At 73.1% G+C, this 56,589-nt stretch carries 50 protein-coding genes, 1 tRNA gene and 1 pseudogene (1 of these 52 cut by a window edge); 26 read left to right on the plus strand and 26 right to left on the minus strand.

Annotation, left to right across the window (positions count from 1 at the left end; all coding sequences use genetic code 11):
* Positions 1-135 precede the first annotated feature (135 nt).
* The 4 genes from ACIBBF_RS11270 to ACIBBF_RS11285 all read right to left on the minus strand — a co-directional run bounded on the left by ACIBBF_RS11270 (position 136) and on the right by ACIBBF_RS11285 (position 2,364).
* On the minus strand, positions 136-1,371 hold the full coding sequence (locus tag ACIBBF_RS11270; protein WP_397413262.1) for an NAD(P)/FAD-dependent oxidoreductase: 1,236 nt from the start codon (positions 1,369-1,371) through the stop codon (positions 136-138).
* 151 nt (positions 1,372-1,522) lie between these two features.
* Positions 1,523-1,599 (minus strand) — tRNA-Pro (locus tag ACIBBF_RS11275).
* A gap of 133 nt (positions 1,600-1,732) precedes the next feature.
* Complete coding sequence (locus ACIBBF_RS11280; RefSeq protein WP_397413264.1) at positions 1,733-2,200, minus strand: RidA family protein; 468 nt, start codon at positions 2,198-2,200, stop codon at positions 1,733-1,735.
* Positions 2,197-2,364: a DUF4177 domain-containing protein gene (locus ACIBBF_RS11285; protein ID WP_020017885.1), complete on the minus strand. Its 168-nt coding sequence runs from the start codon at positions 2,362-2,364 to the stop codon at positions 2,197-2,199. The genes ACIBBF_RS11280 and ACIBBF_RS11285 overlap by 4 nt, the downstream gene beginning before the upstream one ends.
* Before the next feature lie 108 nt (positions 2,365-2,472).
* On the opposite strand from ACIBBF_RS11285, the gene ACIBBF_RS11290 reads away from it, so the two are divergent.
* A complete protein-coding gene (locus ACIBBF_RS11290; protein ID WP_397413266.1) occupies positions 2,473-4,854 on the plus strand; it encodes a transglycosylase domain-containing protein in 2,382 nt (793 codons plus the stop codon).
* 5 nt (positions 4,855-4,859) lie between these two features.
* Positions 4,860-5,798, plus strand: coding sequence for a metallophosphoesterase (locus ACIBBF_RS11295; protein WP_397413268.1), 939 nt, complete (start codon positions 4,860-4,862; stop codon positions 5,796-5,798).
* 69 nt (positions 5,799-5,867) lie between these two features.
* On the opposite strand, the gene ACIBBF_RS11300 is transcribed toward ACIBBF_RS11295, so the two are convergent.
* Complete coding sequence (locus ACIBBF_RS11300) at positions 5,868-6,608, minus strand: DUF2690 domain-containing protein (protein ID WP_397413270.1); 741 nt, start codon at positions 6,606-6,608, stop codon at positions 5,868-5,870.
* Between ACIBBF_RS11300 and ACIBBF_RS11305 the strand changes: the two genes are divergently transcribed.
* The 3 genes from ACIBBF_RS11305 to ACIBBF_RS11315 all read left to right on the plus strand — a co-directional run bounded on the left by ACIBBF_RS11305 (position 6,526) and on the right by ACIBBF_RS11315 (position 11,517).
* The gene (locus tag ACIBBF_RS11305; RefSeq protein ID WP_397413493.1) at positions 6,526-10,701 is read left to right on the plus strand and encodes a hypothetical protein; all 4,176 of its coding nucleotides are present in this window, start codon (positions 6,526-6,528) and stop codon (positions 10,699-10,701) included. The genes ACIBBF_RS11300 and ACIBBF_RS11305 overlap by 83 nt on opposite strands.
* A gap of 55 nt (positions 10,702-10,756) precedes the next feature.
* A complete protein-coding gene (locus ACIBBF_RS11310) occupies positions 10,757-11,044 on the plus strand; it encodes a hypothetical protein (RefSeq protein ID WP_397413272.1) in 288 nt (95 codons plus the stop codon).
* A 143-nt stretch (positions 11,045-11,187) separates the two neighbouring features.
* The gene (locus tag ACIBBF_RS11315; protein ID WP_397413273.1) at positions 11,188-11,517 is read left to right on the plus strand and encodes a hypothetical protein; all 330 of its coding nucleotides are present in this window, start codon (positions 11,188-11,190) and stop codon (positions 11,515-11,517) included.
* A 90-nt stretch (positions 11,518-11,607) separates the two neighbouring features.
* Here ACIBBF_RS11315 and ACIBBF_RS11320 read toward each other — a convergent pair whose 3' ends face one another.
* The 4 genes from ACIBBF_RS11320 to ACIBBF_RS11335 all read right to left on the minus strand — a co-directional run bounded on the left by ACIBBF_RS11320 (position 11,608) and on the right by ACIBBF_RS11335 (position 16,113).
* On the minus strand, positions 11,608-12,285 hold the full coding sequence (locus ACIBBF_RS11320; RefSeq protein WP_397413274.1) for a Crp/Fnr family transcriptional regulator: 678 nt from the start codon (positions 12,283-12,285) through the stop codon (positions 11,608-11,610).
* Positions 12,286-12,528: 243 nt separating this feature from the next.
* The gene (locus ACIBBF_RS11325; RefSeq protein ID WP_397413275.1) at positions 12,529-13,644 is read right to left on the minus strand and encodes a bifunctional 2-methylcitrate synthase/citrate synthase; all 1,116 of its coding nucleotides are present in this window, start codon (positions 13,642-13,644) and stop codon (positions 12,529-12,531) included.
* A 31-nt stretch (positions 13,645-13,675) separates the two neighbouring features.
* Positions 13,676-14,581, minus strand: coding sequence for a methylisocitrate lyase (prpB, locus tag ACIBBF_RS11330; protein ID WP_397413276.1), 906 nt, complete (start codon positions 14,579-14,581; stop codon positions 13,676-13,678).
* Positions 14,581-16,113, minus strand: coding sequence for an MmgE/PrpD family protein (locus tag ACIBBF_RS11335; RefSeq protein ID WP_397413277.1), 1,533 nt, complete (start codon positions 16,111-16,113; stop codon positions 14,581-14,583). Before ACIBBF_RS11335 ends, prpB begins: the two co-directional genes overlap by 1 nt.
* 158 nt (positions 16,114-16,271) lie before the next feature.
* Here ACIBBF_RS11335 and nth point away from each other — a divergent pair, with 158 nt between their 5' ends.
* Positions 16,272-17,051 (plus strand): endonuclease III, encoded by a 780-nt coding sequence (nth, locus tag ACIBBF_RS11340; protein ID WP_397413278.1) that lies wholly within the window; start codon positions 16,272-16,274, stop codon positions 17,049-17,051.
* Here the strand turns inward: nth and ACIBBF_RS11345 are convergent.
* Together ACIBBF_RS11345 and ACIBBF_RS11350 are read right to left on the minus strand one after the other, a co-directional pair.
* Complete coding sequence (locus tag ACIBBF_RS11345; protein WP_397413279.1) at positions 17,032-17,991, minus strand: alpha/beta fold hydrolase; 960 nt, start codon at positions 17,989-17,991, stop codon at positions 17,032-17,034. The genes nth and ACIBBF_RS11345 overlap by 20 nt on opposite strands.
* A 235-nt stretch (positions 17,992-18,226) precedes the next feature.
* Positions 18,227-18,934, minus strand: a pseudogene (locus ACIBBF_RS11350) (winged-helix domain-containing protein); the annotation flags it as partial.
* A gap of 281 nt (positions 18,935-19,215) precedes the next feature.
* Between ACIBBF_RS11350 and ACIBBF_RS11355 the strand changes: the two are divergent.
* Entirely contained in the window at positions 19,216-19,962 is a 747-nt protein-coding gene (locus ACIBBF_RS11355) for a hypothetical protein (protein WP_397413280.1), read from the plus strand.
* A 51-nt stretch (positions 19,963-20,013) separates the two neighbouring features.
* Here the strand turns inward: ACIBBF_RS11355 and ACIBBF_RS11360 are convergent, their stop codons facing one another.
* Positions 20,014-20,619 (minus strand): YceI family protein, encoded by a 606-nt coding sequence (locus tag ACIBBF_RS11360; protein WP_397413281.1) that lies wholly within the window; start codon positions 20,617-20,619, stop codon positions 20,014-20,016.
* A gap of 273 nt (positions 20,620-20,892) precedes the next feature.
* Between ACIBBF_RS11360 and ACIBBF_RS11365 the strand changes: the two genes are divergently transcribed.
* The gene (locus ACIBBF_RS11365) at positions 20,893-21,342 is read left to right on the plus strand and encodes a thioredoxin family protein (protein WP_397413282.1); all 450 of its coding nucleotides are present in this window, start codon (positions 20,893-20,895) and stop codon (positions 21,340-21,342) included.
* On the plus strand, positions 21,339-21,782 hold the full coding sequence (locus tag ACIBBF_RS11370) for a DUF4395 domain-containing protein (protein ID WP_397413283.1): 444 nt from the start codon (positions 21,339-21,341) through the stop codon (positions 21,780-21,782). Before ACIBBF_RS11365 ends, ACIBBF_RS11370 begins: the two co-directional genes overlap by 4 nt.
* Before the next feature lie 25 nt (positions 21,783-21,807).
* Here the strand turns inward: ACIBBF_RS11370 and ACIBBF_RS11375 are convergent, their stop codons facing one another.
* Entirely contained in the window at positions 21,808-22,167 is a 360-nt protein-coding gene (locus ACIBBF_RS11375; protein WP_397413284.1) for a DsrE family protein, read from the minus strand.
* Positions 22,168-22,319: 152 nt separating this feature from the next.
* Here ACIBBF_RS11375 and ACIBBF_RS11380 point away from each other — a divergent pair, with 152 nt between their 5' ends.
* From ACIBBF_RS11380 to dtd, 7 genes are all read left to right on the plus strand, one after another.
* Entirely contained in the window at positions 22,320-22,940 is a 621-nt protein-coding gene (locus ACIBBF_RS11380; protein ID WP_397413285.1) for an FABP family protein, read from the plus strand.
* A gap of 54 nt (positions 22,941-22,994) precedes the next feature.
* Positions 22,995-24,155 carry a YgfZ/GcvT domain-containing protein gene (locus ACIBBF_RS11385; protein ID WP_397413286.1) on the plus strand — a complete coding sequence of 387 codons (1,161 nt, stop codon included), beginning with the start codon at positions 22,995-22,997 and terminating at the stop codon, positions 24,153-24,155.
* A 104-nt stretch (positions 24,156-24,259) separates the two neighbouring features.
* A complete protein-coding gene (locus ACIBBF_RS11390; protein ID WP_397413287.1) occupies positions 24,260-25,375 on the plus strand; it encodes an aromatic acid exporter family protein in 1,116 nt (371 codons plus the stop codon).
* Positions 25,376-25,427: 52 nt separating this feature from the next.
* A complete protein-coding gene (locus tag ACIBBF_RS11395; protein ID WP_397413288.1) occupies positions 25,428-25,568 on the plus strand; it encodes a hypothetical protein in 141 nt (46 codons plus the stop codon).
* Between the two features lie 9 nt (positions 25,569-25,577).
* Positions 25,578-25,904 (plus strand): DUF2516 family protein, encoded by a 327-nt coding sequence (locus ACIBBF_RS11400; protein WP_397413289.1) that lies wholly within the window; start codon positions 25,578-25,580, stop codon positions 25,902-25,904.
* Between the two features lie 23 nt (positions 25,905-25,927).
* The gene (locus tag ACIBBF_RS11405) at positions 25,928-26,989 is read left to right on the plus strand and encodes an asparaginase (protein ID WP_397413479.1); all 1,062 of its coding nucleotides are present in this window, start codon (positions 25,928-25,930) and stop codon (positions 26,987-26,989) included.
* Positions 26,986-27,411 carry a D-aminoacyl-tRNA deacylase gene (gene dtd / locus ACIBBF_RS11410; RefSeq protein WP_182619549.1) on the plus strand — a complete coding sequence of 142 codons (426 nt, stop codon included), beginning with the start codon at positions 26,986-26,988 and terminating at the stop codon, positions 27,409-27,411. The genes ACIBBF_RS11405 and dtd overlap by 4 nt, the downstream gene beginning before the upstream one ends.
* Positions 27,412-27,421: 10 nt before the next feature.
* Here dtd and ACIBBF_RS11415 read toward each other — a convergent pair whose 3' ends face one another.
* Positions 27,422-29,524 carry a LuxR C-terminal-related transcriptional regulator gene (locus ACIBBF_RS11415; RefSeq protein ID WP_397413290.1) on the minus strand — a complete coding sequence of 701 codons (2,103 nt, stop codon included), beginning with the start codon at positions 29,522-29,524 and terminating at the stop codon, positions 27,422-27,424.
* Positions 29,525-29,966: 442 nt separating this feature from the next.
* Between ACIBBF_RS11415 and ACIBBF_RS11420 the strand changes: the two genes are divergently transcribed.
* From ACIBBF_RS11420 to ACIBBF_RS11450, 7 genes are all read left to right on the plus strand, one after another.
* A complete protein-coding gene (locus tag ACIBBF_RS11420; protein ID WP_397413291.1) occupies positions 29,967-31,658 on the plus strand; it encodes a glycosyl hydrolase family 18 protein in 1,692 nt (563 codons plus the stop codon).
* A gap of 97 nt (positions 31,659-31,755) precedes the next feature.
* Positions 31,756-32,295, plus strand: coding sequence for an RNA polymerase sigma factor (locus ACIBBF_RS11425; RefSeq protein WP_397413292.1), 540 nt, complete (start codon positions 31,756-31,758; stop codon positions 32,293-32,295).
* A gap of 67 nt (positions 32,296-32,362) precedes the next feature.
* A complete protein-coding gene (locus ACIBBF_RS11430; RefSeq protein ID WP_397413294.1) occupies positions 32,363-33,346 on the plus strand; it encodes a hypothetical protein in 984 nt (327 codons plus the stop codon).
* A 78-nt stretch (positions 33,347-33,424) separates the two neighbouring features.
* On the plus strand, positions 33,425-33,868 hold the full coding sequence (locus ACIBBF_RS11435; protein ID WP_397413295.1) for an OsmC family peroxiredoxin: 444 nt from the start codon (positions 33,425-33,427) through the stop codon (positions 33,866-33,868).
* Between the two features lie 184 nt (positions 33,869-34,052).
* A complete protein-coding gene (locus tag ACIBBF_RS11440; RefSeq protein ID WP_397413480.1) occupies positions 34,053-37,223 on the plus strand; it encodes an FAD-binding and (Fe-S)-binding domain-containing protein in 3,171 nt (1,056 codons plus the stop codon).
* A gap of 108 nt (positions 37,224-37,331) precedes the next feature.
* Positions 37,332-38,639, plus strand: coding sequence for a serine hydrolase domain-containing protein (locus ACIBBF_RS11445; RefSeq protein WP_397413297.1), 1,308 nt, complete (start codon positions 37,332-37,334; stop codon positions 38,637-38,639).
* A 58-nt stretch (positions 38,640-38,697) separates the two neighbouring features.
* A complete protein-coding gene (locus ACIBBF_RS11450) occupies positions 38,698-39,303 on the plus strand; it encodes a nitroreductase family protein (protein WP_397413298.1) in 606 nt (201 codons plus the stop codon).
* A gap of 180 nt (positions 39,304-39,483) precedes the next feature.
* Here ACIBBF_RS11450 and ACIBBF_RS11455 read toward each other — a convergent pair whose 3' ends face one another.
* On the minus strand, positions 39,484-40,467 hold the full coding sequence (locus ACIBBF_RS11455; protein ID WP_397413299.1) for an aldo/keto reductase: 984 nt from the start codon (positions 40,465-40,467) through the stop codon (positions 39,484-39,486).
* A 90-nt stretch (positions 40,468-40,557) separates the two neighbouring features.
* Between ACIBBF_RS11455 and ACIBBF_RS11460 the strand changes: the two genes are divergently transcribed.
* Positions 40,558-42,096 carry a PLP-dependent aminotransferase family protein gene (locus ACIBBF_RS11460; protein ID WP_397413300.1) on the plus strand — a complete coding sequence of 513 codons (1,539 nt, stop codon included), beginning with the start codon at positions 40,558-40,560 and terminating at the stop codon, positions 42,094-42,096.
* Between the two features lie 4 nt (positions 42,097-42,100).
* Here the strand turns inward: ACIBBF_RS11460 and ACIBBF_RS11465 are convergent, their stop codons facing one another.
* The 3 genes from ACIBBF_RS11465 to cofD all read right to left on the minus strand — a co-directional run bounded on the left by ACIBBF_RS11465 (position 42,101) and on the right by cofD (position 44,921).
* Positions 42,101-43,243, minus strand: coding sequence for an FAD-dependent monooxygenase (locus ACIBBF_RS11465; RefSeq protein WP_397413302.1), 1,143 nt, complete (start codon positions 43,241-43,243; stop codon positions 42,101-42,103).
* Between the two features lie 68 nt (positions 43,244-43,311).
* Positions 43,312-43,971, minus strand: a complete 660-nt coding sequence (gene cofC, locus ACIBBF_RS11470; protein WP_397413303.1) for a 2-phospho-L-lactate guanylyltransferase — start codon at positions 43,969-43,971, stop codon at positions 43,312-43,314.
* The gene (gene cofD, locus ACIBBF_RS11475; RefSeq protein ID WP_397413304.1) at positions 43,968-44,921 is read right to left on the minus strand and encodes a 2-phospho-L-lactate transferase; all 954 of its coding nucleotides are present in this window, start codon (positions 44,919-44,921) and stop codon (positions 43,968-43,970) included. Before cofD ends, cofC begins: the two co-directional genes overlap by 4 nt.
* Before the next feature lie 49 nt (positions 44,922-44,970).
* Here cofD and ACIBBF_RS11480 point away from each other — a divergent pair, with 49 nt between their 5' ends.
* Entirely contained in the window at positions 44,971-45,294 is a 324-nt protein-coding gene (locus ACIBBF_RS11480) for an MTH1187 family thiamine-binding protein (RefSeq protein ID WP_397413305.1), read from the plus strand.
* A gap of 4 nt (positions 45,295-45,298) precedes the next feature.
* Here the strand turns inward: ACIBBF_RS11480 and ACIBBF_RS11485 are convergent, their stop codons facing one another.
* The gene (locus ACIBBF_RS11485) at positions 45,299-45,964 is read right to left on the minus strand and encodes a LysE family transporter (protein WP_397413306.1); all 666 of its coding nucleotides are present in this window, start codon (positions 45,962-45,964) and stop codon (positions 45,299-45,301) included.
* Positions 45,965-46,191: 227 nt separating this feature from the next.
* On the opposite strand from ACIBBF_RS11485, the gene ACIBBF_RS11490 reads away from it, so the two are divergent.
* Positions 46,192-48,267, plus strand: coding sequence for a hypothetical protein (locus ACIBBF_RS11490; RefSeq protein ID WP_397413307.1), 2,076 nt, complete (start codon positions 46,192-46,194; stop codon positions 48,265-48,267).
* A gap of 21 nt (positions 48,268-48,288) precedes the next feature.
* Here ACIBBF_RS11490 and ACIBBF_RS11495 read toward each other — a convergent pair whose 3' ends face one another.
* The 7 genes from ACIBBF_RS11495 to ACIBBF_RS11525 form a co-directional block, all read right to left on the minus strand.
* On the minus strand, positions 48,289-49,308 hold the full coding sequence (locus tag ACIBBF_RS11495) for a LacI family DNA-binding transcriptional regulator (protein WP_397413308.1): 1,020 nt from the start codon (positions 49,306-49,308) through the stop codon (positions 48,289-48,291).
* A 99-nt stretch (positions 49,309-49,407) separates the two neighbouring features.
* The gene (locus tag ACIBBF_RS11500) at positions 49,408-51,090 is read right to left on the minus strand and encodes a discoidin domain-containing protein (RefSeq protein WP_397413309.1); all 1,683 of its coding nucleotides are present in this window, start codon (positions 51,088-51,090) and stop codon (positions 49,408-49,410) included.
* A gap of 135 nt (positions 51,091-51,225) precedes the next feature.
* Positions 51,226-52,185 carry a zinc-binding dehydrogenase gene (locus tag ACIBBF_RS11505; protein ID WP_397413310.1) on the minus strand — a complete coding sequence of 320 codons (960 nt, stop codon included), beginning with the start codon at positions 52,183-52,185 and terminating at the stop codon, positions 51,226-51,228.
* A 9-nt stretch (positions 52,186-52,194) separates the two neighbouring features.
* Positions 52,195-53,427 (minus strand): YncE family protein, encoded by a 1,233-nt coding sequence (locus tag ACIBBF_RS11510; RefSeq protein WP_397413311.1) that lies wholly within the window; start codon positions 53,425-53,427, stop codon positions 52,195-52,197.
* Positions 53,428-53,506: 79 nt separating this feature from the next.
* Positions 53,507-53,944, minus strand: a complete 438-nt coding sequence (locus ACIBBF_RS11515; protein WP_397413312.1) for a VOC family protein — start codon at positions 53,942-53,944, stop codon at positions 53,507-53,509.
* 40 nt (positions 53,945-53,984) lie between these two features.
* Positions 53,985-55,283 (minus strand): homoserine O-acetyltransferase, encoded by a 1,299-nt coding sequence (locus ACIBBF_RS11520; protein WP_397413314.1) that lies wholly within the window; start codon positions 55,281-55,283, stop codon positions 53,985-53,987.
* 137 nt (positions 55,284-55,420) lie between these two features.
* A protein-coding gene (locus ACIBBF_RS11525; RefSeq protein ID WP_397413316.1) for a bifunctional o-acetylhomoserine/o-acetylserine sulfhydrylase crosses the window boundary here: on the minus strand, positions 55,421-56,589 show its 3' portion. Its footprint extends 166 nt past the window's final position; the window shows 1,169 of its 1,335 coding nt (coding positions 167-1,335); the start codon falls outside the window, past its right edge; it ends in the stop codon at positions 55,421-55,423.

Raw genomic sequence — 56,589 nt, forward strand, 5'->3', positions numbered from 1 at the left:
AGGGCCGGGCCGGGGCCCCCCCCCCCCCCCGGGGGGCGCGGCGGGGGGGGGGGGGGGGGGGCGGGGGGGGGCCGCCCCCGCGGGGGGGGGGGGCCGGGGCCCCCCGCCCGGGGCCCCGCCCCACGGCCGTGCTCGTCAGCCGACGAAGCCCTCCAGCTCCGTCGTCGGCACCTTGCGGCCGGACCGGATCAGCTCTTCCACTCGCTCCATCTGCTCCCAGACGTTCACGGCCATGCCCGCCACGACCTGGCCGTCGACGCGCCAGAACGCCACGAACTCGCGCTTGTCGGCGTCGCCGGAGACCACCACGTCGTCGTACCCGGCCTGGACGTCCACCCAGCCGGTGTACTCCATGCCCACGTCGTACTGGTCGCTGTAGAAGTACGGCAGCTTGTCGTACGGGTCGGTGGCACCGAGCATCGCCTTGCCGGCATGGGTGCCGGTCTCCTGGGCGATCGCCCAGTGCTCCACGCGCAGCGGGCGCCCGTAGTGCGGCGACGGGATGCTCGCGATGTCACCGCCGGCGAACACGTCCGGGTGGGAGGTGGCCAGCGTGCCGTCCACGGCGACCCCGCCGCCGAGCGCGGCGTCCCGCAGATCCAGGCCCGCAGCCTCGGCCAGGCCGATGTTCGGCGTGACGCCCGCACCGACCACGACGACGTCCGCGCCCAGGTGCGTGCCGTCGGACAGGTCGACGCCGGTCACGCGACCGTCGGCGCCCCGCAGGCCGGTGACGGACGCGCCGCGCTGCCACCGGACGCCGTGCTCGGTGTGGACGCCCGCGTAGAAGTCGCTCATCTCGGTGCCCAGCACCCGGCCGAGCGGGTGCGCGCCCCGGCCCACGACGGTGACGTCCAGGCCGAGGGTCCGCGCGGACGCCGCCACCTCCAGGCCGATCCATCCGTCGCCGACCACGACGAGCCGGCCCACGCCCTCCAGCGAGGCCTCCAGCAGCTGGGCGGAGATGCGGTCGGAGTCGTCGATCGTGCGCAGGTAGTGCACGCCGGCGAGATCGCTCCCCGGCACGCTCAGCGTGCGCGGCGTCGACCCCGGGGCGAGGAGGGCCTTCGCGAAGGTGAGGGTGGCGCCGTCGGACAGGGTGAGGGTGCGGCTCGCGGGGTCGAGGCCCACGACGGTCTCGCCCGTGCGGACCTCGACGCCGTGCTCGCCGTACCAGGCCTCCTCCAGCGGGAAGACGGCGTCGCGCTCCGCCTCGCCGCGCAGGTAGTCCTTGCTCAGCGGAGGGCGCTCGTAGGGATGGTGGGGTTCGGCGGTGACGACCACCAGGTCGCCGTCGTACCCCTCGGTGCGCAGTGCCTCGGCGGCACGGGCGGTGGTCAGGCCGCCACCGACCAGAACGAACGGATCCATCAGTGCCTCCCGGAACAGGGTGTGGGCTCCAGTCTTGCACCGGGGGCCGGGAGATGCGGGTGGGTCCCCCGGGTGGTCCGCGGCACCGTTCCCGGGAGACGGCAAAAGGCCCTCCGACTCAGCATTTCTGCTGGTCAGAGGGCCTTTCACATGGTCGGGGTGACAGGATTTGAACCTGCGACCTCTTCGTCCCGAACGAAGCGCGCTACCAAGCTGCGCCACACCCCGATGGAGCCCACCGCACGTCAGGCACGAAGCCCGTCCGCGGAAGCCTGCTCAGAATAGCCGACGCATGGCCCGGAACGGAAACCGAATGCGGAGTGGGTCCGATCACTCCCGTTCCGGGCCACGTCTGCGGGCGTCAGACCAGCTCGACGACGAGCTCCACCTCGACCGGCGCGTCCAGCGGAAGGACCGCCACGCCGACGGCGGAGCGGGCGTGCAGGCCGGCGTCGCCGAAGATCTCGCCGAGCACCGTGGAGGCGCCGTTGATCACGCCGGGCTGTCCGGTGAACGACGGGTCGCTGGCGACGAAGCCGACGACCTTGACGATCCGGGAGACGGCGTCGAGGGAGCCGGTGACCGACCGGACGGCGGCCAGCGCGTTGAGGGCGCAGATGCGGGCGTAGCCCGCGGCGTCGTCGGGGGAGACCAGGCCCTCGCCCTCGCCCACCTTGCCGGTGGCGGCCAGGGTGCCCGCGGTGAAGGGGAGCTGGCCGGAGGTGTAGACGTGGCGGCCCGTCTGCACGGCCGGCACGTAGGCCGCGACCGGGGCCGCGACCTCGGGGAGCGTGATGCCCAGCTCGGCGAGGCGCTGCTCGTGGCTCATGCGTCACCGCCCGTGGGTCGCTTCAGGTAGGCGACGAGCCCGGTGCCGTCGGGTCCGGGGACCACTTGCACGAGCTCCCAGCCGTCCGAGCCCCACTGGTCGAGGATCGCCTTGGTGTTGTGAATGAGGAGGGGGATCGTCGCGTACTCCCACTTCGTTGCCATGCCGTGATGTTAGCCCGCTCCGGGCCCCGGCGATTCCGCACGAGACCTGCACACCGCGGGCCGCCCCTTTCGGCGTGCCCTGTCAGGGACACCCCGTAACCTGGGCCCATGGCCATGGCTAACCCTCGCGAGCCGCGCCGGATCACTCGGACCATCCCAGCGGCCCAGCTCATCGGACTCCTCCTCGCCTTCGTGCTCACCGCCGGTGCCGGCGGTGTGATCGCTGCCGGTCTGGTGATCCCGCTCGCCTCGGGCGTGGACACCGCGGTGGACACGGGCGTCGAGGTGTTCAACGAGGTGCCGGACGAGATGGTCCCCGGGCCGCTGTCCGAGCAGTCCGTGATCTACGCGAGCGACAACAAGACCAAGCTGGCCACGTTCTACGCCCAGAACCGCATCGTCGTGCCGCTCGACAAGGTGGCCGACAACATGAAGCACGCCGTCATCGCCATCGAGGACGAGCGCTTCTACACGCACGGCGGAGTGGACCCCGAGGGCATCTCGCGCGCCGCGGTGCAGAACTTCGGCGGGGGCGACACACAGGGTGCCTCGACGCTCACGCAGCAGTACGTGAAGAACGTGCTCATCGAGGAGGCGGTGCGCGACAACGACGCGTTCGGCGTCCTGGAGGCGAGCGAGAGCTCGCTGACGCGCAAGCTCCGCGAGGCCAAGCTGGCGATCGCGCTCGAGAAGAAGATGTCCAAGGACGAGATCCTCCAGGGCTACCTCAACATCGCGCAGTTCGGCCGCAGCGTCTACGGCGTCGAGACGGCGGCGCAGTACTACTTCAACAAGTCGTCGAGCAAGCTGTCGGTGGTCGAGGCGGCCACCATCGCCGGCATCACCAAGTCGCCGAGCGCGTTCGACCCGGTCGCCAACCCGGAGGAGGCGGAGGTCCGCCGCAACCTGGTGATCGGCAAGATGTGGCAGCTCGGCTACATCACGACCGACGAGCGCGACGAGGCGATGGCGACGCCGCTGGCCGACACCCTCGACGTCCAGCCCCTCGAGGTGGGCTGCGACGCGGCGCAGGGCGCGGCGTTCTTCTGCGACTACGTCATCAAGGAGGTCATGGCGAGCCCCGAGTTCGGGAAGACCCGCGAGGACCGCTACGACCTGCTCTACCGCGGCGGCCTGCGGATCGTGACGACGCTCGACATGAAGATGCAGCGGGCGGCCGAGAAGACCGTGGTCGAGGGTGTGCCGGGGGACAACGCGTACGGGCTGGAGGCGGCCGTGACGTCCGTGGTGCCGGGTACCGGCGAGATCCGGGCCATGGCGCAGAACGTCCCGTACGACGCGACGTCGAACCCCGCGGCGGGTACGACCGCGCAGAACTACTCGGCGGACTACAACCACGGCAACTCGCGCGGTTTTCCGGTGGGGTCGAACTTCAAGCCGTTCGTGCTGGCCGAGTGGCTGCGCAGCGGACATCAGCTCTACGACTCGGTGAGCGCCGGCCCCTACGCGCCGTACCAGACGGAGTTCACGGCCGACGGCTGCGTGGCCAACCTCCCCCACACGCAGTGGGAGGTGGGTAACGTGGAGGGGTCGACGTCCGGCACCATCAGCGTGCTCCAGGGCACGTTCCAGTCGCTGAACACCGTCTACGCGCGCATGTCGCAGCAGATCAACCTGTGCGACCTCCAGAAGACGGCGTGGGACGTCGGTTTCCGGCCGATGACGTCGGGCCTGACCTACGAGGGTGAGGGCACGTTCCGGACGATCGACGAGCCGCAGCAGAAGGACATCGACGTCTTCCCGTCGATGACGCTCGGTACCCAGGCCTCGACGCCGCTCAACCAGGCCGCCGCCTACGCCACCTTCGCCTCGGGCGGGACCTACTGCGAGCCCATCGCGATCCTCGAGGTCAAGGACCACGAGGGCAAGAAGATGAAGGTGCCGTCGGCCAACTGCAAGCAGACCCTGGAGCCGAACGTCGCCAACACGGTGGCCTACGCCATGACCAAGGTCTTCAGCACGAGCCCGTGGGGCACGGCCTGGTCGATCGCGCCCGGTCTCGCCGACGGTCGGCAGGTGGCGGGCAAGACCGGTACCACCAACGGCGCCACCCAGAGCTGGTTCACCGGGTACACGCCCGAGCTGTCCACCTCCGTGTGGGTGGGTGAGGCCAGTGGCGAGGTCGAGCACATGAACGTCATCCTGCCGTCGACCACCTGGTACAACGCCTCGGCCAAGGTGGGCCCGCTGTACGGCGGAACCGCCGCAGCGCCCACGTGGCGCCGGTACATGGACCAGGCCATGGTGGGCCTGCCGACGACGCCGTTCCCTGCAGCCGATCCGAACCTCGTGGGCAAGAAGCCGGCTGCCCCGAAGCCGGACAAGGGCGACGACGGTGGTGACTCGGGCGACGGTGGTGGTGACTCCGACGGCGGCGGGGGCGACACCGGCGGTCCGGGCGGTGGCCCGGGCGGTCCGGGCGGTGGCCCAGGCGGTCCGGGCGGCGGCGACCGCGGCGGGGACGACTGATCCGGATGGGCACGCTGGGTAACGTCGGCACGGCGCTCGGGATCGCCGGGGGCCTCGCCGTCGCCGGGTTGGCCTACGCGCACCTGGAGACCAAGCTGTTCCGCGTGCGCCGGGTGACGGTGCCGCTGCTGCCGCCGGGGCAGCGGCCGATCCGGGTGCTGCAGGTGTCCGACCTGCACCTCACGCCGAGCCAGCACACCAAGCAGGCGTGGGTGCGGTCGCTCGCCGAGCTCGAACCCGACCTCGTCATCAACACGGGCGACAACTTCGGGCACCCGCAGGCGCTGGTGCCGCTGCTCGACGTCCTGGGCCGGCTGATGGACGTGCCGGGCGCGTTCGTCATGGGGTCGAACGACTACTACGCGCCGACGTTCAAGAACCCGGCCCGGTACCTGCTCCGGGACGCCCGGGTGGACCGTGACGACAAGGTGGAGCTCCCTGCCGGTTCGCTCGCCAAGGCGTTCACGGAGGCCGGCTGGGTGGACCTCGACAACAGTCGCGGTCTCGTCGAGCTGCGCGACGGGCGCACCGTGGGGCTGGTGGGGATGGACGACCCGCACCTCGACCGCGACGTCATGCCGGAGCCCGGCCGCGTGCCGGGCGAGGAGGACGCGGTGCTGCGCCTCGGCGTCGTGCACGCGCCCTACCAGCGCGTGCTGAACCAGCTCAAGGACGACGGCGTGGACGCGATCATCGCGGGGCACACGCACGGCGGGCAGCTCTGCCTGCCGTACTACGGCGCGCTCGTGACGAACTGCGACCTGGACCGCGGTCGGGCCTCGGGCCTGCACGGCTGGCCGGGGCCGCGCCCCGACCGCGAGGGCGGCGAGGACTCGACGTGGCTGCACGTCTCGGCAGGAGCCGGGACGTCCCCGTACGCCCAGGTGCGGTTCGCGTGCCGGCCGGAGGCGACGCTGATGACGCTGACGGCGCGACTTCCATAGTCAGGAAGCCGCACCGTCAGGTCTGAACCTGGCCTGACGAGTATCTGGTCTGGCGTCGGTCGTGTTCTGCTACGGGTTGCGCGTTCTGCAGCCCGGAGGTTGGGAACTGCCAGCGTAGTGCACGCACGCCTCGACCCCATCGCCCTTGGGGACCATCGTCGTCCAGGTCCAGCTGTTGTATCCGGCGCGGACGGTGTCGCTGTAGAACGTGTCGTTCGCAGGGACATACCCGCGGATGCGCACCCAGTCATACGTGTTGTTGGGCGTAGCACCACGCACCCAGTAGGCCTTGCAGGTGTCGGACCATCTGAGCTGAGCACGAACACCAGCCTCTGAGATCTCGAATATCGTTCGGCCATCGCTCGAGCATCCGGTCGCCTGAGGGCTCTTGCCACCGCATGTCAGACCACTGCATGTGGCTGCCGACGCGGAGTCACCTGCGGAGAGGGCCGGTACACCAAGGCCCATCGCTAACGACAACGCAAGGATGCCGCGCACGAGTATCAGTCTCGCTCTTTTCATGCTTTCACCACCGTCTGGTCGGAGTTGCTCCGGAGGGGCACGTGCGAGGGAAAGGCTGGTCGACCGCCGTCCGTCTTGACAATGCATCGGCCGAGTTGTTCGGAATCCTTGAACATCGCTTCCGTCAGCGACGGCGGGATCCGTAGCGTCACGGCCACTCGTGTCGTCTCCCCCAGGTGGTGCTGCTGCCATGCGCGGTTCAGGAATGACGAAGACAGGAACATCGACGGGCCCGTTGCGAACTCTCGGCACGGCCGTGGCCGGGCTGGCGCTGGTCGGTTCACTCATCGGTGTCGGCCTGGTGCCGGCGCAGGCCGACACCGACGGGGCGCGGGCAAGCCTGCCCGAGGAAGCCGCGCCGGTGGAAGAAGATCTCCCGTCCGCGGTGCCGGCGGCGGACCGCGCCGACGTGCTCCCGGAGGACTGGAAGACCTCCGGCGACGTGGCCTGGACGACGGTGGGCGACTCGACCGGCCTGCACCTGCTCACGGCTACGGCAAGGTCCGGTTATGACTGGGGCGTCACGGCGACGCTCTCCGAGCCCGGCATCGAGGCCGACGAATGGATCGGCAACGCGTGCGTGACCTCGTCGGGCCGTTACGCGGTGGTCGTGTATGCGCCGCGCATGTTCGTCAACAAGCCTGACCTGTTCGACCGGGGCGCCCTGAGCGCGGTGGTCGACCTCAGGTCCGGTGCGGTCACCAAGTTCGAGGCGGCGGCCTCCCTGGCGTACTTCAACCCGGGGTGCGGCACCGGCGACCTGGCCGCCATCACGGCGGCCCGGGCGGACGACGACCAGGGCGACACCCGGCTGATCACGGTGGACGCCGCCACGGGGCGGCAGAGCAAGGCCGTGGAGCTGCGTGGCCAGGTGACGTCGGCCGTCCCCGTGGGGTCCGGTGAGTACGTCGCCGCGACGGGGCGGCTGCTCTCCCGCATCGAGCCCGACGGCGAGATCGTCCCGGTGGCCGAGGCGGACTCCGTGCCGTCGTCGCTGGCCCTGGACGCCGACGGCGGCGTCGTCTACCTGGACGCCGACGGCACGGGCACGGGGAAGGCGGCCACGAGCGGTGCCCAGGAGGACGAGGTGCTGGCGCTCCGCCTGGGGCCTGACCAGTGGCGTGCGACGCCGGACCGGCGGGATCTCCTCGTGCCGACTGAGCTGGCCCGCGGTCGTGCGGGCGAGGTCGCCTTGGTGCCCGCCCCCGGTGGCCGGGCGGCGATCCTCGGCGAGGCCGACGTCAGCACGGACCTCCCGCCGGGGCTGGAGCACCTCCCCGAGCTCGAACCTGCCGCCGGGTCTCGGCTCTCGACCCACGGGGACGTGGTCGTGGACGGGGTGGGCTGGGACCAGGATGTCGAGGTCACCGACCCGACCGTGCCTCGTTCGGCACGGCTGACGTTGCACGTGCCGGAGTCGTCGTCGTCCACCGAGCTCGACGTCGGCCTGGGTGCCGGACCCGACCCCGCGACGGCGAAGGCCGCGGACACCGCGGGCCAGAGCCTGTCCCCGGCGCTGGGGACGGTCGCCGCGGGCACGATGGTTCCGACGGATCTGGCTGACGGCCAGGGCGAGCGGGCCTGCGGTGTCACGCGCGGGGATCCCGAGATCCAGGCGATGCAGCCCCGGCCACGCCAGGTGGAGTGGGCCGTGAACCAGCTCGTGCAGGGCACCCTGGACACCGCGTACTACCCGGAGGGTCGGGACGGGTGGCGGCTGCGCGCAGGGTCGTTCGGCGCCTCACCGGGCGCCGTGTTCAACCTGCCCGAGCTTGCCGGACCGCAGAGCGTGGCGGACATCCCGCCGCAGGTCATCCTCGGCATCACGATGAGCGAGTCGAACATGCAGCAGGCCACGGGGTCCGTCCTTCCCGGTGTGACCGGCAACCCTCTGATCGGGAACTACTGGGGGGTCACCGACAGCTGGGACATCGACTTCACCGAGGCCGACTGCGGTTACGGCATCATGCAGGTGACCGACGGCATGGAGATCAACGAACGACCCCAGGACGAGCAGACCAAGATCGCCGTGGACTACGTCTTCAACATCCAGGCTGGCGTCCAGATCCTGGTAGAGAAGTGGAACCAGACGTACAACGCGGGTGCCCGGTTGCACGACGGTGACGCGACGCGGGTCGAGGACTGGTTCTACGCGCTGTGGGCGTACAACAGCGGCTGGTACCCGGAGTCGGATGCGGACATCAACAACGGTGCCTGGGGACTGGGCTGGCACAACAACCCGGCCAACCCCAAGTACCCGCCGTACCGGCTTCCCTTCCTGAACAACAACAACTTCGACGACGGCCGCACACCCAACCTCTGGACCTACCCGGAGCGGACCCTGGGTTTCGCCGCGTGGTCGAGCGAGCTCATCGACGGGGTCGGCGCGACGGCCATCGGCTTCCGGCCCGCTCGATGGACCCTGAACGAGCACCGCGAGACCATCAAGCCGCCGATCGACACGTTCTGCGACGAGTCCAACCGCTGCGACAAGGATCGCGTGGGTGACGAGTACACCGGGCCGGACGCGCCCGAGGTTCCCGGACCGTGCTACAGCCAGGGCCAGACGCCGGGGTACGACTTCCGTTGCTGGTACCACGAGCCGGCCTCCTGGAAGGAGTACTGCTCGCCGGGTACCGGCACGCCGTCTCCCACGTGCGGTGAGGGCTTCATCCGCTTCCCGGGCGAGTGGACGGGTGACGAGGACCCGTACACGCCGGGTACCCAGACGAACAACCACAGCACGGCCTACGACGAGGAGGAGAACCAGCGGTCCTACCCGCCGAACTGCTCGACGAGCGCGACAGCCGGCACGAACAGCGCACCACCGGGGGCCTGGATCGTGGACGACATCCCGGCCGGAACCACCTCCATCAGGCCGTGCAGCCGGTCGGCGACCGACGGCACGTTCGAGTGGACCATGCAGCAGGCCGACGACGGGACGTTCCCGCCGAAGAGGGACATCCACCAGATCGGCGGCGGCTGGCAGTCGCACTTCTTCTTCAGCCACACCCGGACCGGAGAGTCGGGTGGCACGGGCGCGATGCTCCGCGCGGAGGGGACCTGGACGCTCGGTCGCTCGTACTCGGGATGGATGCGTATTGCCGTCCATCTCCCGGATCACGGTGCGCATACACAGCAGGCGCGCTACCTCATCCACCTGGGGGACGGTCGCTACGAGACCCGGTACATCAACCAGCGGCGCATGGCCAACAACTGGGTGTCGCTTGGTGCGTACCGCGTCTCCGGCACCCCGAGCGTTATGCTCAGCAACGAGTCTCGCGACGGGGACGGCACGCAGGACGTCGCGTGGGACGCGGTCGCGTTCCAACCGCTCGACCGGGAACCGGTGAAGGTCGCGGTGCTCGGCGACTCGTACAGCTCGGGGGAGGGTACGGGCTACGCGGCGACGTCCGGGTCGGGTGGCTACTACGCCGAGACGAATGTCGGCGGCGACCTCGAGGGAACTCCTGACGAGGGGTGGCAGAGCGGCTGCCGGCGCAGCCCCGACGCCTGGGCGCGAAAGCTCTACATCGGGGATCTCGGCCGGTCCGGTGAGCTGGTCGACAGCTGGAGCTCTGACCTCGAGCTGGGGTTCGTGGCGTGCTCGGGGGCGCGAACGGTGGATCTGGCGAACGTTCCCTGGGACCAGGACGTCGACTGGTTCACCAAGGCGGACTCCGAGGACCCGGGAGACCCTCAATACGGTGAGGTGCGGCAGGCCGCGTCCGGCGTGCTCTCGGAGGAGACCGACTACGTGCTGCTCACCATCGGCGGGAACGACGGCGCGATCTTCACCAACGTCGTCACGTTCTGCATGATCCAGTCGGACCTCTGTCACCTGCACCCACCGCTGTCCGGAGCCGTGAACTTCACGCTCGGTACGACCATTCCCCGGACGGAGCGAGCCCTGGAGGACATCCACGAGCAGGCGCCGAACGCCCGGATCGTCATCGCGACGTACCCGCAGCTCTTCGGCAACGACGCCAGGGATGGCTGGGGCGACGGAATCTGTACGACGGTTCTGGAGACCGAAGTGGACAGGATCAGGGACGTCCAGTCGACCCACCGGAACGCACTCGCTAGCCTGACCGCGGAGCTCCGTAACGAGAGGGGTTGGGACATCCGTGTCGCCTATGCCGAGGAGTACTTCACCGTGGGCGGGCCCCACCATGCGTGCACACCGGCTGCGGACCAGTGGATGAACGGCCTCGTCTGGAACCGCCAGGGCAGTGGCGACCAGCCGAGCCCGGACCGGCCCAGCAGGGCGTCGGTGCACCCGAACGACCTGGGAACAGATGCGTACGCGAACGCGATCAACTGCGCGCTGAACCTCGCCCCGTCCGAGCCGAGTGATGTCTGCGTACCCCCCGGTGGATGATCCGGGAGATCGGGCACCCAGGCCGTCCGTCGACTGGACGTACGGTCTGGCGTGCTTGCTCGGCACGGTGGTGTTCCTCGTGGGGCCGTGGGCCTGGTACCTGTTCAGGTGGCTCGGTGGCGGGCCGGGCGATCAGCTCGACGGCGCGTCACCTGCGGAGCGCTTCGCCGTCGACAGCGGGACCTTCCTGTTCGTGCTGGCCCTGACCTGGCTGCTCCTGGTGTGGCGGGTCGGTGTCCGGAGGGAGGTGGGCCGCCGGGTCGACGGCGGGACGGCGCTGCTCATCCTCGGGGCCCTTGAGGGGATCGCGATGATCGGTGTCCTTGCCCTGTTCTCCCCGTGAAGTGCGTCGGTAAGATGCCCTGGCTGCCGACCACGAAGCCCCAGAACTTCGCTACACCCGAACTCCACGGGGCAGGGTGCCTACGCCGACGCTCTCAACTGTCACCTGGCGACTCGCCCGGAGGATGTGGATGGATGCCAACCGTGGGCGACGATCCCAGTGCAAGGAACTCCGACCTTCATGAGAAGACTGCGAACTGGTTGACCGGGCTGCTGACCTTGGGCTCCATCGGGCTTCTCCCGCCGGCGTGGTACGGCCTGATCTGGAGGTACTCGGAGCTGGAGTGGCCAGGCAATCTCGCTGTCCTGTTCTCCGTGATTGTCGCCGTATGGGTAGTGATCTTCATGATGACCCGGCGTCGGCGACGATCGGGCGTGCGAGCGGTCGACGGTGTCGTCGCCCTCGTCATTGTGGGGGCGGAGTGCGTGGTCGTGCTCACGCTCTGTGTGCTTGCTGCCGTGCGCGGGTGGTGACTCGGCGGCTTTGCGTGCCGCAAGAGGGCAGACGAATGGCCCGGACCGTTGCCGGTCCGGGCCATTCGTGGGTTCGTGTCGTGGTCCTGCTCAGCGCGCCCGCCGCTCCAGCCGGTCAAGGTCCAGCAGCACCACAGCCCGCCCCTCGCGCCGGACCCACCCGCGGGTCGCGAAGTCGGCCAGCGCCTTGTTCACGGTCTCGCGCGAGGCGCCGACGAGCTGCGCCAGCTCCTCCTGCGTGAGGTCGTGCGCCACGCGGATGCCGTCGTCGTTGGGCTCGCCGAAGCGGGTCGAGAGGTCGAGCAGCGCCTTGGCCACGCGGCCCGGGACGTCGGAGAAGACGAGGTCCGCCAGCGTCTCGTTGGTGCGGCGCAGCCGGCGTGCCAGCGCGCCCAGGAGCTGGGTGGCGACACCGGGGTGGTCCGCGATCCACCGCACGAGGGACTCGTGCCGCAGCTCGTAGACCACGGAGTCCGACACGGAGGACGCCGACGCCGTGCGGGGGCCCGGGTCGAAGAGGGAGAGCTCGCCGAACATCTCGCCCGGGCCCAGGATCGACAGCAGGTTCTCGCGGCCGTCGCTCGACCGGCGCCCCAGCTTGATCTTGCCCTGCGCGATGACGTACAGCCGGTCGCCCGGTTCGCCCTCGCGGAAGAGCACGTCACCCCGGACCAGCTCCACGGGCACCATGGACTCGAAGAGCGCGCGTGTCTCATCGCCTTCCATGTCCGCGAAGAGGGGGGCAGAGAGTACGACTTCGTCGTCCACCAGTGGTGTCCTCACGTGTCGGGGACTTTCGTCCATCAGTCTTTTCCACCTCTCAGTCTGCCTCAATGTCACGAGATTGCCGGGTCATCGGTCTCTCTCGTGGCGTCCGCGTGGCGTGCAGGCCCGACGCGATCGTCCGCCTCGTGCGGGATGTCGGCTTTTGCCCAGTGCGAAGTAGGACGCCCGTCCAATAATCCTAGGGGTGTCACCTGGGAGTACGGAACGGGCGCCCTACCTGACGGTTCAGGGAACCTCGCGCTGCTCCGGTCCGACGTACTCGCACACCGGCCGGATCAGCGAGTTCGCGGCCCGCTGCTCCATGACGTGCGCCGTCCACCCGGTGATCCGGGAGGCCACGAACAGCGGCGTGAAGATGTTCGTGTCGAACCCGATCAGGTGGTACGCCGGCCCGGCGGGGTAGTCCAGGTTCGGCTTGATGTTCTTCCGGCTGACCATGGCGTTCTCGAGCGTGTCGTACAGGGCGATCACCTCGGTGTCGCCGTAGTGCTCGGCGAGGTCGCCGAGCACGGCCCGCATGGTCGGCACGCGCGAGTCGCCGTTCTTGTAGACCCGGTGGCCGAACCCCATGATCTTCTTCTTGTTCGCCAGCGCGTCCTCGAGCCACGCCTCCGCCCGGTCCGCCGAGCCGATCTCCTCGAACGTGGCCTGCACGGCCTCGTTCGCGCCGCCGTGCAGCGGGCCCTTGAGGGCGCCGATGGCGCCCGTCACGGCCGAGTGCAGGTCGGCGAGCGTCGAGGTGATGACGCGCGCGGTGAACGTGGACGCGTTGAACGAGTGCTCCGCGTAGAGCACCATCGACGCCTCGAAGGCCTGCACGACGGCAGGTTCCTTCTCCTCGCCGAACGTCATCCACAGGAAGTTGGCGGAGTAGCCCAGGTCCTCGCGCGGGTGCACGAGCTCCTGGCCCCGGCGGCGGCGCTGGTCGAGGGCGACGACGGCGGGCAGGACCGCCCACAGCCGCAGCGCCTTGGCGAGCTCGGCCTCGGGCGAGGAGTCCTCGGCCTGCGGGTCGTGCGCGCCCAGGATCGACACCGCGGTGCGGCACACGTCCATGGGGTGGCAGTCGGTGGGCAGCTCCAGGATCGCGTCCCGGATGTTGTCCGGCAGCTCGCGGTGCACCCGCTCGACGGCGGTCTGCTCGGCGAGCTGCGCGGCCGTCGGCAGCTCGCCGTGCCACAGCAGGTAGGCGACCTCCTCGAAAGACTTCTTCGCGGCCAGCTCCTGCACCGGGTAGCCCCGGTACAGCAGCGAGTTGGTCTCCGGGTTGACCTTCGAGATGGCCGACGTGTCGGCGACGACGCCGGCCAGACCCTTCCGGATCTCGGTGGTCTCAGGCATTGGCACTCCTTCGTGTCCTGGCATGACGAGGTCAGGGCTGGTAGGTGAAGACGTTCGAGTCGAAGTGGTTGTAGGCGGCGTAGTCGTTCAGCTCGTAGAGCCGCGCGCGGGTCTGCATCTGCGGCACCAGGTCCGCCTGCGTGCCCGACGCCGCGATCTGGTCCAGCGCGCGCTCGGCGGCGCCCATCGCGATGCGGAGCAGGGTGACGGGGTAGATGACGAGCCGGGCGCCGGCGTCCTGGAGCTGCTGCGTGGTGAAGAGCTCGGACTTGCCGAACTCCGTCATGTTGGCCAGCACCGGCACGTCGAGGGCCGAGGCGACGGCCTCGAACTCCGCGAGATCCTTCATCGCCTCGGGGAAGATCGCGTCCGCCCCGGCGTCGACCAGGGCCTTGGCGCGGTCGATCGCGAGCCGGAGCCCGCGCTCGCCCGGTTCCGTGCCGCGCACGTCGGTGCGCGCCATGATCAGGAAGTCGGGGTCGCGGCGGCCGTCGACGGCGGCCCGGATGCGCCGGACGGCGTCGCCGAGCCCGACCACCTCCTTGCCGTCGAGGTGACCGCACCGCTTGGGGTTGACCTGGTCCTCGATGTGGATGCCGGCCACCCCGGCGTCCTCCATGGTCTGGACCGTGCGGGCCACGTTCATGGGCTCGCCGAACCCGGTGTCGGCGTCGGCCAGCACGGGTAGGTCGGTGACCCGGGCGATCTGCGCGGCGCGGCCGGCCACCTCGGTGAGGGTGGTGAGACCGATGTCGGGCAGGCCCAGGTCGGCGGAGAGGACCGCACCGGAGACGTAGACGCCGTCGAACCCCTTGTCCTGGATGAGCGTGGCGCTCAGGGGGTTGAAGGCGCCCGGCAGGCGCAGTATCTCCGGGCCGGCGAGGGCCTCACGGAAGGCGCGGCGCTTCGCGGCCGGGGTGAGGTGGGAGTAGAGCATCAGGCACGCCCCAGCTCGAACAGGCCCGTCGGGGCCGCGACGGCGTCCAGGACGCCGGGGGCGGCGACGATCGTGAGCTCGCGGACCTCGGCGGGCGTGAGCTCGGGCAGGCGCTCGGCCAGGCCGAGGAAGCGGTCGATCTCGGCGTCGGTCAGGACGCCCGCGGCCAGCGTGCGGAACTTGGCCACGTAGTTCGTCCGGGCGAACGGGCGGGCGCCCAGCGGGTGGGCGTCGGCGACGGCGATCTCGCGCGTGACCACCTCGCCCGAGGTGAGCGTGATCTCGACGCGGCCGCCGAACGCCTTCTCCGCGGGGTCGGTCGAGTGGTAGCGACGCGTCCACTCCGGGTCCTCGGCGGTGGTGACCTTGCGCCACAGCTCCACGGTGTCCGGGCGCTGGGCCCGTGACGGGGCGTAGGAGTCCACGTGGTGCCAGCCGCCGTCCTGCAGCGCGACGGTGAAGATGTACGGCACCGAGTGGTCGAGCGTCTCGCGCGACGCGGTCGGGTCGTACTTCTGCGGGTCGTTCGCGCCCGAGCCGATCACGTGGTGGGTGTGGTGGCTGGTGTGCAGCACGATCGAGGCGATGTTCGCGGGGTCGCGCAGCTCCGGGCGCTCGGCGCCCAGGGCACGGGCCATGTCGATGATCGCCTGCGCCTGGTACTCCGCGGAGTGCTCCTTGGTGTACGTGTCGAGGATGCCGGTGCGCGGCTCGCCGGGCGCGGGCAGCACCACGTCGTAGGCGGCGTCCGGCCCGTCCAGGAGCCAGGCGACCACGCCGTCCTCGCCCTCGTAGATGGGCTCGGGGGAGGTCTGGCCGCGCATCGCGCGGTCCACGGCCTCGACCGCGAGCTTGCCCGCGAAGGCCGGCGCGTGCGCCTTCCAGGTGGAGATCTGGCCCTTGCGGCTCTGCCGCGTGGCGGTGGTGGTGTGCAGGGCCTGGCCGATCGCCTGGAACACCGTCTCGGTGTCCAGCCCCAGCAGCGTGCCGATGCCGGCCGCCGCCGACGGGCCGAGGTGCGCCACGTGGTCGATCTTGTGCTTGTGCAGGCTGATCGCGCGGACCAGGTCCACCTGGATCTCGTAGCCGGTCACGATGCCCCGCACGAGCTCCCGGCCCGAGCGGCCCGCGTGCTGCGCCACGGCCAGGACCGGCGGGATGTTGTCGCCCGGGTGGGAGTACTCGGCCGCGAGGAAGGTGTCGTGGAAGTCGAGCTCGCGGACGGCGACGCCGTTGGCCCACGCCGCCCACTCGGGGCTCGACGTGGCCGCGGGGTCCAGGCCGAAGACCGTGGAGCCGGGCGTGTACGGGTGCGCCTGGGCCTGCGACCGGGCGGCGACGGCGGGGCCGCGCGTGAGGCTGGCCGCCGCGACCGCGGCGTTGTCGATCACGCGGTTGATCACCATGTCGGTGACCTCGGCCGTGGGCTCCACGGTGTCGGTGGCGAGCTCCGCGAGCTTCCAGGCGAGCTGGTCGGTGCGCTTGAGCGGCTCGGCGGACGGGTAGACGCGCAGGTGGTGCGTGTACGGCATGGTGACTCTTCCTCGATTCACAGGGACCGTCGTGAGGTCCGGGGCGCCCTTGACCTTCTCATACTCCGCGTCCTAGGTACACGTGGCCATCCGCCGTGAGCGAGCGTTGCGGCCGATTCCCACCGGACGGTGTCAGTGGCGGTCGCTAGTGTGACGACGTGACCACCACCAGGAACGAGCCCGAGAGCAGGCTGGCGCTCGTGCGCCGGGCCCGGCGCATCAACCGCGTGCTGGGGGAGACCTACCCGGACGCCCGGGCGGAGCTCGACTTCACCACGCCGCTGGAGCTGCTGGTCGCGACCGTGCTCAGCGCCCAGACCACCGACGTCCGGGTCAACCAGACCACGCCGGAGCTCTTCGTCATGTACCCCGACGCCCGGGCGTACGCGGAGGCGAACCCGGAGGAGCTCGAGGAGATCCTGCGCCCGCTCGGCTTCTTCCGGGCCAAGTCGCGGGCCGTGATCGGCCTGGGCAAGGCGCTCGTCGAACGGTTCGACGGAGAGGTCCCCGGCCGCCTGAAGGACCTGGTGACCCTGCCCGGCGTGGGCCGCAAGACGGCGAACGTCGTGCTCGGCAACGCCTTCGGGGTCCCCGGGATCACCGTGGACACCCACTTCGGCAGGCTGGCCCGGCGCCTGGGCTTCACCACGGAGGAGGACCCGGTCAAGGTCGAGGCCGAGGTCGGGGAGCTGTTCCCCAAGAAGGACTGGACCATGCTCAGCCACCACCTCGTGTGGCACGGCCGGCGCGTCTGCCTGGCCCGCACCCCGGCGTGCGGGGCGTGCAGCATCGCGCACCTGTGCCCGTCGTACGGGGCAGGGGAGACCGACCCCGACAAGGCCGCCGCCCTGGTGCGGCCCGCGCCGGAGCGCCCGGCGTCGGCGGGCCTGCCGCTCGTCGTGGCGGCGCCGAAGGGCGCTACACCGGCACAGGGCTGACGCGGGCCAGCCAGTCCAGCAGGATCCCGCTGACCCGGTCCGGCGCCTCCTCGGGGAGAAAGTGGCCGGCGTCCGGGATCAGCTCGAAGCGCAGGTCACGGGCGAAGGCGAGCGCGTCGAGGTCGGCCCGCTCGGGGCGGACGAATCCGTCGCGCCCGCCCTGGAGCTGCAGGGCGGGCACGTCGAGCGGCCGCCGGAGCGCCACACCGAAGCGCCGGCCGTCCATCCGCGGCGTCGACCGCACGGCCCACCGCATCGCCTCGGCGGCCGAGTGGGCGGCGAACGGGATGCGCATGGCGTTCCGGTACCGGTCGACGACGTCGTCCGGCAGCGGCGTGGCCGCGCCGAGCGCGAGGGTGCGCTCCACCAGGTCGCCCCGGGTCAGTGCCCGCTCCGGCAGCGTGGGCACCTGCAGGTACGCCAGCTCGCGGAGGGCCGCCGTGGTGTACGCCGCCCGGCTGCGCAGCCGCACGCGGGCGGGGTGGGGGCTCGCCAGCACGGCGACGGCCGACGTCGTGCCGGGGTGCAGGGCGGCCACGGCCCAGGCGAGCGCACCACCCGTGCCGTGGCCCACGACCACCGCCCGCTCACGGCCGAGCGAGCGGATGACGCCGGCGACGTCCGCCGCGCGCGGCGGCATCCCGTAGCCCGACGGAGGCTTGTCCGAGGCGCCCGCACCGCGCACGTCCATCGCGGCGACGCGGTAGCCGGCGTCGGCCAGGGCGGGGATCTGGGCGCGCCAGGCCCACCAGAACTGGGGGTACCCGTGCAGCAGGAGCACCAGGGGCGCCGTGCGGTGGTCCGGCCCGGCAACAGCCACGTGGAACCGGGAGCCGCCGGACGAGACGAACTCGTGCTGCCACGGGCCGTCGACCAGCGCGCACGTGTAGTCGCTGGTGGCTGCCGTGCGTACGGCCGGCCGGGCCGAGAGTGCGGTCACGGGTACGAACCTACGCGCTCGGTCCCCGGTCCGCGCGGCACCCCGGCGCAGGCTCCCGCGGACCATGTGCCCGGCGTCCCGGCGCGTCAGCCGGCCCTCAGGGGCCGGTCTGCGCGACCCGGCGTCCCGTCGAACCCGCGCTCGGGTCGTCCGTGGCTCTCGGGCCGGGAGCCGGGGTGGCGGACGTCGTCCCGGCGCCGGCGTCGGTGCCCGGGGCCGTGCCGGCCTCGGGCCGCGCCGGCTCGGCGAGCTCCTCGTTCGCGCGCTGCTCCTTGGGCGGGTCGAAGCGGTAGCCGACGTTGCGCACCGTGCCGATGAGCTGCTCGTGCTCCGGCCCGAGCTTGGCGCGCAGGCGCCGCACGTGGACGTCCACGGTACGGGTGCCGCCGTAGTAGTCGTAGCCCCAGACCTCCTGCAGCAGCTGGGCGCGCGTGAACACGCGGCCGGGGTGCTGCACCAGGTACTTGAGGAGCTCGAACTCCTTGTAGGTCAGGTCGATCGGGCGGCCGCGCAGCCGTGCCGTGTACCCGCCCGCGTCGATCGCGAGCTCGCCCGCGGAGATCTCCTGCTGGGACTCCTCGGCGGGGCCGCGCGCGGAACGCTCCACGACGAGGCGCAGGCGGGCCTCGACCTCGGCGGGCGACGCGGACTCCAGCAGCAGGTCGTCGGCGCCCCACTCGTGGGTCACGACCGTGAGGCCGCCCTCGGTGAGGATCAGCACGAGCGGCACCGTGAGACCCGTCGCGTGCAGCAGCCGGCACGTGGTCCGGGCGGCGACCAGGTCCCGCCGGGCGTCGAGCAGGACGACGTCCGCATCCGGGGCGTCGACCAGCGCCGACGGCTCCATCGGGAGCACCCGCACCCGATGCGACAGCAGCCCCAGTGCGGGCAGTACCTCGGCCGACCCGCCGGTGACGGGCGTGAGGATCAACAGCTCTGCCATTGACGCACCTCCTCTCGGAACCGGCGCCTTGCAACCGTCCCTGGCTCGGGTCCCGCGGGTAGCGAGACGTCCCGTCGCGTCCAACTGGCTCTGCGGAAGTCTGCCCTGTTGCTTGTTGCGTGCATGTTACACGTCCTTTTCCTGGTCACCACCATGCTGGTCAGGACCCGTGACGCTCACATGACGCGGGTGTTGCCGGCCTCCCGCAGGCCCGGTAACTGGCGGCCCGGCGGGTTCGGGCGACCGAAATTGAGGGAACGGGCACAGACTCTGGAAAACTCATGGTCGTGTCCGTCTCCACCCGGGCCGTGACGACCGCCGCGCTCGCGGCCCTCGTCGCCGCCGCGTCCTACGTACAGCCCCGGCCGTTGCCCCTCGCGGCCGCCGTCGTGGTCCTGGTGGTCCTCGTGGCGCTGGGCTGGCCCTCGCTGCTGCGGCTGCCCGCGCCGGGAAGCACCCGCGTGGTCGTGGCGCTCTGCGGCATCGGCGGCGCGGCCGTCACCTACGTGACGCCGGGCGAGCCCGTGCTGCGGCACCTGCCGACAGTGTTGGCCGGTGCGGTCGTGCTCGCGTTCGTGGCGCAGATGCTGCGGCGCGACGGCAGGCCCCAGCTCACGGAGTCCGTCTCGGGCACCGTGGCGGGGGTGGTGGCCGCGATCGCGGCCTCCGGCTGGATCGCGGCCGCCCGGTCGGACGCCGGGGCCGCGCTGGTGGTGACGAGCGCGGTCGCGCTGGCGGTGGCCGCCGCCGTGTCCGCGCTGCCCGTGCGCGGCTGGGTGGCGCTGGCGATCTCCGCCGTCGCCGCCGTGCTCGTGGGTGGCGCCGCCGGGACCTTGCTGCCGAACATCGACACCGTGAGCGGGCTGTGGTGCGGCCTCGTCGCGGGGCTCACCGTCGGGGCGCTGCACCTGCTGCTGGAGCGCCTGCCTGCCCGCGGCGCACGGCTGGCCGGGATCTCGGCGAGCGCGCTGCCCGTGGTGGTGTGCGGGATCCTGGTGTTCGTCGTGGGGCGCATGGTCATCCTGTGAGGTGACCACGGCGCCGTCAGACAGGGCGGGGACAGGGTGGGCGGGCCCCTGTCAGGACTGGCGGATCATCTCGCCGGCGATCTCGATCCGGACCTTCTTGGCGACCAGGACGCCGCCGGCCTCCAGGGCGACGTTCCAGAGGAGCCCCCACTCCTCGCGCTCGATCTCGCAGCTTCCGTGAAAGCCGAAGATGTCCTGCCCGTAGGGGTCGTGGCCCACGCCGCCGAACTCGCAGTCGAGCGTGACCGGGCGCGTGACGCCGCGCACGGTGAGCTGGCCGTCCATGAGGAACTTGGTGAACGAGCCGTCGGGCTGCAGCGGGTCGTGCGGGCGGCGGCCCACGGTGCCGGCCTTGAGGCGGGCCCAGGAGAAGATCGGGTCGACCTCGGTCTGCATGTGGAAGCCCGTGCTGTGGAACTCGATGGTCGGGTGGTTCTCGACGTCCAGGAAGTCCGCGCTCTTCAGATGGGTGTCCCGGTCCGCCACATGGGTGTCGATCGACTCCGCCTGGATGGTGCAGGTCACGCGGGACGCCAGCGGGTCCTCTCCGACCTCGACGGTGGCCTCGCCCTCGGCGAACTCACCCCGCACCGGGCTGACCATCATGTGCATGGCGAGGAAGCCGAGCCGCTTGTGGTTCTGGTCGAGTGCGTACACCCCGGCCGCTGGGATGGTAATTCCATTCCAGGTGCGAGTTGGCAAAACTTCCATCGTAGCATTTTCTCCCATATATGCGGATGCATGCACGTTACCACCGCGACGTCAGGGTGTTGGGTGATATTTCGGCACACGAAATCCAGGTGCGGCAGGGGGTCCGGTCAAGGAAAGCACGTGGGCGGGTGCGCGAGAAGACGGATCGACCGCACTGTGACGGGCGTCATCACAGGCGCAGACTTGTCTGGACGAGCAAGTCACGGCATCGTGGGTTAAATGCTGGGACAGGTGATTGCGCTGGTCGTGCTCGTGCTGGGCACCGCGGCGCTCGGAGTGTGGTGGTCGGCACGTCAGGGTGCTGTGCGCGCTCCCCGGGAGACGCCGGCCGGGATCGACTGGGCGGCCTCCGGGATCGCGCTCGAGGACCGCGTGACCTTCGTGCAGTTCTCGGCCGAGGTGTGTGCAGCGTGCCGGTCCACCGCCCGTGTCCTGGGCGGTCTGACCGGGGCGGGTTCCGGCGTCGGCCATCGTGAGGTGCTGGTGGACGACCACCTCGACCTCGTGCGCACCCTCGGCGTGCTCCGCACCCCGACGGTCCTCGTGGTCGACGGCGGAGGCCGCGAGGTGGCCCGGATGAGCGGCGTCGTGTCCGACACCCAGGCCCGCCAGGCGCTGAACCGGGTCCCGGCCGCGGTGGCCGAAGCTGACGGAGAAGGGCAGTCATGACCATGAGCAAGGGAATGATCGACCCGCGCGGGCCGCGCGTGGGGGCCAGCATCACCGCGGTGCTGCTGGCCGCGGTGGTGCTGCTCGGTGCGAGCCCGGCCGGGCTGTGGCTGCTCGTGTTCATCATGCTGAGCTTCCTGCTCGGCACGCTGCGCGGGGCCGAGGGCACGTGGCAGGGCTTCGTCTACAAGCGGTTCGTCCGCCCGCGCCTGGGGCCGCCCGCGGAGATGGAGGACCGGCGCCCGCCGCGGTTCGCGCAGGGCATCGGCCTCTTCGTCACCGCGGTCGGCGTGATCCTCGGCGCGTTCGGGGTGCTTCCCGCCGTGCCGATCGCGGCGGCCGTGGCCTTCGTCGCCGCCGCGCTCAACGCCGTCATCGGCCTGTGCCTGGGCTGCGAGCTCTACCTGCTGATGCGCCGGTCGGGCCTCGTCCGGGCGTGATCCCGGGCGCGGCGCCCGGGCACCGTCAGTAGACGAGCGCCTGGGCGCCGTCACGGAGGATCTCCTCCGTGAACAGGGCGGAGCCCGCGATGCGGACGCCGGGCAGCACGTCGGCCTCGGTGATGTCGCGGCGCGCCGCGCACTGGGTGCAGAGGGTGACGGTGCCCGCGGCCAGGATCACGTCCAGCAGGTCGGGCAGCGGCGTCGCGTGATCGAGCGCGAGGTCCGCCGCACGCCCCGGCAGCGCGAACCAGGCCGACTCCCCGGTGAGCCAGAGGCTCACCTCGGCCCCGGACGCGACCGCGGCGGCGGCGACGGTGAATGCCTGGTTGGTGGCCTCGGGCCGGTCCAGGCCTGCAGTGGTCTTGATCACGAGCTGGCGCATGCCGCCGACTGTAAGCCGTGGCCGGTTAGGATCAAGAACATGTCGATCCATGCCCTCGAGATCATCTTCACCGGCCTCATCGTCGCGGTCGCCGTGGCGGTCGCCTGGTTCGCCGGCTACGTCGTCTACAAGCTGTACACCGGCCAGCGCTGATGACGTTCACGTTCCCGGACGGTCTGTCGCCCGAGGTGTACCCGCTGGCCTGGCTGGTCGGCCGGTGGCGCGGCGAGGGTGTGATCGAGTACCCGACCGTCGGCAAGAAGACCTTCGTGCAGGACCTCGTCTTCGACCACGACGGCGGCCCCTACCTGCGGTTCGAGTCCACGCTGCGCGTGCTCGACGGCGCCGTGCCGGACGCGCTGCCGGCCGACGGCGAGTGGCCGGCCCCCGTGCCGGACCCGACCGAGGCGTCCGAGACCGCCCAGGCCCCCGAGGCGGCCGAGGTCGGCGAGGCAGGCACCGTCTGGTCCACCGAGACCGGCTACTGGCGGGTCTCCACCGACCGGCCGGACGGGATCGAGGACGACAAGCACGCGCTCGAGGTGCTCGTCGCCGACGCCTCCGGGCGCATCACCGTCTATGTCGGCGCCGCGGGCAACGGCCGGATCGACCTGGCGTCGGACGCGATCGCGCGGACGTCGACGGCGGCTGAGGTGCGCGCGTCGAAGCGGCTGTACGGCCTGGTGCAGGGCCGGCTGCTGTGGGTCGAGGAGCTCGCCGCGTTCGGTGAGCCGCTGCGCTCCTACGCCTCCGCGGAGCTGGACCGCCAGTAGGTACCCGCGGGCGGGAATGACTCGCCCGCCCACGACGCTGCACCTGAGGTGAGCATGGACAGCACGGACTACCAGAGCCCCCTGTTGAGCCGGCACGGCGCGGTCGCCGCGGCCGGGCCGGACGCGGGCGTCGCCTGGCACTACGGCGACCCGACCGCCGAGCAGCGTGCGCTGTCCCGCGGAGGCGCCGTCGTGGACCAGTCGCACCTCGGCGTCGTGCGCGTCGCCGGCCCGGACCGCCTGAGCTGGCTGCACTCGATCACCTCGCAGCAGCTCGAGGGCCTGCTGCCCCGGACCAGCACCGAGCTGCTCGTCCTGTCGCCGCAGGGCCACGTCGAGCACGCGGCCGGCGTGGTGGACGACGGCGAGGCCACGTGGCTCATCACGGAGCGCGCGTCGGCGCCGGGCCTGACCGCCTGGCTGGACCGCATGCGGTTCACGCTGCGCGTCGAGGTTGCGGACGTGACCGGCGAGTGGGCGGCGATCGGCGAGCCGGTGGCCGCCGAGGGCGCCGAGGGTGAGCCCCTGACGTGGCACGACGCCTGGCCGCACGTGGTCGGCGGCGGAACGCGCTACGGCCCGGCCGAGACCGGGCACCCGGGCGCGGACCGTCCCTGGCGCCTCGTGCTCGTGCCGCGCGCGGACCTGGAGTCCGAGGTCGCGGCGCGGGAGGCGGCGGGCTGGCCGCTCGTCGGTACCTGGGCCGCCGAGGCCCTCCGGGTGGAGGCCTGGCGCCCGCGGCTCGCGCGCGAGGTCGACGGCCGCACCATCCCGCACGAGCTGGACTGGCTGCGCACCGCCGTGCACATCAACAAGGGCTGCTACCGCGGGCAGGAGACCGTCGCACGCGTGCACAACCTGGGCCGGCCGCCGCGCCGCCTCGTGATGCTGCACCTCGACGGGTCGCAGCACCTGCTCCCGGAGCCGGGCGCGGAGGTGCGCCTGCCGGCGTCGGACGGCGGGGCGGGCAAGGTGGTCGGGACGCTCACCTCGATGGCGCGGCACCACGAGCTGGGCCCCATCGGCCTCGCGGTGCTCAAGCGGAACGTCCCGGAGGAGGCGGAGCTGGTGGTCGCCGGCGAGGTCTCCGGCCAGCCGATCGAGGTGACGGCGGCCCAGGAGACGATCGTCCCGGGCGACGGCCTGTCACCCGACCGCCCGGAGGCGCACGGCCCCCTGACCCCGGGCCTCCGCGCCCCCTCCAGCCTCCTCTGACCACCGGCCCCCGTTGAGTGCGGGACCTTCGCCCTTCTGGCACACAGAAAAGGGCGAAGATCCCGCACTCAACTGATGTCAGGGGTGAATGGGAGGATGCGTTCGTGAGCAACCTGCCCGGGGCGGCCGACGAGATGTGGGACAAGGCCATGCGCACGCTGATGCTGCGCACCCGCTTGCGGCAGGGCTGGACCCGGGCCCGCGCGAGCCTGATCCCGATCGCGCAGGCGTCGCTGGCCGCGGGCATCGCCTACCTGGTGGCGCGGTACCTGCTCGGGCACGAGCAGCCGTTCTTCGCGCCGGTCGCGGCATGGGTGCTCCTCGGTTTCACCGCGCAGCGGGACGTGCGGCGGGTGTCCGAGATGGCGGTGGGCGTGGCCGTCGGGGTCGCGATCGGTGACCTGATCGTGCACCTCATCGGGTCCGGCTGGTGGCAGCTCAGCCTGGTGCTCTTCCTCTCCGCGGTCGCGGCACGGTTCATCGACCGGGGCGCGCTCCTGGTCACGCAGGCCGGCGTGCAGGCGATCATCGTGGTGGGCCTGCCGTCGGTGTCGGGCGGGCCGCTCGGCCGGTGGACCGACGCCCTGACGGGCGGCGCCGTCGCCCTGCTCGTCGCGCTGCTCACTCCGGGGGACACCCGGCGGCGGCCCCGGGCGCTCGCCGAGCAGGCCGTGACCGAGCTGGCCGAGACCCTGGAGACGCTCGCCCGCGGCCTGCGGTCCCGCGACGTGGACGACGTCGGCGCCGCGCTCGTGCGGGGCCGCGCCTCCGAGCCGGTGCTCGCGGAGTGGCAGGAGGCGGCCCGCGGGGCCCGCGAGCTGGCGCGGATCTCCGTGGGGCGGGTGCATCGCGGCGAGCTGGCGCGCCTGGAGGGCCAGGCGGTGCTCGTGGACCGGACCATGCGTTCGGTGCGGGTCCTGGCCCGCCGCGTGCTGCCGGTGATCCAGGGCGACCACGATGTCGAGCCGGTCGCGGGCCTGGTCGAGGGTTTCGCGACGGGGGTGCGGCAGCTCGCGTCCGACGTCGGCTCCGGCGGCGACGGTTCGCGCGGACGGGAGGCGCTGGCCGCCGTGGCGGCCCGCGTGGACCCGCGGACCGTGGGTGAGGGCGACTGGCAGGTGCAGTCGCTGGTGATGCTCCTGCGCTCGCCCGTGGTGGACGCGCTGGAAGCCGCGGGGGCCACCCCGGGCGAGGCGCGCGAGGCGCTGCCGGAGCTGTAGCTCGACCGTCCACAGGCTGGGGACAACAGGTCGTCGTCGTCAGGTGCGGGGTGTGACGGCCGCGGTGTTCCTCGCGGTCGGGTTCGCCGTGCGCCGGCTCTGGGCGCTGCTCGCCGTGCTGCCCGGCGCGGCCGGGCACGTCCGCCCGGGATCGTGCCGTCCGACCAGGGGATCCGTCACCTCCGTGCCGTAGGCTCGTCCCGTGTTCGGAGCACTCCAACAGTTCGTCTTCATCGTGCTGGGCGTCATCGTCTTCGCGGTCCAGGTGGTCGCCCTGGTCGACGCGATCCGTCGCCCTGCCCACGCCTACCGGTCCGAGGGCAAGCTCTCCAAGCCGATCTGGCTCGTGATCCTCGGCGCCGCGGCCGTCTTCGGCCTGCTCGGCCTGCCGCCGAGCTACATCACGGCGGGCTCGTTCCTCAACGTGATCGCCGTGGTCCCGGCCATCGTCTACTGGGCCGACGTGCGGCCGCGCCTCCAGCCGTACGGCACCGGCAACAAGCCGCGCGGCCCGCAGGGCGGATGGTGACCGCCGAGGCGGCCACCGGCCGGATGGCGCCGGCGCCCCGGACCGGTGGCACGGCGTCGGGCAGCGTGCTCGACGACGCCGCACCGCTGGCCGAGGTGATCCGCGGCGACCTCGTCGAGTCGGTGCACCTGGGGCACCTCGTGGTGCTCGACCCGGCGGGGCGGCCCGTGCTCCAGGTCGGCAACCCGACCACGCCGGTCTGGCCCCGTTCCTCGCTCAAGCCGGTGCAGCTCCTCGCGATGCTGCGCGCAGGACTGGAGCTGCCGGACCGTCTGCTGGCGCTCGCGTCCGCGAGCCACAACGGCGAGCGTTTCCACCTGGAGGGCGTGCTGCAGATCCTCGGCTCCGTGGGCCTGGGGATCGACGCGCTGCAGAACACGCCCGACCTGCCGCTCCACCCGCCGGCCGCGCTGGAGTGGCACATGGCGCCGCTGGCCGGCGGACCCGGGCCGGCGTCGCTCACGCAGAACTGCTCGGGCAAGCACGCGGCGATGCTCGCGACCTGCCTCGCGCAGGGGTGGGACATCGAGACGTACCTGTCGCCCGAGCACCCGCTGCAGCGCGCCGTCCGCAGCACCGTCCTGGAGACGACGGGCGACGCCGAGGTGGTCATGCGCACCACGGTCGACGGCTGCGGAGCGCCCCTGTTCTCCACGACCCTGCTGGGCCTGGCGCGGGCCTTCTCGGTGCTGGGCGCGGCGCCGACGCAGGACGTCCGCTCGCACGAGGCACGGGTGGCCCGCGCGATCTCCGCGCACCCCGACATGGTGGGCGGCACGGGCCGCGACGTCACGCTCGCCATGCAGGCCGTTCCGGGCCTGGTGGCCAAGGACGGCGCGGAGGGTGTCTATGCCGCGGGGCTGCCCGACGGTTCCGCCCTGGCGTTCAAGGTGCTCGACGGTTCCGCCCGGGCCCGCCCCGTGATCCTCGCCGCGGCGCTGCGGGCGGCGGGCGCGGCGGGCCTGCCCGGCGTCTACCCCGGAGGGCTCGACGCGCTCGGCCGGGTGCCCGTGCTGGGCGGCGGCCGCCCGGTGGGCGAGGTGCGCGCGGTCTTCGCCGGCGCGTACGGGGAGGTGCGGCGATGAGGGCCGTGCTGCAGCGCGTCACCCGTGCGTCGGTGGTGGTGGACGGCGAGGTGGTCGGCGCGATCGACAAGCCCGGCATCCTCGCGCTGGTCGGCGTCACCCACGACGACGGCCCGGCCCAGGTCGAGACCATCGCCCGCAAGATCGCCGACCTGCGGATCCTGCACGACGAGCAGTCGGTGGCCGACGTCGGTGCGCCGGTGCTCGTCGTCAGCCAGTTCACGCTCTACGGCGACGCCCGCAAGGGGCGCCGCCCCACGTGGAACCAGGCGGCGCCGGGGCCGGTCGCCGAACCGCTCGTCGACGCCGTCGTGGCCGCGCTGCGGGAGCGCGGCCTGACGGTCGAGACCGGCCGGTTCGGCGCCGACATGCAGGTCGAGCTCGTCAACGACGGTCCGGTGACCATCCTGCTGGAGGCATGACGCTGCGGGGTCAGCCCCGCAGCGCCAGCACCGCCAGCTCCGTGCGGGAACGCACCCCGAGCTTGCGGAAGACCCGGCCCAGGTGCACCTCGACCGTGCGCACGGACACGTAGAGGCTCGCGGCCACCTGCCGGTTGGTGCGTCCTTGCACCACCAGCCGCGCCACGTCGAGCTCGCGCTCGGTGAGCAGGCCGTCCCACTGCCCGCACAGCTCCTCCTGCCCGGCGGCCGGAGGGGACTCGCCGGGGATGTCGGCCGGGGGCGGCGCGCCCGGCTCCCGGCGCCCAGCCGCGGCCAGGTCGGCGACCCCGCCGTCCCGGCCCGGCGCCTCCGCGGACGACCCGGTGGGCCCGCCGGGCCCGCGGCGGGCGACGGGGGCGAGGGGCGGTGCCTTGAGCGTCTGCTCGGCGAGGTGCTCCCAGGCCTTCGCGCCCGATTCCTGGAACAGCTCGTGGGCGCCGAGCAGGTGCGCCGCCGCGTCACCGGGCAGACCGAGGCGGGCGAAGGCACGTGCGGCGACGAGCTCGGTGAGGCCGCGCTCGAACGTGGAGCCCACCCGGAGGGAGGCCTCGACGGCCCGTTCCCGGGCCCGGTTGACGCCCGAGGCGTCCGCGAGGGCGAGCTCCGCGCGGGCCAGGTCCAGCCGGCGCCGGCGCACCGGCCCGCCGGAGATCCCGGCGCCACCCGGCAGGCTGCTCGTCGCGGGGGCGACCCCGGACAGCCCGGGCGTGACGCCGGGGTGCCCGCCCGCCGGGTCGGGTCCGACCGACGGCAGCACGCGCAGGCGCAGCCGCTCGTGCGAGCGCCGGGCCGCCCGGTCCTGCCCGGCGAGGACCAGCAGCTCGACCGGGTCCGGGGTGGGCAGCCACAGCCGTCGCAGGTCGTCGCCGCCGCGTTCGGCGGCGAGTCCCAGCAGGGTGGCCGCCTCGACCCAGCGACCGGCGAACACGGCGGTCTGGGCGCGGTCGCCGAGCGTCGCGGCCCGCACGACGGGGGAGACCTGCCCCGGCACGGACGCCTCCAGCGCGGTGGTCGGCCGGGTCAGGTGGCCCTCCCGGACGAGGTCGAGGCGGCGGGCGAGGGCGATGCCGAGCCCGCCGAACGCGAGGGCCACGGGGAGCCGCTCGACGGCGTCGTCGAGCACCGACGCGGCGCCGGTGATGTCGCCGACGCGCAGCGCCAGGTAGGACTGCGCGACGCGCAGGTGCGCCTCGGCCAGCGGGGTCATGGCCTCGTCCGGGCCGTCGAACCAGCGTCCGGCTTGGCGCGCGGGGGACAGCTCGGCGACCTCCGACAGGATCGCCGCGGCGTCGGCAGGGGCGCCGTCGAGCAGCCGGATGGTCCGGCGGGCGGCGGCGATGGCCGCACGGTCGGGCCCGGTCGCGTCGTCGGGCAGCACGGCGTCCGGCCGTCCCTCCAGGAGGGCGAGCGCGATGCCGAGCGGGCGGGCGGCGTCGGGGGCGCCGGCGGCGGACGAGTCGGCGTCGGACGGGTGGGTGGCTCGGCGGAGGTGCGCGACGGCGTCGTGCACGTGTCCTGCCCACAGGGCGGCCCGCCCCGCCACGGCGAAGGCGCGGGCGCGCACGCGGCCGGTGCCGTGGCTCGCGGCCTCGCGGGCCACCTCGTGCGCGCGGTGCACGTCACCGCGGGCGAGGTGCTGCTCGGCCAGCTCGACCAGGCCGTCGGCGAGGAGCGGGTCGCCGGCGAGCGTGCTGAGGGCGGTGTGCCACATGGCGACGAGCGGTTCGTCGGCCTTGCGGTGCACGTCGGCGAGGGCCACGTGCGCTGCGGTGCGGGTGGCGAGGTCGGCGTCCTCGTGGACCACCGAGCGGATGCGCGGATGGTGGAAGCGGAAGCGGCCGCCCACCAGGTGCAGGTGCCGGCCGGCCGGCCCGGCCATCAGGGCGTCGATGTCGGTGCCCGACGCGGCGAGCAGGACATCGGTGCGGTCCACCACGGCCACCGCCGCGACGAGCAGCACCCGCCGGGCCTCGTCGTCGAGACCCAGCGGGCCGACCGCCTCGCGGACGGCGCGCGCGGCGGGGAGCGGGTCCGGCATCAGCGCCGTCCCGAGCAGGTGCTCGTCGTCGAGCATCCGTGCCGTCTGGTCCACACATCCAGGTTCGTCACCCACCACCCGGCTGAGCTCGCACGCGACGTGGGGCGCCACGGTGCGGTCACCGAGTGCGAGCGGAAAAGCGACTTGCTGCGGCAGCGCGGTCATCGTCGAGCCTCCCGGATTCGTTCACGGTGCTCGCAAGTATGACCGCCAGAGGTTTCACCCGCATCAACCTGAGCGCACGATTTTTGCTGCGATGTGGCGTCTGACGTGCGATCCTGCCCCGCCGCGTCGCTCGATGTACCTGGTACCGCACGAGGTTGTTCCGGTGTCGAAGGTTTCACCCCGTAACAAGACCGCGCAGTTCGCCGGGTTCCACTACGTAGTCCCACCGTGTGGAATTCCCTTATTTCCCGTTAACGCAGGTTTCCTTACTTTTAACGGAACGTGTCCCACCCGGGAGACCGGACCAGTGCCGGATCAGAGAGGGAAGACGATGGACTCCACGTACGAACCGCCGTCGGGCGTCAGCAGGACGGGCCGACGAATCCTCGCGGGGGTGGCCGCGCTCGCCGTGGTGGCCTCCGCCGCCGTGGGCCTGCGCGTGGCCAGCGCGGCCGAACCCCAGGCCGAGACCGCGGCCGCCGGGACCAGCTCCGCCATCAACGGCTTCCGCAGCGTCGGCTACTTCGCCCAGTGGGGCGTGTACGGGCGCGGCTACCAGGTCAAGCAGATCGACACCTCTGGCGTTGCCGACGAGCTGACCCACATCAACTACGCGTTCGCGAACATCCACCACCAGAACCTCGAGTGCTTCGAGGCCAACAAGGCGCAGGGCGAGGGCCCGAACGGCTCCGACGGCGCGGGCGACGCGTGGGCCGACTACGGCATGGGCTACACGGCGGCCAACTCGGTCTCCGGTGCCGCCGACACGTGGGACCAGCCGCTGGCCGGTTCCTTCAACCAGCTCAAGCAGCTCAAGGCCAAGCACCCCGACCTCAAGGTCATGATGTCCATCGGCGGGTGGACCTGGTCCAAGAACTTCTCGCTCGCCGCGGCGACCGAGGCCTCGCGCGAGAAGTTCGTCTCCAGCTGCGTGAACATGTTCATCAAGGGCAACCTGCCCGTCATCGACGGCCGGGGCGGCACCGGCGCCGCAGCCGGCGTCTTCGACGGGTTCGACATCGACTGGGAGTGGCCAGGCTCGCAGAACGGCAACGTGGGCAACCACGTCGACGAGGTCAACGACGCGCGCAACTTCAAGCTCCTGCTCGCCGAGTTCCGCGAGCAGCTCGACGCCGTGGGCGCCGAGACGGGCAAGCACTACGAGCTGTCCGCGTTCTTGCCCGCCAACCCCGCCGACATCGAGGACGGCGGCTGGAACGACCCGGAGATCTTCGAGTACCTCGACTTCGGCAACGTCCAGGGCTACGACCTGCACGGGGCCTGGGACCCGGCGCTCACCGGCCACCAGGGCAACCTCTACCACGACCCGGCCGACCCGCGGGAGGCCGCGCGCCAGTTCAGCGTGGACCTCGCGGTGCGGGAGTACACCGACGCCGGGATCGACCCGGCACAGCTCGGACTGGGTCTCGCGATGTACGGGCGCGGCTGGACCGGGGCGTCGTCGTCCGCGGCCTGGGGTACCGCGACCGGGGCCGCCCCCGGCCAGTGGGAGGCGGGCATCAACGACTACGACGTGATCAAGAACGTCGGCACCGGGTACTACGACGCGAACCTGGGCGCCGCCTGGCGGCACGACGGCAGCACCTGGTGGTCGTACGACAACAACCAGTCGGTGACCAAGAAGGCCGAGTACATCCGGTCGCAGGGCCTGGGCGGGGCCATGTGGTGGGACCTGTCGGGTGACCGGTCCGGTGCGCTGACTGGTGCGCTGTGGAACGTGCTCGGCTCCGGCACGCCGGGCCCCGTCGAGGACGGCGGCTCGACCGACCCGAGCGACCCGCCCACGGACCCGAGCGACCCGCCGACGGACCCGAGCGACCCGCCGACCGATCCGCCGGGTGACGCCTGCGCCTCGGCCGCCTGGAGCTCGTCGGCGGTCTACGTGGGCGGCAACACGGTCTCGTACGCCGGCCACGAGTGGCGCGCCAAGTGGTGGACCCAGGGTGAGACCCCCGGCACCACGGGCGAGTGGGGCGTGTGGCAGGACCTGGGCGCCTGCTGACCCGACCCGCGGCAACGTGCCAGACCCTCAGGTCACCTTCCGGGACCTGAGGGTCTGGCACGTGCAAGGAGGGCCGCGTCCACGACAGAGTAGGGGCGTGGACGACAGCCCCGGCCGCCCGCACGACCGGCCCGCGCACGACGAGGCCTGGTTCAGCGTGCTCTTCGACGCGCACTCGCGTGCGCTCTACTCCTACTTCGTGCGCAGGCTGCCCGACGGCGGCCGCGCCTCCGACGCCGAGGACCTCGCCGCCGAGGTGCTCGCCACCGCATGGCGCCGCCGCGACGACGTGCCGGACGGCGCCGAGCTGCCGTGGCTGTACCGCACCGCCGGCTACGTGCTGGCCAACCACCGGCGCAAGATGCGGGCCCTGCCGGTCGCCGTCGTCCCGGACGAGCCGGACGACGTGGACCCGGCCCTGCTGGCCACGTCCGACGACGCCGTGCGCAGCGTGCTGGCCCGCCTCTCCGCGCGCGACCGGCGCATCCTGCTGCTGGTCGCCTGGGACGGCCTGTCGGGGGACGACCTCGCCCAGGTGCTCGGCGTCTCGCGTGGGGGTGCCGATGCCGCGCTGTCCCGTGCCCGGGCCCGGCTGCGCGACGCATGGGACGCCCACGAGCAAGCGGTGGACGCATGAGCACATGTACGGGGTGGGTCGGCGAGCGGGCACGGTGTGCGACCGGGCCAGGTACGGAGGGACGGCGATGAACGAGCACGAGCGGCCGGAGGACCCGGCGTTCGACCGCCTGACGGCGGCGGATCCCGCGCGGAACGCGCCGGGACCGGTCGAGGGCGTCCTCCGGGCCAAGGTCGACGCGCTGATCGCGGCCTCGGGCGAGCGGCCGGCCACGGCCTCGCGGCGCCCGGACGGCGACGACGCGCCGGGTGGTCGCGCGGCCGCGGCGGGGCGGGACGAGGACGGCCCGGACGGTTCCGGCCGCGGCAGCTCCGGCCCTGGCAGCTCCGGGCACGGTGGCTCCGACCGCGGACGCCCTGAGGGCGGTCGCACGGTGGACGAGCTCGCCGTGCGGCGGCACCGCCGCCGGACGCCGTGGCTCGTGGCGGCCGCGGTGGCCGGTGTCGTCGTGGTGGGCGGCGGCGGGTACCTGGCCGGAGAGTCGGGGCTCGGTGCCGGGCCGGCCGCGGACACCGCTGCCGCGCCCGCGTCCGAGAGCAGCGTCGAGGACGGCACCGCGACGGGCGATGAGCCGCCGTCGGTCCTCGGGATGCCCGAGCGCGCCACGTCGCAGGAGGTGGAGCCCCTGGACGCGGGCGGCGAGCTGCCCACGGCGACGGGCATCGTGTTCCACGCGGGTGCCGGGCTGTCCCGGGCGCCCGGCTCCGGCGAGGTGCGGGTCGCCGGCACGGCGCAGGGACTCGGCACGTACCCGGTGATCAGCGAGGTGGCGGCGGTCGAGCGGCTCGGCGACCCGCGGTTCGCCGGGTCGGTGCTGGGGCAGCGGCCGGAGCGGACGGCGGGGTCCTCGGGCGGTGTGCCGGCGCCGGGTGGTGCGATCGCGTGGCCCGTCGAGGACGTGACCATCGTGTCGGCGACCCGCACCGAGGTGCGGTACGCCCTGCCCGACGGCACGGTGCTGGTGGTGCCCGCCTACCGCCTCGCCGACGCCACGGGTTCGGGCTGGACCGTGATGGCCGTGGACGAGGAGCTGCTCGACCTCACGCCGTGACGCGACTGCCGTGCGGGCGTCGTAGGGTCGGGCGGGCAGGGACCCATCCGGTCACACCGCGATCTTCAAGGAGCGAACATGCCAGCACGTACCGCCCGCACCGCCTGGAACGGCACCTTCCAGGAGGGGTCGGGCCAGGTCGAGCTCTCGTCGTCGGGCGTGGGCACGTACGACGTGTCCTTCCCGGCGCGCGCCGCCGACGAGGCGAACGGCGTCACCAGCCCCGAGGAGCTGCTCGCCGCCTCGCACTCGTCGTGCTTCACGATGGCCTTCACGAACGAGCTGGGCCAGGCCGGCGCCACGCCGGAGCAGATCGAGGTCACCGCCGAGGTGACGCTCGGCCCGGACCCGGCCGGCGGGCTCTACATCAGCCGGAGCGCGCTGACCGTGCGCGGCTACGCCTCGGGCATCGACGAGGCGGGCTTCAAGGCCGCCGCCGAGGCCGCGAAGGTGGGGTGCCCCATCTCGAAGGCGCTGACGGGCGTGGGCCAGATCACGCTGGACGTCACGTACGAGGGCTGACCCTCGTACGCGCCGTCGCCGAGTGCGGGATATTTGCGGGTTTCCTGCCCAAGGGCCCGCAAATATCCCGCACTCAGCGACAGCCGGGCTGCTGGAGTGTGGCTGGTTGCCGGGAATCCGGGGCGTGTGGTGCGAGAATCGCGAGGTGCCATCGCAGACCCCCGACGCCCGAGCCCGGAACGGCATGAACCACGAGAACCGAGCGCGCGGACACCAGGGCGCTCGCGCCCAGGGATCCGGTGACGTGCCCGACAGCAACCACACGGCCGACGCCGCGGACGCGGCGCGCGCGGCACGCGAGGAGGCCGAGGCGCGGGCGGCCCAGGAGAGCGAACGCCGGCGGGCCGAGAGCGAGGAGCGGCGCAGGGCCGCGCTCCGCGAGGCGGACCACGCCGCCGAGGCCGCGCGCCAGGCGGTCGCCGACGCGCTGCGCACGGCGGTGGGCGGCGCGGTCGACATCAGCACGCGGCGGCGCGCCGAGTACTCCACGGACGCGTCCAACTACCGCGTGGTCCCCGAGGGGGTCCTGTTCCCGGAGAGCACCGACGACGTCGTCGCCGCGCTCGGGGTGCTGCGCGAGCTCGGCGTGCCGATCACGGCGCGCGGCGCGGGCACGTCGGTCGCCGGCAACTCGGTGGGCCCCGGCGTCGTGCTCGACCTGGGGCGGCACCTGAACAAGGTGCTGAGCGTGGACCCGGAGCGCCGCACGGCACGGGTCCAGCCGGGCACCGTCATGTCCACGCTCCAGGCGGAGGCGAAGCCGCACGGCCTGCGGTTCGGCCCCGACCCGAGCACGCAGAACCGCGCGACGCTCGGCGGCATGATCGGCAACAACGCGTGCGGGCCGCACGCCGTCGCCTACGGCCGCACGGCGGACAACGTCGTCTCGCTCGACGTGGTCGACGGCCACGGCCGCCGGTTCACCGCGGGCTCGGGCGACCCCGACTTCACCGCCGTGCCGGGGCTGAAGGAGCTGGTCCGGGAGAACCTCGCGCTGATCCGCACCGAGTTCGGCCGGTTCGGGCGCCAGGTCTCCGGCTACTCGCTGGAGCACCTGCTGCCCGAGAACGGCTCGAACCTGGCCCGGGCGCTCGTGGGCACCGAGGGCACCCTGGTCACCGTCCTGGAGGCGGAGCTCGACCTGGTCGAGACCCCGGGCGCCCCCACGCTCGTCGTGCTCGGCTACCCCGACATGGCCACAGCCGCCGACGACGTGCCCCGGCTCCTGGACCACAAGCCGCTCGCCATCGAGGGGCTGGACGCACGCCTGGTCGACGTCGTGCGGCGGGCCAAGGGTGCGACGTCGGTGCCGCCGCTGCCGGGCGCCGACGTCGACGGCGTGTCGGGCTGGCTGATGATCGAGGTCGGCGGCTCGTCGCAGGCCGAGGCCCTGGGGCGGGCGGACGCGATCGTCGCGGCGGCCTCGGCCCTGGACTCCCTGGTGCTGCCCGCCGGGCCCGACGCCACGAAGATGTGGCAGATCCGGGCCGACGGCGCCGGTCTGGCCGGCCGCACGCCCGCCGGGGAGCAGGCGTGGCCCGGCTGGGAGGACTCCGCGGTGCCGCCCGAGAAGCTGGGCCCGTACCTGCGTGACCTCCAGGCCCTCATGGACCGGTACGGCGTGGACGGGCTGCCGTACGGGCACTTCGGCGACGGCTGCGTGCACCTGCGGATCGACATCCCGCTGGAGACGTCGGGGTCGGTGCTCCGCACCTTCATGATGGAGGCGGCCGAGCTCGTGGCGCGCTACGGCGGGTCGCTGTCCGGCGAGCACGGGGACGGCCGGGCCCGGTCCGAGCTGCTGCCGCTCATCTACTCGCCCGAGGCGATCGCCCTGATGGAGCGGTTCAAGGCGCTGTTCGACCCGAAGGACCTGCTCAACCCGGGTGTGGTCGTGCGGCCGCGGGCCGTGGACGACGACTTGCGCCGGCCCGCCGCGGCCGCCGTGCGCACCAAGCTGCCGCTGGTCGGCAAGGGCGCGGGGCACGGCGTGCGGCGCAAGGCCGGGTACGAGGGGTTCTCGTTCGCGCACGACCACAACGACCTCACCACGGCGGTGCACCGCTGCGTCGGCGTGGGCAAGTGCCGGGCGGACACGTCGGCGTCGGGCGGCTTCATGTGCCCGAGCTACCAGGCCACCAAGGACGAGAAGGACGTCACGCGCGGGCGCGCCCGGGTGCTGCAGGAGGCGGTGAACGGCACGCTCGTGGGCGGGCTGTCGGCCCCCGAGGTGCGCGAGTCGCTGGACCTGTGCCTGTCCTGCAAGGCGTGCTCCAGCGACTGCCCGGCGGGCGTCGACATGGCGCAGTACAAGTCCGAGGTGCTGTACCGGACCTACCGGGGCAAGCTGCGGCCCGTCGACCACTACGCCCTGGGCTGGCTGCCGCGCTGGGCCCGCCTCGCGGGCGCCGTCCCCGAGCTGGTCAACCGCCTGCTGGGCGTGAAGTGGATCGGCAAGGCGGTGCTGTGGGCGGGCGGCATGGACACGCGCCGGTCGATGCCGAAGTTCGCCGAGGTGCCGTTCCGGCAGTGGTGGGCCCGTGGCGGCGCGACGCACGGCGTGCCCGGGCTGCGGGTGATCGCCGAGGAGGGGCTCGGGCTGCCCGGGCGCGAGGGCGCCACCGCTGCCCGGCTCGCCACCAAGCCCAAGGTCGTGCTGTGGACGGACTCCTTCAGCGACGCGCTGTCGCCCACCGTGCCGCAGGCGGCGCTCAAGGTGCTCACCGCGGCCGGGTTCGACGTCATCGTGCCCGACGAGCAGGCCTGCTGCGGCCTGACCTGGATCTCCACGGGCCAGCTCGACGGGGCCCGGCGCCGCCTGCTCAAGCTCCTCGAGGTGCTCGGGCCGTACGCGGTCAACGGCATCCCGATCATGGGCCTGGAGCCATCCTGCACGGCGGTGCTGCGCTCCGACCTGCTCGACCTGTTCCCCGACGACCCGCGCGCGCAGGCCGTGGCCCGCATGACGCGGACGGCGGCCGAGCTGCTGACCTCCGACGACACGCCGCCCGAGTGGGTCATGCCGTCGCTCGCCGACGTCAGCGCCGTGGTGCAGCCGCACTGCCACCAGCACTCCGTGATGGGGTACGAGGCCGACCAGGCGCTGCTGGAGAAGGGCGGTGCGCAGATCGAGGTGCTGGCGGGCTGCTGCGGCCTGGCCGGAAACTTCGGCATGCAGAAGGGGCACTACGAGACGTCGGTGGCCGTGGCGGAGAACGCGCTGCTGCCGGCCCTCCGGAACGCCGCACCGGGTACCACCTACCTGGCCGACGGCTTCTCGTGCCGCACCCAGGCGCTGGACCTGATGGGCGTCGAGGGCAAGTCCCTGCTGGAGGTCATCGCGGACCGGCTGTAGGCGGAGACGGGTTCCGCCGCAGGTCGGAGGCATCTCCACCGGCCGGGTGATCCGGGTGCCGGCGCCGCTCGCCAGGATGGGAGCACAGCCGAGACGAAGGAGACTCCCATGGATCGCACCACCCGCGGGGCGGCGCTCGCCCTGAGCGCGACCCTGGCGCTCGCCGCGCCGCTGGCCGTCGCCGGTTCCGCGCACGCCGCCGGCGAGGACCGGCCGTCCGCGACGGCGTCCGGGCCCGGCGCCCCCGTGCTGGACGCGCCCGAGACCCTGTCCGCCACGGTGGCCGACGCCGCCCGCGCGGCCCAGCGCGACCAGGCACGCCTCCGGACGACGGCGCCGGGGACACCGGCCCGTGCCGAGCTCGACGCTGCCCTCGACGCCCTCGTGGCGGACGGGGCGATCGCGGTGACGGCCCGCGTCGAGACGGCGTCGGGCACGTGGAGCGGTGCCGCCGGGACCCGTGAGCGCGAGGGCCGCGCGCCCGCCCGGGAGCGCGACCGCTTCCGCGTGGCCAGCAACACCAAGCCGATGATCGCGACCCTGGTCATGCAGGAGGTGGAGAAGGGTACCTGGACGCTCGACACTCCCGTGGAGGACGTGCTGCCCGGCGTCATGCCCGCGGGTGTGACCATCGAGCAGCTCCTGAGCCACCGGTCGGGGGCGCCCACCGCCACCGACTGGATCCTGACGTCCCGGGTGACCGACCCGACGTCGCTGGACGAGGTCTTCGCGGTGATGGGCCAGGAGGTCACCGACGCCGACCACGTCGAGGCCCTGCAGTCCGCGCCGTGGATGAACGAGCCCGGCGCCGGGTTCTCCTACTCGAACGCCGGGTACGTGGTGCTCGGCATGATGCTGGAGGAGGTCACCGGGCGCAGCGTCGAGTCGCTGCTGCGGCACCGGGTGTTCGCCCCGGCGGGCATGTGGCAGAGCGCCTACCCGGACGACCCGGGCGCGTGGGGGCCGTTCCTGCACGAGTCGGCGTACACGGGGCCTGAGGGCGCCGGCTGGTACGACCTGGACCACTGGGACCCGAGCCTGTTCGCCGCCGCGGGGGCCGTCACCAGCACCACGGAGGACCTCGCCGACTTCACGGAGGCCCTGGTCACGGGCCGGCTGGTCGACCAGGAGACGGCAGCGGACATGCTGGAGCCGCGCACCGTCGGGCAGGATGTGTTCCCCGACTACGGCCTGGGCGTGTACCGGGTCCCGGATCCGTGCGAGCCCGGCGCCTGGCTCTACGGGCACGACGGTGCCTCGTACGGCACCCAGTCCATCAACCTGACGTCGCCTGACGGCGCGCGGCAGGTCGTGATCGGCATCACCGGACGGGACCTGGCCTATCCGTACTACACCGACGAGCCGCTGTACGACCCGAGCGAGCTGCTCACGCTGATGATGCAGGAGAGCTGCTGACGGGTCGGCCGGGCGCGGGGTGCCGGACGGCACCCCGCAGCGGGGCAGAATGCGCGACATGGAGTTTCAGGACGTCGTGCGCAAGCGGCGGATGCATCGGAAGTTCACCGACCAGCCCGTGCCGGCCGAGGCCGTCGACCGGATCACCCGCAACGCCGTGCGCGCGCCCAGTGCCGGGTTCAGCCAGGGCTGGGCGTTCGTGGTGCTGCAGGAGCCTAGGGACCGGGACCGGTTCTGGGCCGCGTCGACCCCGGACGACTCGGAGCGTGACATGTCCGCCTGGCTCGACGGCATGCGGACCGCGCCGGTGATCGTGCTGGCGCTCGCGTCCAAGGCGGCCTACCTGAACCGGTACGCCGAGCGGGACAAGGGCTGGGCGGACCTCGACGAGGCGCGCTGGCCTGTCCCGTTCTGGCACGTCGACGTCGGCATGGCGTCGCTGCTCATGCTGCAGACCGCCGTCGACGAAGGGCTGGGTGCCTGCTTCTTCGGCGTCGCGCCGCCCCGGGTGGCGGCGGTCCGGGCGGAGCTCGGCATCCCGGACGAGTTCGAGATCACCGGGGTCGTCGCCGTCGGGCACCCGGCCGACGGCGGGGCGCAGGGCTCGCCCACGCGCCGGCCCCGCAAGCCGGAGTCCGAGGTGATCCGGCACGGCGGCTGGTGACGACCACCCGCCGGGGGGGGGGGGGGGGGGGGGGGGGGGGGGGGGGGGGGGGGGGGGGGGGGGGGGGGGGGGGGGGGGGGGGGGGGGGGGGGGGGCGGGGGGGGGGCGGGCGGGGGGGGGGCCCCCCCCCCCCGGGGGGGGGGGGGGCCCCCGGGGCCCCCCCCCCCCCCGGCGGGTGGTTCAGGCCGCGTCGAGGCGGGCGCGGGTCTCGTCGTCCAGGACCAGGTCGACGGCGGCCAGGGCCTCGTCGAGCTGGGCCACGCTGCTCGCCCCGAACACCGGGATCACCGGCACCTCACCGCCCAGGAGCCAGGCGAGCGCCACCTGGTTCGGCGTGGCCCCGATCTCCGCGGCGACGGCGCGCAGCACGGCGACGCGCTCGCGCGACCCGGCGTGGTCCGCACCGTCGTAGTACGGCTTGTCGTCCCGGACGAAGACGCCCTGGTGCAGCGGGGAGTACGCCATGACGGCGAGCCCCGGCCGGCCGTCGGTGCCGGTGGACCGGGCGTAGTCCAGCAGCTCGGGCGTGGCCCAGTTGGTGCGGACGGGCTGCGGCCGCGGGTACACGTAGCTGTAGCACTGCTGCACCGCGCCGTACGGCGCCACCCCGAGCCGCGCGGCGGTCTCGCGGGCCTCGACGAGGCGCCAGAGCGCGACGTTCGAGATGCCCGGGATGCCGACGATCCCCTCCTCGACCAGCTTGCCGAAGGCACCGACCGTCTCCTCCAGCGGCGTCTCCCGGTCGTCCACGTGCCCGTACAGCAGGTCGATGTGGTCGATGCCCAGGTGGCGCAGGCTCTCGCGCGCCTCCCGGTCGATCGTCGTGGCGGCCAGCCCCTGGTAGTTGGTGGGCGGCGTGTTGGACAGCGGCAGGGCCGGGTCCTTCTTCGCCGCGCCCAGCTTGGTCGCGATCCGCAGCCCGTCGCGGTTGCCCCGCGCGGCGAGCCAGCGGCCGAGCACGTCCTCGGAGTCGCGGCCGTAGCCGCCGACCCAGGCGTTGTAGTTGTTGGCCGTGTCGAGGAACGTGCCTCCGGCCTCGACGAACCGGTCCAGGATCGCGAACGACGTCTCCTCGTCCGTGCGCGTGCCCATGAACATGGTGCCCAGGCACAGCGTGGACACCTCGAACGACGTGTGCGCGCCTGCCAGCGTGCGGTACTGCATGGTCTGCTCCTTCGGCCTGCATGGTCCCGGGCCCGCGCCCGGCACCCACCACGCTAGGCAGCGATCGGTCTGGTGCTACGGTCCAATGCCATGCCGAAGGGCCAGACCAATTCCGCCGAGGTGCTGATCGCCCTCGCGCCCGGGCCGGGGGCGCTGCGGCACCGGCTGGAGGCGGCGCTCCTGGAGGACATCGCCTCCGGCCGCCTGGCGCCGGGCACGGCGCTCCCGCCGAGCCGGGCGCTCGCCGACGCCCTCGGGATCTCGCGCTGGGTGGTCACCGAGGCGTACGGGCACCTGGTGAACAAGGGGATCCTGGAGGCGCGCACCGGGTCCGCCACCCGCGTGGCGGCCGCGGTGCCCGACGGCGCCGCGGGCAGCCGGCTGGACACCGGACCGTCGGCGGGGAGCCCGGCCCGCGTCGCGCGCCCGGTGCGGGTGAACGGACGGGCGGGGCCGGTGCCGGGCCCCGTCGCGGAGCGCGCACCGGACCGGGCCACCCACGACCTCGCCCCCGGCGTGCCGGACCTGCGGCACGTGCCCCGCCAGGCCTGGTTGCGCGCGGCCCGCGACGCGCTCGCCGACGCGAGCAACCTGGATCTCGGGGCCCAGCCGGCCGCGGGGCACCCGGGCGCACGGTCTGCCGTGGCCACCCACCTGCGCCGGGCCCGGGTGGTGTCGGCCCCCGACGGTGCCGTCGTGCTCACCCGCGGTGCCACCGACGGCATGTCGCGCATCGCCGCCGCGCTGGCCGACGCCGGGCACACGCACCTGCTCGTCGAGGACCCGAGCTGGGCCGCGCTGCGGGACGTGGCCGCCGACGCCGGCCTCACCCCGGTCCCGGTGCCGGTCGACGACGACGGGATCACGGTGGACGGGCTGCACGCCGCGGCGGCCCGGACGGGCGCCCGGGCCCTGCTGCTCACGCCCGCCCACCAGTTCCCGCTCGGCGCTGCGCTGTCGGACGCTCGGCGGGCGGACGTGCTCGACTGGGCGCGGCAGGTGGACGGGCTCGTGGTCGAGGACGACTACGACGCGGAGTTCCGCTACGACCGGCGCCCGGTGCCGGCCCTGCAGGGCCGGGGGCCGGACCGGGTGCTGCTGCTGGGCTCGACGAGCAAGACGCTGTCGCCCGCGTTCGGGATCGGCTGGATGGTGGTCCCCGAACGCTGGCGCGCGGCGGTGCTGGGGGTCTCCGTACGCCGCGGACCCGCGCCGGGCCCGAGCACGCTCGACCAGCTCACCCTGGCCCGGTTCGTCGGCGACGGCGCGTACGCACGTCATCTGCGTGCGGCCCGTGCCCGGTACTCCCGGCGCCGCGCCGCGCTCCTGGCGGCCCTGGACCGCGAGCTGCCCGGTGCGCGGGTCGGCGGGATCGCGGCCGGGATGCACGTCACGGTGAACCTGGCCGGCGTGGACCTGCCCGGTGTCGACCCCGGGGCGCTCGACGCCGCCGCCGTCGTGCGCGAGGGGGCGGCGCGGGACGTGGCGCTGGTCGACGTGCGGCGGTACCAGGCGGTGCCGCCGGCCCGGTCGACCGTGCTGGTGGTGGGTTACGGGAACCTCGCCGACGCGCGGCTGGGCGAGGCCGTCCGCGGCCTGCGCGCGGCGGTCGAGGCCGCCGCGCGCTGACCGGTCAGGGCTCGCGGGAGACCAGGTCGGAGATTGTGCGGTGCAGACCCGGCACGTCGCCCCGCTCGTGGGCCAGGAGCCAGGACGCGATCTGGTCGGACACCTCGACGACGGCGGCCGCACGCGGCACCCGGCGCTCGTGGAACTCGGTCCACAGGGCGTCGGCCAGGCGGTCGTGCCGGGCCAGCACGTCACCCAGCACGACGGCGTCCTCCAGCGCCTGGGCCGCGCCCTGCGCGACGGTCGGCGGGCAGGAGTGCGCGGCGTCGCCGATGACGACCACGCGCCCGCGGTTCCACGGCGCGGGCACCAGGTGGCTGGTGAACCAGGTGTAGTGGACGTGCTCGACGCCGCGTTCGAGCTGGGCGCGGATGTCGTTCCAGTGGGCGCCGTAGGGGCGGGCCAGCTCGGCCATCAGGCGGGAGCCCTCGGCGGGGGTGAGGCCCTGCCGGTCCTGCTTGTCCTCGACCAGGTAGGCGTACATGGTGTCCTCGCCGGTGGGGCAGAAGCCCGCGATGTACGAGGGCCCGCCGAACACGAGCTCGGTGTGGTCGGCTCCCGCAGGGCGCCGGACGAACGCCCGGAAGATGCCCATGCCGTTGGGCTCGGGCCTGGTCCCGATGCCGATCAGCTCGCGGACCGTGGAGTTCAGGCCGTCCGCCCCGACCACCAGGTCGTGCGTCGCCCGGTCCGGTCCGCCGGCCGTGGCGAGGTCGAGCGTGACGGCGTCGTCGTCCTGGACGAGTGCCGTGACCCGGGTGCCGGAACGGACCACGGCGCCGACGGCCCGCGCGCGGGCGACCAGGATCTCGGCCAGGTCGGGCCGGTACATGCCGGCCGTGGCCGGGTAGTCCGGGCCGCCCATGGCGTTGTCGTGCATCTCGGCGACCAGCGGCGCCTCCGGTCCCGGCGCCCGGATCCCGGTCACGTCGAACGAGTACGACCGCCGACGCACCTGGTCCCACACCCCGAGCCGGTCGAGGGCCCGCAGCGCGTTCCCCTGGAGCGTGATCCCGGACCCCAGCGTGCCGAGGTCGGGCTTCGCCTCGTAGACGACCACGCGGATCCCGGCCTCGGCCAGCAGGATGGCGGCCGCGAGGCCTGAGACCCCCGCGCCGACGACCCCGACGTTCTGCACAGCGCTCACGGTGACTCCCTGGGGCAGATGTCCTTCGCAATACCGCGCAAAGTACATCAGACCGGACGGGCCACTCGTCAGCGGGAAGCGCGCAGACCCGGTACCTGCTGCCCCACGACGGCCCGCACCTCGTCCGGGAGCTGCGACCAGTCGTCGGCGGTGTCCAGGTCGACGGCGGTCCCCGGCCGGTCCACCACCGTCGTGGCGAGCCCCCGGGTCTCCGCCTCGGCCAGGTGCGCGGCGAGCGATCCGGTCCCGAACCGGAACCGGAACCCCGCTCCGGACGGGAGCAGGAGCAGGTTGGTGCCCGAGCGGTTGCGGTCGGTGGCGATCACGACCGGCACGTCCTGCGCCAGCAGGGCGGTCACGTCGGCCGGGGTGAGCGCGGGCAGGTCGGCGTGGGCCACCAGGAGGCGGACGGACCGCGGTGACGCCGCGAGCAGGTGCGCCCGGGCGTGCTCCAGGGCCGGGTTCAGCCCGGGGCGGTCGGCGGGCTGCTCCAGCACCTCCACCTCCAGCCCGGCCAGGGTGTCCCGGGCGAAGGCCGGGTCGGCCGTGACCACGACCACCTGCCCGATCCCGTCGGACGCGAGCAGCGTCGCCACCACGTGCCGCGCCAGCACCCGGACCAGCCGGCGTCGCGAGGCGGCGTCCAGCACCGCGGCGAGCCGGGACTTGCCCGAGACGCCGTCGCGCAGGGGCACCACCGCCGTCGTGCCCGGGGAACCGTCCGTCACGCCAGGGCCAGGAGCTCGCGGGCCAGGCGCTCGCGGCCGGGCGGGCCGCCCATGATCGTGTCGGTGACGTGCACCGCGAGGCCGAGGTCGGCGACGGCGTCCGCGAGGGTGGCGTCACGCTCGTCGATGACCATCACGTCGACGAGACCGGCGTAGATCCGGGCCACGCCCAGCGCCGACACCTCGTGCCCCAGGGTCTCCAGGATCTGTGCCGCCGGTCCCTTGATCGCCTGGCCGCCCACGATGGGGCTCACCGCCACGCGCCGGCCCGGGGCGGCGGCCAGCGCGTCCCGGACGCCCTGGACCGCGAGCAGCGGCTCGATGGACAGGAACGGGTTGGACGGCGCGACCACCACGAGCTCCGCGGCCAGCGCGTCGAGCACGCCGGGGGCCGGGCGGGCGGCGTCGGCCCCGTCGAAGTGCAGGCCGAGGACGGCGTCCGCGTGCTGCCGGCCCACGAAGTACTCCTGGAAGCCGAGGCGGCCCGACGGGGTGTCGACGAGGGTGGCGAGCCGGTCGTCCGTGACGGGCAGGACCCGGGGGCGCACGCCCGTCGACCGCGCCAGGTGCGCCGTGACGGCGGACAGCGGCTCGCCCCGGCGCAGACGGGCGGTGCGCACGATGTGGGTCGCCAGGTCGCGGTCGCCGAGCGTGAACCAGGTGTCCTCGCCGAGGTCCTTCAGCGCGCCGAGGGTCGCGTACGACTCGCCGCGCAGGCCCCAGCCGCGGTCCTCGTCGTTCAGGCCCGCGAGCGTGTAGAGGACGGTGTCGAGGTCGGGGGAGATGGCGAGGCCGTGGAGCTCGGTGTCGTCGCCGACGTTCACGACGACGGTCAGCGCGGGCTCGTCGTCGACGGGCGTCGTACCGGTGGGTGCCGCGCCCAGCGCGAGGTCGAGGCCGTGCGCGAGCCGCGCACCGCCGACCCCGCCGGCGAGGAGGGTGACGTTCACGCGTCGAGCCTACGTCCGCCGCGAACCCGTCAGGGGGCAGACTGGGGGCATGGCTGTCTTCGCGTTCTCCGTCGCCCCCATGACCGCGGGCGAGTCCGTGGCCGAATCCGTCGCCGAGGCCGTCCGCATCGTCCGGGAGTCCGGGCTCCCGAACCGGACCACCTCGATGTTCACCGAGATCGAGGGGTCGTGGGACGAGGTGATGCCCGTGATCCAGCGGGCCACGGACTCCGTGGCCCGCGGCGGTCACCGCGTCTCGCTCGTCATCAAGGCCGACATCCGCCCCGGCGCTCCGGCCGGGCAGATCGACAGCAAGATCGCCCGGGTCGAGGAGCGCCTGGCCGCCGACGAGTCGGAGACGGGCCACTCCTGACACATCAGCACAGCAGCAGCACGGCCAGCACGAGCATCAGGGCCGACGACGCAAGCGCCGTGCCCAGCCGGCCGCGTGGTCCGGACAGCATCCGGCCGAGCAGCGTTCCACCGAGGGCCAGTGCGAGCTGCCAGGACGCGGAGGCCAGGAACGCCGCGGTCCCGAACACCGCGCCGACCACGATGCGCCCGGCGGTTCCGCCGTCGGGCGCGCCGCCGGTCACCGCCCCGCCGGTCACGATCACCGTGAAGAACAGGACGGTCCCGGGGTTGATGGCGGTGATCGTGACGAACCGTGCGAAGGCTCCCGGGGCGGTGAGGGTCTCGGCCCGCCCCTCGCCGTCCGGAGCCGTCCGTTCCCGCCATGCGGCCAGCGCACCACGAGCGGCCAGCACCACGAGCACGACGGCTGACGCGATCCGCAGCGGCCCCTCGACCGGCTGCACCAGGCCGGCGACGAACGTGCCGAACAGCCCGGTGACCAGTGCGTAGCCGCCGTCGACGGCCGCGACACCGAGCGCACCGGCGGCACCGACCCGCCACGGATGGCGGGCAGCCAGCCCCACGAGGTAGGACGCGACCGGCCCCACCGGGAGGGCGACGGCGTACCCGGCCGCGATTCCGGCGACCAGCGCGGGCCACAGCGTCGTCAGCGACGCCGTGGCGCTCATCGCTGCGCCTGGTCGCACCTCCCCGCGCCGCGCACCTGCTGACCGGCGACGCAACGTCGCCGGGACAGGAACGCAGGAGCATGGATGACGGTCATGGCCCGGACGATAGGCCGGACCGGTCCCTCAGGACAAGCGTCACGACACCTTCACCGGCGTGTTTCCGCGTCGGTGTCCCGGGCCTTTAGGCTAAGGCGGACCAATGCGGCAAGACCCGGGGAGATCACGAGATGCCACTGTTCGAGGTCGACACCCAGCGGCCCCTCCTCGTGACGTCCGCAGGCGGCAAGGGCGGCTCGGAGCCGGGCCTGAAGACGACGGCGAACCAGGTGGTCGACTCCCACATCGACGGCCTGCTCGGCGAGGAGGTCTTCCCCATCGCGCAGGGGTCCGGCCCGGACGAGCCGCACCTGCTCGCGCTCGATGCGTCCGGTTCGCCCGTCGTCGTCGAGCTGGTCGCCGACCTCGACCGGGAGAACCTCGCCAAGGCGCTCGACCACGCGGGTGCCGCCGGCCGGCTGACGCGCGCCGACCTCGCCGCGCGCTACAGCGGGGGTGCGAGCTCGTTCCAGCACGACGTCGCGGCGTTCTACGACAGCGTGCCGATCACCCGCACGCAGGCGGGCAAGAACGGCGGGTCCGGCGCGCGGCTCATCATCATCTGCCAGAACGCCCCCGACGAGATCCTCAACGCCGTCGACTTCCTGCGCCAGCCCTCGATGCCCGTCGAGGTGCTGAAGATGGGCGTGGTGAACTCGGACGACGGCCGCAAGTTCCTCGACGTCTCGCCGCTCGTGGTGCACCTCCCGCCGGGTCTGCCGGCCCCGAAGTCGGCGCCGATCGGCGGCACCATCACGGCCTCGATGGACAGCTCGGTGAGCACGTCCATGGACGCGGGCGTCACCGGCGGCGTCGCGGGCGGCGGGTCCGCACCGAAGGACGCCTTCGAGGAGGGCGTGAAGGTCGGGTACGCCCTCACGGGCAAGATGCCGGTCGTCGCGCAGACGCCGCAGTCCCGGACCGATCGTGAGCCCCACGCGCTGCAGTCGCGCTCCGAGCGGGCGGCGAAGCAGGCCGAGCGGTCCAACCGCGCCGCAGCGCCGGCTCCGCCGGCCGACAACCCGCCCTCGGGCCCGACCAACGCGGCGACCGGCCTACGGGCCGGCCTCCGCTCGGGCGGTGCCCGGTCCGGCGCCGCCGAGCGCGCGGGCGGCACCCGTGCCTCCCGCCGGGCGCAGGCCGCCGCGAGCTCGTCCGACGCCGCACCGGTCCCTGCTCCGCCGGCTGCGCCGAGCCCCGTCTCGCCGCCCCCGAGCGGCGCGCAGGTCTCGCCGGTCCGCCCGGGCGCCGAGTCCCGCCCGACGCCGACCACGCCCCCGCGCCTCTCCGCCAGCCGCTCCTCGCTGGGTGACGCCACCGTGCCCTCTGTGCCCGTCCAGTCGGTCCCGGCCCCGGACTCCGCGCCCGCTCCGGCACCCGCGATGCGGCGGCGCTCGCGCACCGACCGGTTCGCGGCGTCGTCGCAGCCCGACGAGCCGACGTCGGCCTACCCGCCGTCGAACCCGACGCCGTCGGCCGCGCCCGCGTACCCGGGGGGCGGCGTGCAGCCGCAGCCCGACGAGAACCTGTGGCAGCCGCCGTCGTACGACAGCGGCACCCCGTACGTCGCGGACGAGCCGGCCGACCTCGACATCACGCAGCCGCGCTACACGCCCGAGCCGAGCTACCAGGGCGAGTCCAGCTTCGCGCCGGCGGCGTCCGCGTACGGCTACACGGCCGACGCCCCGGCGTACGACCAGGGCGGCTACGGGTACGGCGAGCAGACCGGGTACCAGACCTCCTATGCGGACCCGGCCGCCTCCGTCGCCACGGACCGGGCCCCCTGGGAGTCTGGCGGCTATCTGTCCGGACCCGACACGGGCTTCGGCGGACCGACGTTCGACGCGGACCCCTACCCGTCGAGCGCTCCCGAGGCGCCCGCGCGCCCCGTGCCGCCGAACGAGAGCATCCGGGCCAGCACCCCGATGCTGTTCGAGGAGGAGGACGACCCCGACCTGGAGGCGCTGGCCCGCAGCATCGGCACGCCCACGCGCATCGTGTGGTCGCGTCCGCGCCGCAACCAGCACTTCGAGGCGATGCTCCTGCCGGACGGCGCCATCGAGCTCACCAACGGCGCCCGCTACCGGCACCCGGACTCGGCGGCCACGGCGGCGTCCGGCTCGTACACGGCCGACGGCTGGAACGTGTGGCGCATCGGCGATACCGGCCCGACGCTGGTCGAGGAGTTCTCCCGCCGGTTCGCCTGAGCCGGCGGGCCGTACCGCCGGTCAGCCGGAGGCGCGCACCACGAGCTCGGGCACGAAGGTCGCAGAGCCGCCCGTGCTCGCGCCGTCCAGTGCGGCGAGCAGCAGCCGCGCCATGGCGCTGGCCATGTCCTCGACGGGCTGCCGCACGGTCGTGAGCGGCGGGTGGGCCTGGGCGGCGACGCTCGAGTCGTCGAAGCCCACCACGGCGACGTCGCGCGGCACGTCCCGGCCGGCGGCCCGGAGGGCGGTCGATACGCCGTCCGCCATGAGGTCGTTCGCCGCGAAGACGCCGTCGATGTCCGGCCGGGCGGCCAGGAGCGCGCGGACCGCGGCCTCGCCGCCCGGGCGCGTGAAGTCGGCGGGGACCACCTCGGGCTCCCGCAGGCCGGCGGCGCGCACACCGTCGAGGAAACCCTGGAGCCGGGCGTGCCCGAACGGCGCGTCGGCAGGTCCGGCGACGACCGCGAGCCGGGTACGGCCGGCGCCCGCGAGGTGCTCGGCCGCGAGCCGTCCGCCGGCGGCCTGGTCCAGGTCGACCCAGGAGACGTCCGCCAGGTCGGTGCGGGTGGACAGCACCAGCGGCACGGCCAGGCCCGCGAGCCGGCCCGGCAGCGGGTCGGCGGAGCTGGACGTGATGAGCAGCACGCCGTCGACGTGCCCTTGCCGCACGTAGCGCACCACCTGGTCGTGTGCGGGCGGGTCGGCAGGGATGATCGCGAGGTGGATGTCGCGGGGCCGCAGCACCTCCTGCGCGCCCGCCGTCACGCGCCCCAGGTACGGGTCGGTGAAGAGGCGTTCGAGGAACGGCAGCGGCGAACGCTGCTCCGGCGGCTCTGAGACCACGAGCGCCACCGAGCCCGTGCGTCGCGTCACGAGGGAGCGGGCCGCGAGGTTCGGCACGTACCCGGTCTCCTCGATCGCCCGCCGCACCACTTCGACGATCTCGGGGTCGACGGTGGGCACCTCGTTGATCACCCGCGACACGGTCGCGCGCGAGACCCCGGCCACCGAGGCGACGACCTCCAAGGTAGGACGTTGCACCCGCCCTTTATACCCCCCACCCCGCTTCGTCGAGTGCTGGGTTCTCGCCCTTTCTCGTGCCTTGAAAGGGCGAGAACCCAGCACTCGACGAACGAAGGGTTACTGGTAGACGCGGACGTAGTCGACGAGCATGCGGGACGGGAACGGGGTGCTCGCGTCCGGCGGGCCGGGCCAGTCACCGCCCACCGCGAGGTTGAGGATCAGGTAGAACTCGTGGTCGTAGACCCACGGCCCGCGGGTCGACTCGACCGTGTCCTTGTCCGCGTAGAACACGTCGCGGCCGTCGAGCGAGAACTGGATGCCCTCGCTGTCCCACTCGGCGGCCCAGGTGTGGAAGCCGTCCGAGATCTTCGACCCGTCCGGCAGCGCGTACGCCCCGCCGTAGCCGCCCCCGCCGTTGTACGCGGGGGCGTGCAGCGTGGAGTGGGCCTGGGTCGGGTTCTGGCCGATGAACTCCATGATGTCGATCTCCCCGTTGTACGGCCAGGGGCGGCCGTCGAGGAAGTCGGAGCCCATCATCCAGAACGCGGGCCACAGGCCGCGGCCCTCGGGCACCTTCACGCGGGCCTCGAACCGGCCGTACTGCGCGTGGAACGTGTTCGAGGTGTTCATCCGGTGCGACGTGTACTGCCGGCCGTCGCGGTCCTCCCGCCGTGCCTCCAGCACGAAGTTGCCCTGGCCGTCCTGGAACCCGTTGCCGCTCGGGGTGTAGACCTGCTGCTCGTTGTTCTGCGGCAGACCCGCGTCGATGTGCCACTTCGAGCCGTCGGCCGCGGTGCCCGCCGGGCCGTTGAACTCGTCGCTCCACACCAGGTCGAGGTCGTCGAAGTCGGGGTCGGCGGGCTCGGCCGGGGGAGCGGTGGGTGCGCCGCCGGTGCCGTAGACCTGGAACTCCCAGAGCGAGTAGCCGTAGGGGCCGCTCCGGTCGCGCATGTGCACGCGCACGTGCCGGCCGTTCGCGTCGAGCGGGATGGTCTGCTTGAAACCGGTGCCGTTCGTGGTCGTGTGCACGGTGCGCCACGTCGAGCCGTTGTCGGAGACCTCGATGTCGAACGTCGTCGCGAACGCCGGGTCCCACTGCAGCACCACGCTGGTCACGTGCGCGGCGGCCCCGAGATCCACGGCGATCCAGCCCTCGTCGACCCAGCCCGTGTCGGGGCTGACGGCCCAGCGGCTGGCCGGGTCGAGGTCGAAGGCCTTGTCGGGGGAGCAGAGCCAGCAGTTGCCGTCGTTCTGCGAGCTGGAGGCGCTGCCCTGCTTGCCGTAGGAGAGGAGCGAGGCGTCGGTGGGCGTGCCGCCCCCGGTGCCGAACACCTGCAGCTCCCAGAGGGAGACGCCCCACTGGGTGGCGCGCTGGGTGGCCCAGAGCCGCAGGTAGCGGCCGGAGCCGTCGACGTCGAGGTTCTGGTCGCCGCCCGTACCGGTGGTGGTCGAGTAGATCGTGGACCACGCCGCGCCGTCGGCCGAGGTCTCGATACGGAAGCCGGACGCGTACGCCGTCTCCCAGTCGAGGACGACCCGGTCGATCGCCTGGACGGAGCCCAGGTCGATGCGGATCCACTGGTTGTCGGCGGCGGCGCTGGACCACCGGGTGCCGGGGTCGCCGTCGACGGCAGCGGCGCCGGTGCTCCAGTCGAACTCGGTGCTGGACGTGGTGACGGGCCGGCCCTGGGAGAGCGGTTCGGCGGCGGCCGAGGCGGTGGTGACCTGGGTGATCGCACCCAGGGCGAGGAGGGCCGCGGCGGTGGTCGCCGCCGCGAGCAGGCGGAGGTGTCTGCGCATCTGACGTGCTCCTTCGAACGTCGGTCTGGCACTTCGGGCAGTGTGAGAGAGCGCTCTCTGACACTGTCGCGGACATTCCGGAACCGGGTCAAGGCTTTCGGCGAAGTTTGCTGACCGGGCTGTCAGTGAGGAAGGTCAGGGCCGGACGACGACCTTGCCGAACTGCTCCCCCTCGTGCAGCCGGGCGAGGCCCTCCGCGGCCTTGGCGAGCGGCACCTCGGCGTCGATCACGGGGCGCACGCCCGTGCGCGCGCAGAACCGGGCGAGCGCGCCCAGGTCCTCGCGGGTGCCCATGGTGACCCCCTGGATCCGGAGCTCCTGGAAGAAGACGCGGGTCAGCTCGGCCGGGGCGGCGTCGCCCGACGTGGCCCCGCAGACCAGCACCGTGCCGCCCGGACGTACCGAGCGGACCGAGTGCGCCCACGTCGCCTGACCCACCGACTCCAGCACGGCGTCGACGCGCGCGGGCAGTCGCGCACCGGTCTCGACGGCGCCCGCCGCGCCCAGGGCGACGGCCCGCTCCCGCTTCTCCGCGGAGCGGGAGGTCACCCACACCTCCAGCCCGGCCGCCGCGCCGAGCGTGATCGCCGCCGTCGCGAGCCCGCCGCCCGCGCCCTGCACCAGCACGCGGTCGCCCGGGGCGAGGCCGCCCTTCGTGAACAGCATCGTGTACGCGGTGAGCCATGCCGTCGGCAGGCACGCGGCCTCCTCGAACGACAGCTCGGCGGGCTTCGGCACGAGGTTCGCCGTCGGCACGGCCACCCGCTCGGCGAGCGTCCCGGGGTAGCGCTCCGACAGGAGCGAGCGCGGCTCCTTCGGCCCGACGCCGTGGCCGTCGGCCCCGATGACGCCGTGCACGATCACCTCGGAGCCGTCCGGGGCCACGCCGGCGGCGTCGGTGCCGAGGATCATCGGGAGCTGTTCCTCGCGCAGGCCGACGCCGCGCAGTGACCAGAGGTCGTGGTGGTTCAGGCTCGCGGCCCGGACGTCCACGGTGGTCCAGTGCTCGACGGCGGCCGGCTCGGGGCGGTCGCCCACCTCCAGGCCGTCGAGAGGGCTGTCGGGCGAGAAACGGGTCACGAAGGCGGCGAGCATGTTCTCAACCTACTCGCCGGTGGTGCCGGACCAGCCGGCGGGCACCGTGCCGAGCCGCACCCGCTGCGGATGGTCGCCCACCGGCACGGACGTGATCTTCCGGCCCGTCGCGAAGTCGATCGACGTCACCTGGTCCGCCGCCGACTCCGAGACCACGCAGGCGGCGCCGTCGCCGGTCACGGTGGACCAGTACGGCTTCGCGACCTCGATCCGGGGCCCCTCGGCCAGCGTGGCCCGGTCCACGACCATCGCGTAGTCGTCCATGGTTCCCGCGACGCACAGGTGCTCACCCGTGGGCTGCATCGTCAGGCCGTGGTGCCGCGAGTCGTTCACCATCTCGTCGCGGCGGCCGTCGAACACGCGCGGCAGCGTCTTGACCCGGGTGATGCGGTCGGCGGCGACGTCGTACTCCAGGAACCCGCCGAAGAACGAGACCTGGAAGTAGAGCTTCGACTCGTCGGGGCTGAACGTGGCGGGGCGGACGGCGTCGGACAGGTGGCCGAGCCCCGCGTCGTCGAGCCGGTCGCGCATGTCGATCTCGCGCACCACCTCGAGCGTCTCGGCGTCCGCCACCGTGATGACACGGTCACCCTTGAGGAAGTCGAGCGCCGGGTCGTCCAGGTCGTTGTTCACCTCGCCGATCGACATGTTCCAGATCAGGCCGTCGGCCGTGTAGACGTTCTCGTGCGGCTTGTCGCCCGTGCGGAACGAGCCGACCTCGGCACCGGTCTCGATGTCCAGCACGTGCACGCGGTTGCCGGTCGACGCCGAGACCGCCACCTGGGTGCCGTCCGGGGACACCGCCATGTGGTCGGCGCGCAGGCCGGAGACCGGGAACCGCCACTCCACCTCGCCCGTGGCGAGGCTCAGGGAGACGACGTCGGCGAAGCTGGGCCGCGACACCACCAGCGAGGTGCCGTCGGGCGTGGTGTACATGTCGTCGGCGAACTGGTCGTGGCCCTCGCCGACCGTCTCCCGGATGACGAGGAACGCCGCCAGCCGGACCGGGTCGCGGTAGATCTCGCGCATCCGCTGCTCGCGGTCGGGGATCACGTCGATCTCGCCGACCGGGGTGAGGTCGGCGCCGGAGGAGAGCACGGAGGCCGTGCCGTCCCAGTTGTTGGCGACGAACAGCACCTCGCGCGGGGGCGGGTCGGCGTGCGCGGGTGCGGAGGCGGTGGCCGCGGCGGACACCGCGAGGCCGAGCGAGGCAAGGATGGAGAGTGCACGGCGCTGTGTCACTGGACGCTCCTCTTCGTCGGACCGGTCGGCTCCGACCGGCCCGACGAAGGTTACTGGAGTCGGGTTCAGTAACGAAAGATCACCCGGCGGACTGCTCCGTGGCGATGTCGAACATCCAGGAGATGCCGAACTTGTCCGTGAGCGCCCCGTAGTAGTCGCCCCACGGCGCGAGCTCGAGCGGCTGGCCCGGCGTCGCGCCGTCGGACAGCTTCTCGAAGGCGCCCTTGATGTACTCGTGGTCGTCCGGGCCGCCCGTCAGGGCGACGGTCACGCCCGCGGACGGCGCCACGTACTCCATGAAGGACGGCGTGTCCGCCGCCATGATGGTGAGCCCGCCCGGGGTGTCGAGCTGGCCGTGCATGACGAGGTCCTTGTCCTCGTCGGGTGTGGGCATCCCCTCCATCGGGGTTCCACCGAAGGTGCTGACGTCCAGCTCGCCGCCGAGCACGGACTGGTAGAAGGCCAGTGCATCCTTGGCCTCGGACCGGAAGCTGAGGTATGGATTGAGCTTTGCCATGCGTCCACGCTAAGCCTGGCGCCGCCGGGCCGCCGGATGGTTACCCGAGGAACTCACCGACCATCGGGCCGATCTGGTCGGCCTCCACGAGGAAACCGTCGTGGCCCACGTCGCTCGTCACGATCCGCAGCGGTTCCGCGCCCGGGATCCACTGGGCGAGCCGCGCGGACTGCTGGGGCGGGAACAGCCGGTCGCTGTCCACGGCCACCACGAGCGTCCGCGCGGTGACCTGGCTGAGTGCGGCCTCGACGCCGCCGCGGTCGCGGCCCAGGTCGTGCGACAGCATGGACTCGGTGAGCACGAGGTAGGAGTTGGCGTCGAACCGGCGGGCCAGCTTGTCGCCGTGGTGGTCCAGGTAGGACTGGACGGCGAAGCGGCCGCCCGAGAACGGGTCCTCGCCGCCCTGCGGCAGGCGGCCGAAGCGCTGGTCCAGCTCGTAGCCCGTGCGGTACGTCGTGTGCGCGATCTGCCGGGCGATGCCCAGGCCGGCGTGGGGGCCGTCGTCGTCGGCCGCGTCGTAGTAGTCGCCGCCCCGGAAGCGCGGGTCCATGCGGATCGCGGCGAGCTGCGGGTGCGCCCAGGCGATCTGGTCCCCGCCGGTCTGCGCCGTGGTCGCGATGGCGGCGAGGTTGCGCACCTCGATGCCGGCCTCCGGCCCCAGCAGCGCCCACTCCAGCACGCGCAGCCCGCCCATCGAGGCGCCGATGACGAGATCCCAGGATCGGATGCCCAGCTCCCGGGTCAGAGCGATCTCCACGGCGACCTGGTCCCGGGTGGTCACGTACGGGAAGCGGCCGCCCCAGGGACGCCCGTCGTGCGCCGTGGACGAAGGCCCCGTGGTGCCCTGGCAGCCGCCCAGCGCGTTGGGTGCCACCACGAAGTACCGGTCGGTGTCGATGGGCCGGCCCGGGCCGACCATCTGCGACCACCAGCCGGCCGTCGGGTGACCGGGGCCGGCGTCGCCCACCACGTGGGAGTCGCCGGTCAGGGCGTGCAGCACGAGCACCGCGTTCGAGCCGTCGGCGTTCAGCGTGCCCCACGTCTCGTAGGCCACACGGACGTCGGGCAGCCGCCCTCCGGCCTCGAGCTCGAACGTGCCGACGTCGGCGAACTGCCGGCGGCCCGGGTCGTCTCCCTCGCGCCACGCGCCGCTCGGCGGCACCGGCGGCTTGCTCCGGGAGCGCGAGGTCTCGACCGGTCCTGCCGGGCGCGGTGCCGTGACGTCACCGCCGGACGTGCCCTCGGGCACGGGGAACGGCACGCGCGCCGTGCGGACCTCGGGATCGTGGACGTCGGCGTCCAGGGCACCGTGAGCGGCCTCCGGGGTGGTGATGGCCATGGCTCCTCCTGCGGCTCGGGATGGTGAGCCCAGGGTGGTGAGCTCGGGGTGGGTGCCTCGCGGTCGTGCTCGCGGGACACGCCCGGGGCGGGCACCGGAGGGTTCTCCGGTGCCCGCCCCGGGCGTGGACGGGTCGATCAGCGCTCCTCGCCGAGGAGGTTCTTCGCGGCGGTGAAGCCGAGCTCCAGGTCGGCCAGGATGTCCTCCACGTTCTCCAGGCCCACCGCGAGACGGACCAGGCCGGGCGTCACGCCCGACAGTGCCTGCTCCTCCGGCGTGAGCTGGGAGTGCGTGGTGGACGCGGGGTGGATCACGAGCGAGCGGACGTCGCCGATGTTCGCCACGTTGGAGTGCAGCTGCAGAGCCGAGACGAAGGCCTGGCCCGCCTCGGTACCACCGTCGAGCTCGAAGGCGAGCACGGCACCCGCACCCTTCGGCGCGTACTTCTGGGCGTTGCCGTACCAGGGCGAGCTCGGCAGGCCCGCGTAGTGGACGCCGCGGACGTCGTCCCGGGCCTCCAGCCATCCCGCGACGTGCTGGGCGTTGGCGACGTGCCGCTCCACCCGCAGGGACAGGGTCTCCAGACCCTGGGCCAGCAGGAAGGCGTTGAACGGGGAGATGGCCGCGCCGAGGTCGCGCAGGAGCTGGACGCGCGCCTTGAGCACGAACGCCAGGTTGGCGCCCAGTGCGCCGTCGACGCCGAGGTCCCGGGCGAAGACGAGCCCGTTGTAGCTCGGGTCCGGCGTGTTGAAGCCGGGGAACCGCTCGGGGTCGGCCGCGAAGTCGAACCGGCCGCCGTCGACGATCACGCCGCCGATCGCGCTGCCGTGGCCGCCCAGGTACTTGGTCGCGGAGTGCACCACGATGTCGGCACCGTGCTCGAACGGGCGGATGAGGTACGGCGTCGCGACGGTGTTGTCCACGATGAGGGGCACACCGGTCTCGTGGGCCACACCGGCGACGCCCTCGATGTCGAGCACGTCCGAGCGCGGGTTGGGGATGGTCTCGCCGAAGAAGGCCTTGGTGTTCGGGCGGACGGCGGCGCGCCACGCGTCGAGGTCGTGCGGGTCGTCCACGAACGTGGTCTCGATGCCGAACTTGGGCAGCGTGTGGTGCAGCAGGTTGTAGGTGCCGCCGTAGAGGCTCGCGGACGCGACGACGTGGTCACCGGCCTGCGCCAGGTTGAGGATCGCGAGCGACTCCGCGGCCTGGCCGGAGGCGACCAGCAGGGCGCCGACGCCGCCCTCCAGGCTGGCGATCCGGTCCTCGACCACCTGCTGCGTGGGGTTGCCGATGCGGGTGTAGA

Origin of the sequence: Promicromonospora sp. NPDC050880 (assembly GCF_044456525.1) — a bacterium.
In the GTDB taxonomy this organism is placed as follows: domain Bacteria; phylum Actinomycetota; class Actinomycetes; order Actinomycetales; family Cellulomonadaceae; genus Promicromonospora.

Excerpts from the sequence above, each read along its gene's own strand:
- ACIBBF_RS11270 (WP_397413262.1), bottom strand. The coding sequence starts at position 1,371 with ATGGATCCGTTCGTTCTGGTCGGTGGCGGCCTGACCACCGCCCGTGCC.
- ACIBBF_RS11280 (WP_397413264.1), bottom strand. The coding sequence starts at position 2,200 with ATGAGCCACGAGCAGCGCCTCGCCGAGCTGGGCATCACGCTCCCCGAG.
- ACIBBF_RS11285 (WP_020017885.1), bottom strand. The coding sequence starts at position 2,364 with ATGGCAACGAAGTGGGAGTACGCGACGATCCCCCTCCTCATTCACAAC.
- ACIBBF_RS11290 (WP_397413266.1), top strand. The coding sequence starts at position 2,473 with ATGGCCATGGCTAACCCTCGCGAGCCGCGCCGGATCACTCGGACCATC.
- ACIBBF_RS11295 (WP_397413268.1), top strand. The coding sequence starts at position 4,860 with ATGGGCACGCTGGGTAACGTCGGCACGGCGCTCGGGATCGCCGGGGGC.
- ACIBBF_RS11305 (WP_397413493.1), top strand. The coding sequence starts at position 6,526 with ATGACGAAGACAGGAACATCGACGGGCCCGTTGCGAACTCTCGGCACG.
- ACIBBF_RS11300 (WP_397413270.1), bottom strand. The coding sequence starts at position 6,608 with ATGAGTGAACCGACCAGCGCCAGCCCGGCCACGGCCGTGCCGAGAGTT.
- ACIBBF_RS11325 (WP_397413275.1), bottom strand. The coding sequence starts at position 13,644 with ATGCCTGAGACCACCGAGATCCGGAAGGGTCTGGCCGGCGTCGTCGCC.
- prpB (WP_397413276.1), bottom strand. The coding sequence starts at position 14,581 with ATGCTCTACTCCCACCTCACCCCGGCCGCGAAGCGCCGCGCCTTCCGT.
- ACIBBF_RS11335 (WP_397413277.1), bottom strand. The coding sequence starts at position 16,113 with ATGCCGTACACGCACCACCTGCGCGTCTACCCGTCCGCCGAGCCGCTC.
- ACIBBF_RS11355 (WP_397413280.1), top strand. The coding sequence starts at position 19,216 with ATGGTCGTGTCCGTCTCCACCCGGGCCGTGACGACCGCCGCGCTCGCG.
- ACIBBF_RS11365 (WP_397413282.1), top strand. The coding sequence starts at position 20,893 with ATGCTGGGACAGGTGATTGCGCTGGTCGTGCTCGTGCTGGGCACCGCG.
- ACIBBF_RS11370 (WP_397413283.1), top strand. The coding sequence starts at position 21,339 with ATGACCATGAGCAAGGGAATGATCGACCCGCGCGGGCCGCGCGTGGGG.
- ACIBBF_RS11375 (WP_397413284.1), bottom strand. The coding sequence starts at position 22,167 with ATGCGCCAGCTCGTGATCAAGACCACTGCAGGCCTGGACCGGCCCGAG.
- ACIBBF_RS11380 (WP_397413285.1), top strand. The coding sequence starts at position 22,320 with ATGACGTTCACGTTCCCGGACGGTCTGTCGCCCGAGGTGTACCCGCTG.
- ACIBBF_RS11385 (WP_397413286.1), top strand. The coding sequence starts at position 22,995 with ATGGACAGCACGGACTACCAGAGCCCCCTGTTGAGCCGGCACGGCGCG.
- ACIBBF_RS11405 (WP_397413479.1), top strand. The coding sequence starts at position 25,928 with ATGGCGCCGGCGCCCCGGACCGGTGGCACGGCGTCGGGCAGCGTGCTC.
- dtd (WP_182619549.1), top strand. The coding sequence starts at position 26,986 with ATGAGGGCCGTGCTGCAGCGCGTCACCCGTGCGTCGGTGGTGGTGGAC.
- ACIBBF_RS11420 (WP_397413291.1), top strand. The coding sequence starts at position 29,967 with ATGGACTCCACGTACGAACCGCCGTCGGGCGTCAGCAGGACGGGCCGA.
- ACIBBF_RS11430 (WP_397413294.1), top strand. The coding sequence starts at position 32,363 with ATGAACGAGCACGAGCGGCCGGAGGACCCGGCGTTCGACCGCCTGACG.
- ACIBBF_RS11435 (WP_397413295.1), top strand. The coding sequence starts at position 33,425 with ATGCCAGCACGTACCGCCCGCACCGCCTGGAACGGCACCTTCCAGGAG.
- ACIBBF_RS11440 (WP_397413480.1), top strand. The coding sequence starts at position 34,053 with ATGAACCACGAGAACCGAGCGCGCGGACACCAGGGCGCTCGCGCCCAG.
- ACIBBF_RS11445 (WP_397413297.1), top strand. The coding sequence starts at position 37,332 with ATGGATCGCACCACCCGCGGGGCGGCGCTCGCCCTGAGCGCGACCCTG.
- ACIBBF_RS11450 (WP_397413298.1), top strand. The coding sequence starts at position 38,698 with ATGGAGTTTCAGGACGTCGTGCGCAAGCGGCGGATGCATCGGAAGTTC.
- ACIBBF_RS11455 (WP_397413299.1), bottom strand. The coding sequence starts at position 40,467 with ATGCAGTACCGCACGCTGGCAGGCGCGCACACGTCGTTCGAGGTGTCC.
- ACIBBF_RS11460 (WP_397413300.1), top strand. The coding sequence starts at position 40,558 with ATGCCGAAGGGCCAGACCAATTCCGCCGAGGTGCTGATCGCCCTCGCG.
- ACIBBF_RS11480 (WP_397413305.1), top strand. The coding sequence starts at position 44,971 with ATGGCTGTCTTCGCGTTCTCCGTCGCCCCCATGACCGCGGGCGAGTCC.
- ACIBBF_RS11485 (WP_397413306.1), bottom strand. The coding sequence starts at position 45,964 with ATGAGCGCCACGGCGTCGCTGACGACGCTGTGGCCCGCGCTGGTCGCC.
- ACIBBF_RS11490 (WP_397413307.1), top strand. The coding sequence starts at position 46,192 with ATGCCACTGTTCGAGGTCGACACCCAGCGGCCCCTCCTCGTGACGTCC.
- ACIBBF_RS11500 (WP_397413309.1), bottom strand. The coding sequence starts at position 51,090 with ATGCGCAGACACCTCCGCCTGCTCGCGGCGGCGACCACCGCCGCGGCC.
- ACIBBF_RS11505 (WP_397413310.1), bottom strand. The coding sequence starts at position 52,185 with ATGCTCGCCGCCTTCGTGACCCGTTTCTCGCCCGACAGCCCTCTCGAC.
- ACIBBF_RS11515 (WP_397413312.1), bottom strand. The coding sequence starts at position 53,944 with ATGGCAAAGCTCAATCCATACCTCAGCTTCCGGTCCGAGGCCAAGGAT.
- ACIBBF_RS11520 (WP_397413314.1), bottom strand. The coding sequence starts at position 55,283 with ATGGCCATCACCACCCCGGAGGCCGCTCACGGTGCCCTGGACGCCGAC.